Annotated in this window: 58 protein-coding genes, 1 pseudogene, 1 riboswitch and 1 other annotated feature; of the genes and pseudogenes, 58 read left to right on the forward strand and 1 reads right to left on the reverse strand. The window is 47.6% G+C overall.

Annotated features, from left to right (window positions below; translation table 11 throughout):
* The 53 genes and pseudogenes from sigE to TCARDRAFT_RS10375 all read left to right on the forward strand — a co-directional run.
* The coding region (gene sigE / locus TCARDRAFT_RS10125; RefSeq protein ID WP_007289896.1) for an RNA polymerase sporulation sigma factor SigE at positions 1-707 on the forward strand (707 nt) is incomplete at its 5' end.
* A gap of 124 nt (positions 708-831) precedes the next feature.
* Positions 832-1,605 carry an RNA polymerase sporulation sigma factor SigG gene (gene sigG / locus TCARDRAFT_RS10130; protein WP_007289897.1) on the forward strand — a complete coding sequence of 258 codons (774 nt, stop codon included), beginning with the start codon at positions 832-834 and terminating at the stop codon, positions 1,603-1,605.
* Positions 1,606-1,623: 18 nt separating this feature from the next.
* The gene (gene spoIIR, locus TCARDRAFT_RS10135) at positions 1,624-2,229 is read left to right on the forward strand and encodes a stage II sporulation protein R (protein WP_007289898.1); all 606 of its coding nucleotides are present in this window, start codon (positions 1,624-1,626) and stop codon (positions 2,227-2,229) included.
* 58 nt (positions 2,230-2,287) lie between these two features.
* Positions 2,288-2,551, forward strand: a complete 264-nt coding sequence (locus TCARDRAFT_RS10140) for a YlmC/YmxH family sporulation protein (protein ID WP_007289899.1) — start codon at positions 2,288-2,290, stop codon at positions 2,549-2,551.
* 226 nt (positions 2,552-2,777) lie between these two features.
* On the forward strand, positions 2,778-3,257 hold the full coding sequence (nrdR, locus tag TCARDRAFT_RS10145) for a transcriptional regulator NrdR (protein WP_007289900.1): 480 nt from the start codon (positions 2,778-2,780) through the stop codon (positions 3,255-3,257).
* A 14-nt stretch (positions 3,258-3,271) separates the two neighbouring features.
* Positions 3,272-5,287 carry an anaerobic ribonucleoside-triphosphate reductase gene (nrdD, locus tag TCARDRAFT_RS10150; protein ID WP_007289901.1) on the forward strand — a complete coding sequence of 672 codons (2,016 nt, stop codon included), beginning with the start codon at positions 3,272-3,274 and terminating at the stop codon, positions 5,285-5,287.
* Positions 5,288-5,298: 11 nt separating this feature from the next.
* Positions 5,299-5,823: an anaerobic ribonucleoside-triphosphate reductase activating protein gene (gene nrdG / locus TCARDRAFT_RS10155; protein WP_007289902.1), complete on the forward strand. Its 525-nt coding sequence runs from the start codon at positions 5,299-5,301 to the stop codon at positions 5,821-5,823.
* A 72-nt stretch (positions 5,824-5,895) separates the two neighbouring features.
* Positions 5,896-6,096: a hypothetical protein gene (locus TCARDRAFT_RS10160; protein ID WP_040683319.1), complete on the forward strand. Its 201-nt coding sequence runs from the start codon at positions 5,896-5,898 to the stop codon at positions 6,094-6,096.
* Between the two features lie 68 nt (positions 6,097-6,164).
* The gene (locus tag TCARDRAFT_RS10165; RefSeq protein WP_007289903.1) at positions 6,165-7,919 is read left to right on the forward strand and encodes a TIGR03960 family B12-binding radical SAM protein; all 1,755 of its coding nucleotides are present in this window, start codon (positions 6,165-6,167) and stop codon (positions 7,917-7,919) included.
* Complete coding sequence (pgeF, locus tag TCARDRAFT_RS10170; RefSeq protein WP_007289904.1) at positions 7,916-8,731, forward strand: peptidoglycan editing factor PgeF; 816 nt, start codon at positions 7,916-7,918, stop codon at positions 8,729-8,731. The genes TCARDRAFT_RS10165 and pgeF overlap by 4 nt, the downstream gene beginning before the upstream one ends.
* A gap of 132 nt (positions 8,732-8,863) precedes the next feature.
* Positions 8,864-9,586, forward strand: a complete 723-nt coding sequence (locus TCARDRAFT_RS10175; protein ID WP_007289905.1) for a YggS family pyridoxal phosphate-dependent enzyme — start codon at positions 8,864-8,866, stop codon at positions 9,584-9,586.
* Positions 9,583-10,011 carry a cell division protein SepF gene (locus TCARDRAFT_RS10180; protein ID WP_007289906.1) on the forward strand — a complete coding sequence of 143 codons (429 nt, stop codon included), beginning with the start codon at positions 9,583-9,585 and terminating at the stop codon, positions 10,009-10,011. The genes TCARDRAFT_RS10175 and TCARDRAFT_RS10180 overlap by 4 nt, the downstream gene beginning before the upstream one ends.
* A gap of 24 nt (positions 10,012-10,035) precedes the next feature.
* Positions 10,036-10,857, forward strand: a complete 822-nt coding sequence (gene proC, locus TCARDRAFT_RS10185) for a pyrroline-5-carboxylate reductase (RefSeq protein ID WP_007289907.1) — start codon at positions 10,036-10,038, stop codon at positions 10,855-10,857.
* Positions 10,847-11,635 carry a YlmH family RNA-binding protein gene (locus TCARDRAFT_RS10190; protein WP_007289908.1) on the forward strand — a complete coding sequence of 263 codons (789 nt, stop codon included), beginning with the start codon at positions 10,847-10,849 and terminating at the stop codon, positions 11,633-11,635. The genes proC and TCARDRAFT_RS10190 overlap by 11 nt, the downstream gene beginning before the upstream one ends.
* Before the next feature lie 19 nt (positions 11,636-11,654).
* Positions 11,655-12,107 carry a DivIVA domain-containing protein gene (locus TCARDRAFT_RS10195; protein WP_007289909.1) on the forward strand — a complete coding sequence of 151 codons (453 nt, stop codon included), beginning with the start codon at positions 11,655-11,657 and terminating at the stop codon, positions 12,105-12,107.
* A gap of 2 nt (positions 12,108-12,109) precedes the next feature.
* A complete protein-coding gene (locus TCARDRAFT_RS10200; protein ID WP_007289910.1) occupies positions 12,110-12,412 on the forward strand; it encodes a DUF167 domain-containing protein in 303 nt (100 codons plus the stop codon).
* Between the two features lie 80 nt (positions 12,413-12,492).
* Positions 12,493-12,713 (forward strand) — a binding site (T-box leader).
* Between the two features lie 27 nt (positions 12,714-12,740).
* On the forward strand, positions 12,741-15,542 hold the full coding sequence (ileS, locus tag TCARDRAFT_RS10205) for an isoleucine--tRNA ligase (protein WP_269635012.1): 2,802 nt from the start codon (positions 12,741-12,743) through the stop codon (positions 15,540-15,542).
* Positions 15,543-15,619: 77 nt separating this feature from the next.
* Entirely contained in the window at positions 15,620-15,919 is a 300-nt protein-coding gene (locus TCARDRAFT_RS10210) for a DUF5665 domain-containing protein (protein WP_007289912.1), read from the forward strand.
* A gap of 40 nt (positions 15,920-15,959) precedes the next feature.
* Positions 15,960-16,487, forward strand: a complete 528-nt coding sequence (locus TCARDRAFT_RS10215; RefSeq protein WP_007289913.1) for a nitroreductase family protein — start codon at positions 15,960-15,962, stop codon at positions 16,485-16,487.
* Positions 16,488-16,499: 12 nt separating this feature from the next.
* Positions 16,500-17,183 carry a TraR/DksA C4-type zinc finger protein gene (locus tag TCARDRAFT_RS10220; protein ID WP_007289914.1) on the forward strand — a complete coding sequence of 228 codons (684 nt, stop codon included), beginning with the start codon at positions 16,500-16,502 and terminating at the stop codon, positions 17,181-17,183.
* Between the two features lie 148 nt (positions 17,184-17,331).
* Complete coding sequence (locus TCARDRAFT_RS10225) at positions 17,332-18,009, forward strand: TVP38/TMEM64 family protein (protein WP_007289915.1); 678 nt, start codon at positions 17,332-17,334, stop codon at positions 18,007-18,009.
* Between the two features lie 131 nt (positions 18,010-18,140).
* Positions 18,141-18,308 (forward strand): DUF362 domain-containing protein, encoded by a 168-nt coding sequence (locus tag TCARDRAFT_RS15040; RefSeq protein WP_071934027.1) that lies wholly within the window; start codon positions 18,141-18,143, stop codon positions 18,306-18,308.
* A gap of 248 nt (positions 18,309-18,556) precedes the next feature.
* Positions 18,557-19,015, forward strand: coding sequence for a ribosome maturation factor RimP (locus TCARDRAFT_RS10230; protein ID WP_007289916.1), 459 nt, complete (start codon positions 18,557-18,559; stop codon positions 19,013-19,015).
* A gap of 32 nt (positions 19,016-19,047) precedes the next feature.
* Positions 19,048-20,091, forward strand: a complete 1,044-nt coding sequence (gene nusA, locus TCARDRAFT_RS10235; RefSeq protein WP_040683320.1) for a transcription termination factor NusA — start codon at positions 19,048-19,050, stop codon at positions 20,089-20,091.
* Between the two features lie 15 nt (positions 20,092-20,106).
* The gene (gene rnpM / locus TCARDRAFT_RS10240; RefSeq protein ID WP_007289918.1) at positions 20,107-20,376 is read left to right on the forward strand and encodes an RNase P modulator RnpM; all 270 of its coding nucleotides are present in this window, start codon (positions 20,107-20,109) and stop codon (positions 20,374-20,376) included.
* Positions 20,369-20,674, forward strand: a complete 306-nt coding sequence (locus TCARDRAFT_RS10245; RefSeq protein WP_040683321.1) for a L7Ae/L30e/S12e/Gadd45 family ribosomal protein — start codon at positions 20,369-20,371, stop codon at positions 20,672-20,674. Before rnpM ends, TCARDRAFT_RS10245 begins: the two co-directional genes overlap by 8 nt.
* Positions 20,675-20,709: 35 nt before the next feature.
* Complete coding sequence (gene infB, locus TCARDRAFT_RS10250; protein WP_007289919.1) at positions 20,710-23,220, forward strand: translation initiation factor IF-2; 2,511 nt, start codon at positions 20,710-20,712, stop codon at positions 23,218-23,220.
* Positions 23,221-23,243: 23 nt separating this feature from the next.
* Positions 23,244-23,597 carry a 30S ribosome-binding factor RbfA gene (rbfA, locus tag TCARDRAFT_RS10255; protein WP_007289920.1) on the forward strand — a complete coding sequence of 118 codons (354 nt, stop codon included), beginning with the start codon at positions 23,244-23,246 and terminating at the stop codon, positions 23,595-23,597.
* Between the two features lie 2 nt (positions 23,598-23,599).
* Positions 23,600-24,541: a DHH family phosphoesterase gene (locus TCARDRAFT_RS10260; protein WP_040683322.1), complete on the forward strand. Its 942-nt coding sequence runs from the start codon at positions 23,600-23,602 to the stop codon at positions 24,539-24,541.
* 4 nt (positions 24,542-24,545) lie between these two features.
* Positions 24,546-25,424, forward strand: coding sequence for a tRNA pseudouridine(55) synthase TruB (gene truB, locus TCARDRAFT_RS10265; RefSeq protein WP_007289922.1), 879 nt, complete (start codon positions 24,546-24,548; stop codon positions 25,422-25,424).
* A 37-nt stretch (positions 25,425-25,461) separates the two neighbouring features.
* The gene (locus TCARDRAFT_RS10270; protein ID WP_007289923.1) at positions 25,462-26,397 is read left to right on the forward strand and encodes a bifunctional riboflavin kinase/FAD synthetase; all 936 of its coding nucleotides are present in this window, start codon (positions 25,462-25,464) and stop codon (positions 26,395-26,397) included.
* Positions 26,398-26,554: 157 nt separating this feature from the next.
* Entirely contained in the window at positions 26,555-26,821 is a 267-nt protein-coding gene (gene rpsO / locus TCARDRAFT_RS10275) for a 30S ribosomal protein S15 (RefSeq protein WP_007289924.1), read from the forward strand.
* A gap of 134 nt (positions 26,822-26,955) precedes the next feature.
* The gene (locus TCARDRAFT_RS10280; RefSeq protein WP_007289925.1) at positions 26,956-29,055 is read left to right on the forward strand and encodes a polyribonucleotide nucleotidyltransferase; all 2,100 of its coding nucleotides are present in this window, start codon (positions 26,956-26,958) and stop codon (positions 29,053-29,055) included.
* 114 nt (positions 29,056-29,169) lie between these two features.
* A complete protein-coding gene (locus TCARDRAFT_RS10285) occupies positions 29,170-29,901 on the forward strand; it encodes a polysaccharide deacetylase family protein (RefSeq protein ID WP_007289926.1) in 732 nt (243 codons plus the stop codon).
* A gap of 114 nt (positions 29,902-30,015) precedes the next feature.
* Positions 30,016-31,224, forward strand: coding sequence for a glycosyl hydrolase family 18 protein (locus tag TCARDRAFT_RS10290; RefSeq protein ID WP_007289927.1), 1,209 nt, complete (start codon positions 30,016-30,018; stop codon positions 31,222-31,224).
* 28 nt (positions 31,225-31,252) lie between these two features.
* The gene (locus TCARDRAFT_RS10295) at positions 31,253-32,134 is read left to right on the forward strand and encodes an N-acetylmuramoyl-L-alanine amidase family protein (protein WP_007289928.1); all 882 of its coding nucleotides are present in this window, start codon (positions 31,253-31,255) and stop codon (positions 32,132-32,134) included.
* Positions 32,135-32,271: 137 nt separating this feature from the next.
* On the forward strand, positions 32,272-33,291 hold the full coding sequence (locus tag TCARDRAFT_RS10300; RefSeq protein ID WP_007289929.1) for a M16 family metallopeptidase: 1,020 nt from the start codon (positions 32,272-32,274) through the stop codon (positions 33,289-33,291).
* Positions 33,292-33,332: 41 nt separating this feature from the next.
* Positions 33,333-33,527: a hypothetical protein gene (locus TCARDRAFT_RS16030; protein ID WP_232199117.1), complete on the forward strand. Its 195-nt coding sequence runs from the start codon at positions 33,333-33,335 to the stop codon at positions 33,525-33,527.
* A 10-nt stretch (positions 33,528-33,537) separates the two neighbouring features.
* Positions 33,538-33,987, forward strand: coding sequence for a dCTP deaminase/dUTPase family protein (locus tag TCARDRAFT_RS10305; protein WP_007289930.1), 450 nt, complete (start codon positions 33,538-33,540; stop codon positions 33,985-33,987).
* 89 nt (positions 33,988-34,076) lie between these two features.
* The gene (locus tag TCARDRAFT_RS10310; protein ID WP_007289931.1) at positions 34,077-34,394 is read left to right on the forward strand and encodes a hypothetical protein; all 318 of its coding nucleotides are present in this window, start codon (positions 34,077-34,079) and stop codon (positions 34,392-34,394) included.
* Between the two features lie 21 nt (positions 34,395-34,415).
* A complete protein-coding gene (locus TCARDRAFT_RS10315) occupies positions 34,416-34,709 on the forward strand; it encodes a YlmC/YmxH family sporulation protein (RefSeq protein WP_007289932.1) in 294 nt (97 codons plus the stop codon).
* A gap of 60 nt (positions 34,710-34,769) precedes the next feature.
* Positions 34,770-35,402: a general stress protein gene (locus TCARDRAFT_RS10320; RefSeq protein WP_007289933.1), complete on the forward strand. Its 633-nt coding sequence runs from the start codon at positions 34,770-34,772 to the stop codon at positions 35,400-35,402.
* Between the two features lie 86 nt (positions 35,403-35,488).
* A riboswitch (Lysine riboswitch) is annotated at positions 35,489-35,662 on the forward strand.
* Positions 35,663-35,773: 111 nt separating this feature from the next.
* Complete coding sequence (gene dapB, locus TCARDRAFT_RS10325) at positions 35,774-36,568, forward strand: 4-hydroxy-tetrahydrodipicolinate reductase (RefSeq protein WP_007289934.1); 795 nt, start codon at positions 35,774-35,776, stop codon at positions 36,566-36,568.
* 21 nt (positions 36,569-36,589) lie between these two features.
* A pseudogene (locus TCARDRAFT_RS10330) lies at positions 36,590-37,622 on the forward strand (aspartate-semialdehyde dehydrogenase).
* Between the two features lie 10 nt (positions 37,623-37,632).
* A complete protein-coding gene (dapG, locus tag TCARDRAFT_RS10335) occupies positions 37,633-38,853 on the forward strand; it encodes an aspartate kinase (protein ID WP_007289936.1) in 1,221 nt (406 codons plus the stop codon).
* A 61-nt stretch (positions 38,854-38,914) separates the two neighbouring features.
* A complete protein-coding gene (gene dapA / locus TCARDRAFT_RS10340) occupies positions 38,915-39,754 on the forward strand; it encodes a 4-hydroxy-tetrahydrodipicolinate synthase (RefSeq protein WP_007289937.1) in 840 nt (279 codons plus the stop codon).
* Positions 39,755-39,979: 225 nt separating this feature from the next.
* A complete protein-coding gene (locus tag TCARDRAFT_RS10345; protein WP_007289938.1) occupies positions 39,980-41,644 on the forward strand; it encodes a ribonuclease J in 1,665 nt (554 codons plus the stop codon).
* A gap of 376 nt (positions 41,645-42,020) precedes the next feature.
* Positions 42,021-42,806: a ClpP family protease gene (locus tag TCARDRAFT_RS10350; protein WP_269635013.1), complete on the forward strand. Its 786-nt coding sequence runs from the start codon at positions 42,021-42,023 to the stop codon at positions 42,804-42,806.
* Positions 42,806-43,036 (forward strand): YlzJ-like family protein, encoded by a 231-nt coding sequence (locus TCARDRAFT_RS10355; RefSeq protein WP_007289940.1) that lies wholly within the window; start codon positions 42,806-42,808, stop codon positions 43,034-43,036. The genes TCARDRAFT_RS10350 and TCARDRAFT_RS10355 overlap by 1 nt, the downstream gene beginning before the upstream one ends.
* A gap of 125 nt (positions 43,037-43,161) precedes the next feature.
* Positions 43,162-45,300, forward strand: a complete 2,139-nt coding sequence (locus tag TCARDRAFT_RS10360; protein ID WP_050769627.1) for an FtsK/SpoIIIE family DNA translocase — start codon at positions 43,162-43,164, stop codon at positions 45,298-45,300.
* An 80-nt stretch (positions 45,301-45,380) separates the two neighbouring features.
* Positions 45,381-46,430 (forward strand): tRNA 2-selenouridine(34) synthase MnmH, encoded by a 1,050-nt coding sequence (mnmH, locus tag TCARDRAFT_RS10365; RefSeq protein WP_232199119.1) that lies wholly within the window; start codon positions 45,381-45,383, stop codon positions 46,428-46,430.
* A gap of 4 nt (positions 46,431-46,434) precedes the next feature.
* On the forward strand, positions 46,435-47,181 hold the full coding sequence (locus tag TCARDRAFT_RS10370) for a helix-turn-helix domain-containing protein (RefSeq protein ID WP_007289943.1): 747 nt from the start codon (positions 46,435-46,437) through the stop codon (positions 47,179-47,181).
* A 29-nt stretch (positions 47,182-47,210) separates the two neighbouring features.
* Complete coding sequence (locus TCARDRAFT_RS10375) at positions 47,211-49,097, forward strand: YgiQ family radical SAM protein (protein WP_007289944.1); 1,887 nt, start codon at positions 47,211-47,213, stop codon at positions 49,095-49,097.
* A 25-nt stretch (positions 49,098-49,122) separates the two neighbouring features.
* Here TCARDRAFT_RS10375 and TCARDRAFT_RS10380 read toward each other — a convergent pair whose 3' ends face one another.
* A complete protein-coding gene (locus TCARDRAFT_RS10380; RefSeq protein ID WP_007289950.1) occupies positions 49,123-49,512 on the reverse strand; it encodes a hypothetical protein in 390 nt (129 codons plus the stop codon).
* A gap of 135 nt (positions 49,513-49,647) precedes the next feature.
* Here TCARDRAFT_RS10380 and TCARDRAFT_RS10385 point away from each other — a divergent pair, with 135 nt between their 5' ends.
* The 5 genes from TCARDRAFT_RS10385 to TCARDRAFT_RS10405 form a co-directional block, all read left to right on the forward strand.
* The gene (locus tag TCARDRAFT_RS10385; protein ID WP_007289945.1) at positions 49,648-50,040 is read left to right on the forward strand and encodes a DUF6941 family protein; all 393 of its coding nucleotides are present in this window, start codon (positions 49,648-49,650) and stop codon (positions 50,038-50,040) included.
* Positions 50,041-50,162: 122 nt separating this feature from the next.
* The gene (locus TCARDRAFT_RS10390) at positions 50,163-50,975 is read left to right on the forward strand and encodes an ABC transporter substrate-binding protein (protein WP_007289946.1); all 813 of its coding nucleotides are present in this window, start codon (positions 50,163-50,165) and stop codon (positions 50,973-50,975) included.
* A 234-nt stretch (positions 50,976-51,209) separates the two neighbouring features.
* Positions 51,210-52,535: a 30S ribosomal protein S12 methylthiotransferase RimO gene (gene rimO, locus TCARDRAFT_RS10395; protein ID WP_007289947.1), complete on the forward strand. Its 1,326-nt coding sequence runs from the start codon at positions 51,210-51,212 to the stop codon at positions 52,533-52,535.
* 109 nt (positions 52,536-52,644) lie between these two features.
* Entirely contained in the window at positions 52,645-53,883 is a 1,239-nt protein-coding gene (locus TCARDRAFT_RS10400; protein ID WP_007289948.1) for a competence/damage-inducible protein A, read from the forward strand.
* Positions 53,870-55,262, forward strand: a 1,393-nt coding sequence (locus TCARDRAFT_RS10405; protein ID WP_050769628.1) for a DEAD/DEAH box helicase, incomplete at its 3' end; no start/stop codon positions are given. The genes TCARDRAFT_RS10400 and TCARDRAFT_RS10405, both read left to right, overlap by 14 nt.

The raw sequence follows: 55,262 nt of genomic DNA on the forward strand, positions 1-55,262 counted from the left end.
TGGTCAAACTGAAATTTATTGCCATATTGCAGCGACTGGGTTTGCTCAGACCTGATGAGGTCTTTTATGTGGGCAGCACCGAGATTTTACCGCCTCCCCTGACAAGCGACGAGGAAGTTTTTTTGCTTTCCCGTTTGCAAAAGGGTGACAAAGCGGTCAAGAGCATTTTTATTGAACGTAATCTGCGGTTGGTGGTATACATAGCGCGCAAATTTGAAAATACCGGCGTAGGAATTGAAGACCTTGTCAGTATCGGTACCATTGGGCTGATTAAAGCAGTTAATACTTTCGATCCAATTAAGCGCATCAAGTTAGCGACCTATGCTTCACGCTGTATTGAAAACGAAATCTTAATGTATCTGCGGCGTAATTCGAAAACACGGGCAGAGGTTTCCTTTGATGAACCGTTAAATATTGATTGGGATGGAAACGAACTGCTTTTATCTGATGTATTAGGGACGGATAACGATATTATTTATAAATCAGTGGAGGAAGAAGTTGATAAAAATTTGCTTTATGCGGCCATGAATAAACTGTCGGGCCGTGAACGGCGTATCATGGAACTGCGGTTTGGTCTTAATGGAGACGGAATGGAGCGTACCCAGAAAGAAGTAGCCGACATGCTCGGCATCTCACAGTCTTACATCTCCCGGCTGGAAAAACGCATTATCAAGCGATTGCGCAAAGAAATCAGCCGCATGGAATAAGATTTAAAGGAAGTGTCTCGTTTAGAGGCAGCTTCCTTTATTTTTTGCCATGAATAAAAGCTCCGACCGATGGCAATAATGCTTTTAGGAATGAAACTTGTGGAAACTTATGGGAGGGTGCTATATGATCGTAAACAAAGTAGAAATTTGCGGTGTAAACACAGCCAAACTCCCGGTGCTTTCCGCCAACAAAATGCGTGAACTGTTTGAAATAATGCAGCAGGGAAATCCTGAAGCTCGCGAGCAGTTGATATATGGAAATCTGCGGCTAGTTTTAAGCGTTATACAGCGTTTCAATAATCGTGGCGAGTATGTAGACGACCTGTTTCAGGTGGGCTGCATTGGTTTAATGAAAGCGATTGATAATTTTGACCTTTCCCAGAATGTTAAGTTTTCTACCTATGCCGTACCGATGATCATTGGCGAAATACGCCGCTACTTGCGGGACAATAATCCCATCCGGGTCAGCCGCTCGATGCGGGATATTGCCTATAAGGCGCTGCAGGTGCGGGATGCGCTTGTCAGTAAATTTTCGCGCGAACCGTCTATCAATGAAATCGCGGACGAGCTAAAGATACCACGGGAAGAGATTATATTTGCCTTGGACGCCATTCAGGAACCTGTTTCCTTGTTTGAGCCAATCTATCACGACGGGGGAGACCCGATTTTCGTCATGGATCAAATCAGTGACGATAAAAACCAGGATATGAACTGGCTGGAGGGCGTTGCCATAAAGGAAGCCCTGCGCAAGCTCAGTGATCGCGAGAAGCACATTCTTACTCTCCGGTTTTTCGAGGGTAAAACGCAAATGGAAGTAGCCGATGAGATTGGCATTTCCCAGGCTCAGGTATCACGTCTGGAAAAGGCTGCATTGGGTCATATGCGTAAATATATTTAGCTTTACTGGAGGAACGGGATGAGGAGAAATTTGCTTCATCAGGTGGTAATTTTATCGGTGTTGTTTTTTATTGTATCAGGTTGGGCGCTGCTTTTTTGGCAGGGACGCGAGAGCGGAACGATGATGACTAGCCGTGGCGAACTAATTCGGTTTCATATCCTGGCTAATAGTGACAGTCCGGCTGATCAGCAGTTAAAGCGCGAAGTTCGGGACGTGGTACTGGCCTATCTGGCGCCCAAACTTGAGCAGGCGGGCAGTGCGGCAGCAGCTCGCCGGATCATTAATGCCGAGCGCGACAATTTGCGGGAAATGGCGAAAAAAGTATTAACCGAACATAATTGCGCTGATGCCGTTGAGGTGCAAATTGGGTGGTTTGACTTTCCGGTCAAAGCCTATGGCGACCTTGTGCTGCCAGCCGGAAAATACGAAGCTGTCCGCCTATTAATCGGAAAGGCGGAGGGGCAAAACTGGTGGTGCGTATTATTCCCGCCTTTATGTTTTATTGATATGGCAAATGCCGCGGCCGTTCCCGCGGTAAAAACTCTTTCCGAAGGAAACGAGAAGATCCAGCTCCGCTGGAAGGTAGCGGAGCTTTGGCAGCGAAAGGATGAAAATTGCGAGTAGCACATTTATCCCTTGTCCTTCATATAATGTAGGGAACAAGCAACTAGGGGGCGGGGATATGCTAAAGACAAGCGACCTGAAGTTAAAAGAGGTTATTAATGTTGGTGACGGCAAAAGACTCGGGACAATTACGGATATAGAAATTGATATCGAAACTGGCAGATTAACGGCGATCGTTGTCCCAGGGCCAGGTAAGTTTTTAAGATTGTTTGGACGAAACGACGATATTGTTATTCCGTGGGAAAAGATACATAAAATAGGTATGGATGTTATCTTAGTAGAGACGGGTACGGTTCCTTCCCTGAAATTAGCCGATAGATAACGTTAGCAAAAAGCGAACAAGCATAAAAAGTGGCTGCCAAGGAAAAGTGGCAGCCACTTTTTTGTATTAACATGCCAAAAAAAATGCCAAAAATTTTCTCGCCTCGAGAGGATTTATACAATATATAGCGTAATTAATAAAAAGAATCTACAAGATATTGTTTTCATAATAACAGGGTTCCGCCTTATTATAACAAGATTCGGCTGGGGTACAAGGGGGAGTGGATGTGCGTTGTCCCTACTGTGGCCATAGTGAAAGCAAAGTAATCGATTCCCGCGCTACCGAAGAAGGGACTTCTATTCGGCGCCGACGTGAGTGTCTTAAGTGTGCTCGTCGGTTTACCACCTATGAAATAGTGGAAGAATTGCCGCTCATGGTAATAAAAAAAGATGGCCGCCGTGAACTATTTGACCGGTCGAAGCTGATTAACGGCTTACTGCGGGCGTGCGAGAAGCGACCGGTGCCGTTTGCAACAGTAGAAGGCTTAGTCAGTCAAATTGAGAAGGATATTCGTAGTAGTACGGAACGGGAAGTACCCACGCAGCGAATTGGCGAAATGGTAATGCAGCATCTCCGGGAAATTGATCAAGTAGCCTATGTCCGTTTCGCCTCCGTATACCGCCAGTTTACCGATCTTAATAACTTTATGGCGGAATTGGAAGCCCTGATGAAAGCAAGTCATGGCAAAAAATGCGAATCTGAATAAAGCGAGGGATTTTGATGTTTAATAAAATTAAAAAGCGTGACGGGCGAGAAGTGCCCTTTGACGAGACGAAAATCACCGAGGCCATATTTAAGGCCGCTAAGGCCGTGGGCGGCGTGGACAAGCAGTTGGCCATGGAACTGACGATTGAGGTTTTGCGGTATTTAAAACAGCGGTATAATGGCAGCATCTTCGGTGTCGAGGACGTCCAGGACGCGGTCGAGAAGGTCCTTATTGAAAAAGGCCATGCTAAAACGGCTAAAGCTTATATCTTGTATCGGGACAAGCGAACCCGCATGCGGGAAGCCAAATCCGAATTGATGGATGCTGTAGCCGAGATTTTAGTGGAGACGAGCCGGGAAAATGCGAATGTTTCTAACTCGCCTTCGGCCAAAATGCTGCAGATAGCCAGCGCCGCCAGTAAAGCCTACTATCTCAACCGGCTTATTCCCGAACATCTGGCGCAAGCGCACATTCGCGGCGATTACCATATTCATGATTTGGATTTTTACGGCAAGACGCTTACTTGCATCCAAATTCCGCTCGGCCGGCTGTTAGCTAATGGTTTTAATAACGGACACGGCTATATTCGGCCCCCAAAACGGCCGTCTTCCGCTACTGCGTTGGCGGCTATTATCCTGCAAAGCTCGCAAAATGACATGCACGGCGGACAGTCGTTCGCTTTTTTTGACCGTGATATGGCTCCTTTTATGGCCAACAGCAGTGAAGACGAAGTTTATCAGGCTATGGAGGCCTTGATTTACAACCTAAACAGCATGCATTCGCGAGCAGGAGCACAAGTTCCTTTTTCCAGCATTAACATAGGTACTGACACTACGCCGGCAGGGCGAATGGTGATAAAAAATTTGCTGTTGGCTTACGAAAAAGGTTTGGGCCGCGGTGAAAACCCCATCTTCCCCAATATTATCTTCCGGGTCAAAGAGGGGGTCAATTTAAACCCCGGCGATCCAAACTATGATTTATTCCGACTGGCCATCCGGGTTGCGGCGCAACGGCTTAATCCTACTTTCAGTTTTATGGATTCTTCATTTAACAAGCCTTATGGCGATCAAGTAGGATATATGGGATGCCGTACCAGAGTAATGGCAAACCGGCGCGGACCGGAAGTAACCGAAGGACGCGGCAATTTAAGCTTCACGACCATTAATCTCCCCCGATTGGCAATTAAAGCCGAACGCAATTTAATGAAGTTTTATCAAAATTTATCGGAAATGCTGGACTTGGCGTGCGAACAGCTTTATCACCGCTATCAAGTGCAGGCGAAATTAAAAGTAAAGGATATGCCGTTTCTGATGGGGCAGGGTCTGTATCTTGACTCGGATAAGCTGTCGCCCGGCGATACGATTGAGGAGGCTATCAAACACGGCACATTGTCCGTTGGTTTTATTGGCCTTGCGGAAACGCTGGTGGCGCTGACAGGTTACCACCATGGGCAGAGCGAGGAGGCCCAGGCGTTGGGCGAAGAAATTGTGGCCTTTATGCGCAATAAAGTGGACAAGGCTGCCGAGCGCTACAACCTTAACTATACGCTTCTGGCTACGCCGGCGGAGGGATTGTCAGGACGCTTTATTAAGATGGACCGGCGGGAATATGGCCTTATTCCCGGGGTAACAGATAAAGAATATTATACAAACTCTTTCCATATTCCGGTGAATTTTTCCATTAGCGCTTATGATAAAATCCGTCTTGAAGGCGTTTACCACAAGTATACAAATGCCGGCCATATCAGTTATGTTGAGTTTAGTGCTCCGCCGGTAAACAACCTTAGCGCCGTTGAAGATATTATTCGCTTTATGCGGGAATGCGACTTTGGGTATGCCGGGATTAATTTCCCTGTGGATTTTTGCGACGGTTGCGGCTATCTTGGCGTAATCAATACCGATGAATGTCCATTCTGCGGGACTTCCGCCATCCGGCGCGTGCGGCGCATTACCGGTTATTTAAGCACGGTTGACCGGTTTAATGATGCCAAATTGTCTGAGCTTAGCCAGCGGGTAGCTCATAGCAGATAAGGGGGGCCAAAATGGAACTTAGGATTGCCGGTATTACGAAAGAAAGCGTGGTTGACGGACCAGGACTAAGGATGGTCATTTTTACCCAAGGCTGTCCTCACCGGTGTGAAGGTTGCCACAATCCTCAAACCCATGACCCCTTAGGCGGGACAAGCACTACTACTGGCGAAATAATTAAAATGATAAATGAAGCTAAATTGATTCGCGGCATTACTTTCTCCGGCGGCGAGCCCTTTATTCAGGCCAAGCCGCTTTGTGAGATCGCCAGAGCGGCGCGGGCCAGGGGTTTAAACATCGTAACATATACCGGCTTTGTGTTCGAAGAACTGCTGTCCATGGGCCTGCGTGTGCCTTCTGTGCGGGAACTATTACGGCTTACTGACATTTTGGTGGACGGTCCTTATCGTGCTGCCGAACGGGATTTGAATCTGGCCTTTCGCGGTTCGCGCAATCAGCGTCTGATAGATGTGCCTAAATCCCTACGTCTGGGTAAAACGGTGTTGTGGGAAGACCCTGCACAAAAGTTGTGGGCTTAAAAATCGTCATATCCTTCTTTCAGCAGCATATAAATATAGAGTCTGTATAAAAATGAAAGAGGGGATGATGAAGTGTCGGCAATTGAACTAATCTTGTTGATGGTAGTTGCCGGGCTTGCGGCCCAGGTCGTAATTTTACAGCGCCATTACGAGGAGAGACTATCCGACCAGGCAATGGTGCTGAACTGTCTCTTTGAGTTGCTGCGCGGTAAAACGCTGCGGCCTGAGCAGCTAGAGGATGTTCGCAACAAAATTTTTAGCAGCTCACAATGACAGTGGGCTGTTTTTCTTATGCCAGCAGGGAAAATATTATGAATATATAGTGTTACAGGAGTGATACCATGTCCTGGCATTTAAAAGAAAAATTACGGCAAACCCTGGCTATGGAACAAAATGCTATGGTGTTTGCTCCCGGTTCACGCCACGGTTTTGCCCTGGTGTACCCAAACACATATCGGGTGGGAATGTCAAACCTTGGTTTTCACATTATTTATGAGCAAATAAATCAACGGGGCGATACTGCCTGCGAGCGTCTCTTTCTGCCTGACAAGAGAACAGCGGAAGAATATATTCGTACCAACACACCGCTTTTGACGCTGGAAACCCAACGCCCCCTGTACGAGTTCCCCCTAATCGGCATCGCTATAACTTTTGAGATGGATTATTTTCATATTCTTGATATATTGGCGTTGGGAAAAGTACCGCTTTTGGCCGGCGAGAGGTCGGAGAAAGACCCACTGGTTGTTATTGGCGGGCCTTGTGCCACTTTTAATCCTGAACCTTTGGCCGACTTTATCGATGCCGCCATTGTTGGCGAAGGCGAGGAAGTTATTCACGAGCTATTGGATGCCTATTACCTTAGCAAACAACAGGGGCTAGCCAGGGAAGAAATTTTGCGCCGCTTTGCCCAAATTGAGGGTATATATGTGCCGCGCTTTTATCAACCCGTTTATGATGTTAATGGCGTTATCCGTGAGTATCGGCGGACAGCGGATGTACCTGGCCGGGTTAGACGTCGCTGGGTAAAGGATTTAACCCGTTATAAGGCACAGACGGTGATCGTGACGCCGGAAACGGAGTTTAAAGGGATGTTTTTGGTAGAAGTGGGGCGCGGCTGCGGCCGTCACTGCCGGTTTTGCATGGCCGGTTACTGTTTTCGCCGGCCGCGCATGCGGCCATTGGCCCAAATTAGTGAGGCGGTAGCAGAGGCCCAGCGCTATGGCCTCAAGGTAGGACTCATGGGCGCAGCCATTTCCGATTATCCCGAAATTGACCGGCTTTGCCAATTGATTTTATCACGAAACATGGCGTTGTCAGTTGCTTCACTGCGGGCTGATTCATTGACCGACACTCTTGTCCGGGCCTTGGCAGCCAGCGGCCATAAAACCATCACGCTTGCCCCTGAGGCAGGAAGTAAACGGATGCGCCGGGTTATCAACAAAGGAATTGATGATCAACACTTGTACGAAGCAATTGATATGGCGACAGGAGCGGGTATTCCCCATGTCCGTTTGTATATCATGGTAGGACTGCCATACGAACAGGATGAGGATGCTGATGCTATCGTAGAAATGGCCCAAAATGTTAAAAAACACATGGAAGGCCGTGGTAGCAAGGGAAAACTGACGCTTAGTATAAATCCGTTCATTCCGAAGCCGTTTACGCCGTTCCAGTGGCTGCCGATGGCGCCGGTGGAAACGGTAGAAGCCAGGCTCAGTCAAATCACAGCGGCGCTTAAAGGCCAAAAAGGTATTGAAATCCTGGTTGAACCCGTCCGCGAAGCATATATTCAGGGCGTCTTGTCGCGCGGCGACCGCCGCTTGGGGGCTGTTCTGCATACCGCCCACCGGTGGGGCGGATCTAAAGCCTGGAAGAAGGCCCTCAAAGAGCACGGGCTGGACGATTCCTTTTACCTCTACCGGGCAAGGTCATTGGATGAGGTGCTGCCATGGCACAACCTTGATATGGGTTTAGAAGTCGGCTATCTGGCCAAAGAGCTGAGCAACGCGCAAGAGGAGCGCTTTACGGCGCCATGCATGCCAGGGTGTATGCGCTGCGGTGTTTGTACATCACCCAAGAAGGAGGGAGTAAAATGAAGGATTTTGTATTATGTCACGCTGCCCATGGCGTTTGGTTTGGTGTTTTTTCCCATTTTGACGCCGTCGGTATCAGGCATGGTTTTTCCACTCGATTCGGCGGCGTTAGTGAACCACCGTTCAACTCACTGAACTTAGGGGTTAAAACGGCAGATCAAAAAGAACGGGTAGTTGCCAACCGAAAAAGATTTTGCGATGCCGTTGGCGTAGCTTTTGCGCACGTTGTTACCGCACAGCAGGTCCACGGTGATCGGATTACTATCGTTGCTGCCGCCGATAGGGGGAGGGGTCATGCAGACTATACCGCTGCTATTGCGGGAACCGATGCACTTATAACCAATGTTCCGGGCGTCCCGTTAATGCTTTTTTTTGCCGATTGTGTACCGGTACTAATTGCCGATCCGATACAAAAGGCCATCGGTGTCAGCCATGCTGGCTGGAAGGGAACGGTGGCGAAGATTGCGCAGAAGACTGTTCTAGCGATGCAGGCCCATTTTGGAACACGGCCTGGCGATTGCCTTGTCGGGATTGGTCCGTCGATTGGTCCCTGCTGCTATGAAGTAGATCGGACAGTAATTGACCCGTTGTCACAAAATTTTAGCGAGTGGCAGAAACTGGTCAGCCCGCGCAGCGCTGACCACTGGCTATTAAACCTGTGGGAGGCTAACCGTGTACAACTCCTGGAAATCGGTGTTTTGCCGGAAAATATCGTGATTAGCGGTATCTGCACCGCCTGCAACACGGCTCTCTTTTATTCGCACCGGGCCGAAAAAGGACAAACGGGGCGAATGGGGGCGCTGATTACTCTCTAAGCATAAACGCAGCCGGATTAGACAAAACGGCTGCTATTTCTTTCGCCTTTTCAATAATTTTTTATGTTAAGGATACACTACAAGAGGAAAATTTTGTTTATGGGCGAATAATGGAATGTGGAGGGGTTTACCATGTCTATTGCCGGTAACCTGGAAACTATTGCGCAAAATATCCGCAGCGCTTTAGCGCGCCGTAGCACGCATATCGCCGAGCAATTACAGCCCGTCACAATTATAGCTGTAACGAAAAATCAGGATATTGCCGCCATGCGGGAAGCTATTGACCATGGCGTTACCATAGTAGGCGAAAACCGCGTCCAGGAAGCGATGACTAAACATAAAAGTCTTGACAGAACCGTTGAGTGGCATCTCATCGGGCACCTGCAGACGAATAAAGTACGGCAGGCAGTATCTTTATTTGACTTAATTCATTCCGTAGACAGCGAGCGACTGGCGCGGGAGATTGACCGGGCGGCGGCAAAAATCGGTAAACGGCAGAACATCCTGCTGCAGGTTAATGTAGCCGGCGAGGAAACGAAATTTGGTGTTTCGCCGCGTGAAGCAATTGTCCTGGCGCGGCTTGTTGCCGGCCTCGAACATGTCCGTCTTTGCGGACTTATGACTATCGCTCCATTCTTTGATGATGCAGAGATGACTCGTCCCGTCTTTCGGGAACTCTATCAAATTTATTGTGAACTCAAGGCGCTAAATTTGCCGGGCAGCGATATCAAATGGTTGTCAATGGGGATGACCAACGATTATACGGTAGCCGTAGAAGAAGGCGCGAACTTAGTACGAATTGGAACAGGAATTTTCGGACCGCGCCAATATCGAGGGGGAGGTACACAAACATGAAATTCATGGAGAAAGTCTGGGGGAGCCTAGGACTGTTCGAACCGGTAGAAATGGAAGAAGAGCGGCCTAGACAGGAGGAGCCGGCAACAAAAAGCAAAAAAGGCGGCAATTTAGTCAGTTTGCCAACGACGACCCAGCAAAAGCAGATTAAGGTCATGGTCGTAGAACCGTTTACCTTTGATGACGCGCAGCACGTTGCCGACCACCTTAAAAACCGTAAACCGGTAGTGGTCAACTTTGAAAATACGGACAAAGAAGTGGCTAAGCGTATGGTTGATTTCATCAGCGGCACTACTTACGCTTTAGGCGGCGTGATTCAAAAAATCGGTCACAACATTTTCCTGTGCGCCCCAAATAATGTAGACGTTAGCTATACTCCGCGCGAGGAAGGGGCCGATAAAGCTTTTCTTCCCTGGAACAAGTAACCGTCAATATTAGAAGGAGGTTCTATGTTACACCAGAAACAGCTGGCTTTTATCGGTGGCGGCGCCATTGCTGAAGCGCTGCTGAAAGGCTTATTGACAGCCAAGCTGGTAGAGCCGCAACAAATAATGGTGTGCGATGTGGCGCAATCCCGCCTCGAATATATAAAGCGCACCTATAATGTTATTACTACAGTTAACGGGTGTGATGCGGCGGGACAAGCCGATATCGTTTTTTTGACCGTCAAACCGCAAGTGATTGACGATGTATTAGTGACGATCGCCCCTGTTATGACACCGGCCAAAGTCGTAATTTCGGTAGCGGCAGGGATTACCCTTGACCGGCTTCAGGCAAAACTAGGTAAGACGCCAATCATTCGTGTTATGCCAAACACCCCTGTGGCGGTGGGCGCAGGCGTATCAGCGTTTGCTCTCGGCCAAAACGCCAGGCCGGAACACGGGGAACTGGCTTCGCTCATTTTTGGCGCAGTGGGTAAAACAGTAGCCGTGGATGAAAAGGCGATGGATGCGGTGACAGGCCTGTCCGGGAGCGGTCCCGCTTATACATTTTTATTCATTGAAGCATTGGCTGATGCCGGTGTGCGCGTTGGTCTTTCCCGGCAGACAGCGTTGCTTTTGGCGGCCCAAACAATACTTGGTGCAGCCAAAATGGTCGTCGAAACGGGTGAGCATCCTGCAAAGTTGCGCGATGCGGTGACCTCACCGGCAGGGACGACGATTGCCGGACTCCATGTTTTGGAGCAAAAAGGCATGCGGGGGGCGGTTATCGACGCCGTTGTCGCGGCGACTGAGCGTTCCCGTGAAATGGGGCAAATTCATGACAAGTGAACGGGAAAAAATTCTCCGTTATTACCGGGCAAGTGGCGAGGGGGAACTTGCTGCCCGTTTGCTTGATTATGCCGAAACGGTGCTGCGTACCCGTAAATACCGAGCCAGTCATTTTTTGGATCCTTTTGGATTTAGTGTTGCCGAAACGATAGCTGCCCACTTTGCGCCGCTTCGGCTTGAGAGCAGCGGCGGCTATGAGGGAGCCGAACGGGTAAAAGCCGTTTTTGTTCATGAAGATTTTTTAGGTTCTATTGATTTTGCTATTGCCGCGGTGGGTATTGCCTGGGATGCCCGGTATTATGAGCTTTCCCATCGTGATATGCTCGGCGCTCTTATGGGCCTAGGGATCGACCGTGATGTAGTGGGCGACATAATTATGACCGGTAGTGGCGCACAGGTTGTTGTTGATACGGCAATGGCCGGTTTTATTGAAACCAATTTAACGAAAGTCGGTGCCGCGCCTGTGGCAGTTAAGATTATACCGCTGAGCGATATTGCGCCGCGTATCGAGAAAGTCAAAGAGATTCGGGCAACCGTGCCTTCCTTGCGTTTAGACGTTGTTGCCGCGGCGGGTTTTGGCCTGTCGCGAACGAAGATGGCTGCAGAGATAGCGGCTGATAAGGTAAAAGTGAATTGGCAGGAAGCCAAGAACGCCGCTCAGGCCGTAAAACCGGGGGACATTATTTCAATGCGCGGCCGGGGCCGGGTAGAGATTTGCGAGATATTGGGACAAACAAAGAAAGGCCGCATTAGTATTTTTCTAAAACGATTTTTGTAAATTGTGTGGAGGTGTCAACATGCTAACTCCCTTGGACATACATAACAAGGAGTTCAAACGGAGTTTTCGCGGTTACAACGAAGAAGAAGTGGACGAGTTTCTTGACCGTGTCATAAAGGATTACGAAAAACTGTACCGCGAAAATATTGAGCTCAAAGAGACGCTGGAACGGGTTAACAGCAAACTTGAGCATTATCAGCACATGGAAAACACCCTGCACAATACTCTGGTAATTGCCCAGGAGACGGCGGAAGAAGTCAAGCTCAACGCCAAGAAGGAAACAGAGCTGATGAAGAAGGAAGCCGAGATTAGGGCGCAAAAACTGGTAGAAGAGGCAATGGCCAAGGTACGGCGGTTAAACAGTGAGTATGAGGAACTGAAAAAACAGATTCAAGTTTACCGGACTCGTATGAATAGTTTGCTGCAGGCGCAAATGGAACTATTAAAATCGAGCGAAGAGGATGAAGGATAGGATTGGACTGGCAGGGTTTGGACTTTAAAGTTGCGCCGGACGGCATATCTTTCAAAATAAAGGTACAGCCGCGAGCCAGCCGTAATGCCGTGATAGGCCTTGCCGGCGACAGTTTGAAAGTTTGCGTTGCTTCACCGCCGGTGGAAGGGGAAGCCAATCAAGCCTGTTTGGCTTTTTTTGCCGCCTTGTTTGGCGTTGCCAAGACCAGAATTGTTTTAGTTAGCGGGCAAAAGAGTCGCAGCAAGGTGATCAAGATTATGGGCATTGACATGGAGCAGTTTAAGACGGTATTAGACATGCTGTAAATGGCGACTTTTGTACAATTTGACTCTTTGTCGAGTTGTCTGTATAATATTGCTATCATAATATTGCTATCAACATTACTGTTACGGCAATGATGGAGAGAGTAACTTTAAGACCGTTCCCAGCGAGCCGGGGAGGGTGTGAGCCCGGTGAACGCTCTTTTAGTGAAAATCACTCCTGAGCTGCGGACCGAACCATACTGTAGGCTCCGCCGTGTGACGAGCGTTATTTCGTCAGTGAGCGGCTGCCCAATCGGGTGGTCATTAGGGTGGTACCACGGGAATTCGACCTCTCGTCCCTTGCGGGATGGGAGGTTTAATTTTTTCGGAGGTGTTATTGTTGGACTACAGTAAAACACTGAATTTGCCGCAAACGGACTTTCCCATGCGCGCGAATTTGCCAGAACGGGAACCACAATTTTTGGAATACTGGACAAAAAACAGGATTTATGAAAAGAAAATCAGTAAAGCTAAAGGAAAACCTAAGTTTGTGCTTCATGACGGGCCACCTTATGCTAACGGGAACATCCATATTGGCACGGCTCTTAACAAAATTCTCAAGGACATAATTGTCAAGTATAAATCGCTGCGGGGCTATGACGCTCCCTATGTTCCCGGGTGGGATACGCATGGTTTGCCAATTGAGCACGCGGCGATTAAAATATTAGGTCTAAACCGCCACGAACTCAACCCGTTGGACTTGCGCCGGCAGTGCAAAGAATATGCTCTCAAATGTCTGGATATGCAGCGGGAAGATTTTAAACGCCTTGGTGTCAGCGGCGACTGGGATAATCCTTATATTACGCTTACTCCCGAATATGAGGCCAAACAGATTGAAGTTTTTGGCGAGATGGCCAAAAAAGGGTATATCTATAAAGGGTTAAAATCGGTATATTGGTGTACGTCCTGTGAAACGGCGTTGGCCGAAGCGGAAATTGAATACGCGGAGAAAAAGTCACATGCCATTTACGTCAAATTTCCGCTCATCGACGATAAAGGAAGCTTGCCGGTCGGAATTAAGCATGAAGGCGTCTATGCCGTCATCTGGACTACCACGCCCTGGACAATCCCGGCAAACGTGGCTATTGCCGTAAACCCTGAATTCGAATATGCATGGGTACAGGTAAATAACGAGATTTACCTGCTTGCATCAGGGCTCATCGACGCGGTCGTAAAGGCCAACGGTCTTGGCGACTATACGATATTGGCGACCGTAAAAGGTGAAGCGCTGGAAGGCATGGTGTTTGGCCATCCGTTTTTAGACCGTGAATCTGTTGTCGTGCTTGGTGATCATGTCACGCTTGAACAAGGTACTGGATGTGTTCACACTGCTCCTGGTCATGGTCAGGAAGACTTCGAGATTGGCATGAAATACAATTTACCGGTTATTAACCCTGTCGACCATAGCGGCCGCTTTACGGCTGAAGGCGGCAAGTTTGCGGGAATGCTGGTTCATGATGCCAACGTACCTATCATAAAAGAACTTGCAGAGCGTAATATGCTTTTGGGAAAAGGAACAATCCGTCACCAGTATGCCCATTGCTGGCGCTGCAAAAATCCAATTATTTACCGAGCGACCGAGCAGTGGTTTGCTTCGGTCGAGGGTTTTCGGCAAATGGCGCTTGAAGCAATAAAAGAAGTAGAGTGGGTTCCGTCTTGGGGCGAAGAACGCATCCATAATATGGTCGCTGACCGTCAGGACTGGTGTATTTCCCGCCAGCGCGTATGGGGTGTTCCTATCCCAATCTTTTACTGCAACCAGTGCAATGAACATATTGTTAATGACACCACTATCAGCGTTGTTGCTGAACTGTTCCGCCGGGAGGGCTCTGACGCATGGTGGGCTAAATCGGCGGCGGAAATTCTGCCGCAAGGCTTTGCCTGCCCACACTGCGGTCATGGTACCTTCCGCAAGGAAACAGATATTATGGATGTTTGGTTTGACAGTGGTTCCAGTCATGCCGCAGTCCTTGAGGAGCGGCCCGAACTCCACTGGCCGGCTGATATGTATCTTGAAGGCAGTGACCAGCACCGGGGCTGGTTCCAGTCGTCACTGCTCACAGCAGTGGCCAGTCGGGGCCGAGCCCCCTACAAGACGGTTTTGACGCATGGCTTTGTCGTTGATGGCGAAGGCCGAAAAATGTCCAAGTCTATTGGTAACGTCATTTATCCCCAGGAGGTTATTAAACAGTACGGCGCCGATATTCTGCGCCTCTGGGTTGCTTCTGCTGATTACAAGGCCGACATTCGAATTTCCAATGATATCTTAAAGCAGATGGCGGAAGTCTACCGTAAAATCCGCAATACTTTCCGTTATCTTATCGGCAATTTAGCAGATTTTGACCCCGATAGGGACTGTGTGGGGTATGATCAGTTGACAGAGCTTGATCGCTGGGCACTGCTACGGCTGGAGAGAGTACGGGAACGAGTTACCAAAGCCTATGACGAATATGAATTTCACCTGTTGTATCACACAGTTCATAATTTTTGTGCTGTCGATTTAAGTGCTATTTATCTTGACATTCTCAAAGACCGCCTGTACACAGCCGTTCCTCATGCGATTGAGCGGCGTGCTGCTCAAACGGCGATGTATGAAATTTTGCAGACACTGGTCGTGATGCTAGCGCCTATCCTAACGTTTACCGCAGAGGAAGTATGGCAATACATGCCTAAACGAGCAGGAATGCCGGAAAGCGTTCACTTGGCAGAATGGCCAGCTGCCCGGCCGGATTATCTTGACGCCAGGCTTGAAGCCAAATGGGATAGAATTCTTGAGATCAGAAGCGAAATTACCAAGGCCTTGGAGAATGCCCGCCGGAGCAAGGTTATCGGCCATTCCCTTGATGCGGCAGTAGATATTTACGCTGGCGGCAAAGAGTTAGCAACCCTTAAAGAAGTAGTCGATTTGGCAGCTGTCTTGATTGTTTCTCGCGTAAATCTGATTGCGGGAGTGGAAAACGCGCCACCTGAAGCATTCCGTTCGGCAGATATGGAACTTGCTATCGTGGTTGCTCCCGCGCAGGGCGATAAATGCGAACGCTGCTGGATTTACAGTGAAACCGTGGGGCAAGATGCCGAATACGCGACCTTATGTCAGCGCTGCGCCGATGTTATGCGGCAGCTCCCAAAATAAAGTAATCGTGTACCGGGCTTGGCCCGGTTTTTTTTTGTTGCCGGGGGGATACTAGTCTTTGTGGAGGACGACGGTCGATGGAAAGAAAAACAAATGACGCGGAATTCATGCAACTGCAGCTGGAGAAACTGGTACGTCACCTGGAGGCATTGCGGATCGCTGACTATATTGAATTACTCCAGAAACCGGCAAGACTAATTTTTCTCAATTTTGTGGCCGGCATTGCCCGTGGCCTGGGGATTGCTATCGGCGCAACAATTATTTTTGCTATGATGCTTGAATTATTACGGCGGCTGATTTTGCTCAATATCCCTGGAATTGGCAATTTTGTCGCGGAAGTTGTCCGTATAGTTGAAATGAAAAATGGCAAATTTTAAATAAAATTTCCACAGCAAGATCAGCGAGGAGGTAAGCATTGTGACCAAAGATGTTTTTGACTGTATGCGAGAGAGCCGCAGTGTACGCAGTTTTAAACCCGACCCCATTCCGGAGCCTACTCTCACCCGGATTCTTGAAGCGGCTTGTTGGGCCCCCAGTGCCGGCAACCTTCAACCATGGTACTTTTTTGCTGTAAAAAATAGCAAGGCAAAGCAGCAATTGGCGCAAGCCTGTTTTGAACAGCGGTATGTGGCCGAAGCACCGGTAGTTGTTGTTATTTTGGCCGATCCTGCCCGTTCAAGCGAACGCTATGGCGAACGGGGAGCACAACTCTACTGCTTGCAAGATACAGCTGCCGCGGCGCAAAATATGCTGTTAGCCGCTAACGCCCTCGGGTTAGGTGCGTGTTGGGTAGGGGCGTTCGATGAAGTGAAAGTGCAGCAGATTGTGGAAGCGCCGCCAAGACTGAGAGCAGTGGCCATTATTTGTTTGGGATATAGCATTGAGCAGACGCCTGGCATAAAAGAACGATTAAGGGTGGCAGAAGTAGCAAAGATTATTGACTAGGGAGGGGTTGGCTTGGATCAGAAGGATCGAAAACCCTTGGTGCAGTGGCTGGAAAAGGAAAAAGCGCGTTTGCTCAGCCAGATTTCCCGGTTGGAAGAGAGCGGAATCGGCGATACCATGTCCGATTCTATCGGTGAATTATCGGTTTATGATAATCATCCGGCCGATATCGGTGACGAATTATTCGAGCGCAGTAAGGATTTAGCGCTCCGTGACAATGCCCATCTCCTCTTAGAGCAGGTCGAACATGCTTTAGAGAAGGTTGCGGCAGGAAATTACGGCATATGCGATAACTGCGGGCGCGAAATTGGCATTGAGCGGCTTCAAGCCATTCCTTATGCAGCAAGGTGCATTGTTTGCGAAAAAAAATACGGGGACAAAGATGTTGCTTCTCCCCGGCCACTGGAAGAGGATGTGCTCCAGCCTCCTTTTCATCGTACTTTCCTGGATATGGCGAAATTTAATTTTGTTGGGTTTGATGGCGAAGATGCTCTTCAGGCTGTCCTGCGGTACGGCAGTTCTGATTCGCCGCAAGATATCCCTGGGTCTTACGATTATAAAGCTCTGTTTCCCAATTGTAATGAACATCACGGTATTGTAGAACGGACGGATGCCATACCGTATGAATTTTATCATACCAAACCTATTGCCCCAAAAGGGCAGAAAGACCAGGAAGACCCAGCCGAGCAGCGCTGACACGCTCGGTTTTTTTATTATTTTGCCAGGCAGGATTTTGGCAAATTTACGTATAATGTATCAGTGGTCATTTATAGGGTTTGTTTAGCAGGCAAAGGATTGCTGTAGTAGGGAGGTGATTGACATCGCTGATTCGGGATTCACAAAGATGCCTTTAATTAAAATTGGCGTATTAGGATCGGCTATTGTCGCCTACTACTATATGCCTGGGTTGCAAGAGTTCATTGATGCCGGAATATTCTACCTGCGCTGTCGGGATTTTGAGGGATTGCGACAGTTTATCCTTTCTTATGGCATGTGGGCGCCGCTTACAACAATTGCGTTGATGACTATCCAGTCCATGCTGCCGCTAGTTCCCGGTCTGGCGATTACGATCACTAACGCCTGGATTTTCGGGTGGCAATATGGCGCTTTATATTCTTGGATTGGCGCTTTATTAGGCGCCACTTTGGACTTCGGCATTGCCCGCTGGTATGGGCGTCCTGTGGTGGAGCGGTTTGTTAAACCCCAATATCTTGACCTTATGGATACTTTTTTCAAGAAGCATGGTGTACTTGCGGTTTTTATTACCCGTCTGACACCGGTTGTTCCGTTTAAAGTTGTTAGTTACGGCACAGGACTTACGGCAATATCGCTGTGGCATTTTATTGTTGCCACCGGTATTGGTCAGATCCCTGCTATTGTGCTTTATTCAATTCTCGGACAGAATTTAACGCGTAGTCTTCGCGCAACAGTTGCCGTTACTTCTCTTCTCATTTTGGTTGGGGTGATCATTTATTACTACCGTGAGCAAATTGAAAGATATTTTTTTACAGACAAAGAATAGCAGTATTTAAGGCATAAGAATATGGCAAAGCTGTAATATTAATATTAACTGTTCGAAGTGATTTTCGTCACTGTAGTTACCCCGCGTATATGTTATAATTAGGTTAGCAATATATGGGAGGTGAAAAGGCAATGTATAAAATCAGCAGTGAATGTATTAAATGCGGTGCTTGCGCATCTGTTTGCCCGGTTGGCGCCATCTCGGAAGGCGACACGCAATACGTTATTGGTGAAAAATGTATTGATTGCGGTTCTTGCGCAGCAGTTTGTCCGGTAGGAGCTATCAGCCCCGGGGAGTAAAAATAAAAATGTCCAGGAAGCAGCATCCTGGGCATTTTTATTTTTATGGGTAATTTTGGGTTGTATGTTGTAAAAAGTAACTGACCGTGGTATAATAACTCTAGTATGTTAAATTCTGTCTAAAGAGTGGGTGTATTGCCCACTCTTTCATCTTACTCCGCAAACTCAGCTCTGCCAAATAAAGGGTATAAAGGCTTGTACTGTTAGGCAACACTAACAGTAATGACAATTACGGAGGTAATATTTCAATGTCCAGGCAACAGGTGGAAAAACTGGTGGAACGGCTTGTTCAAGATATTATCACTGATACAAATATGGAATTGGTTGATGTGGAATATGTGAAGGAGAGAAACTGGTATTTGCGCGTCTTTCTGGACAAACCCGGCGGTATCGAGGTTGAGGACTGTCAATGGGTTAGTGAACAGTTAGAAGTTAAACTGGACGAGTTGGATCCAATTAAAGAAAGTTATTATCTAGAAGTTTCGTCGCCCGGTCTCGACCGACCATTGAAAAAAGACCGCGACTTCATCCGGCATATTGGCGAAAAAGTGGAGGTTCATACTTTTGCACCATTAAACGGCAGTAAACTAGTAGTAGGGACTCTAACGGGCATATCGGAAACGGATATTCACTTGGATGTGAACGGTACAGCTCTTAGTGTGCCGCGGGACAAAACAGCTCAGGTAAAACTGTACCTTGAATTTTAGTCCAGGAAGAAAATTGAATAGGGGGAGATATGGTGAATGCGGAATTCATGCAAGCTTTTGAACAGCTAGGAAAAGAAAAAGGAATTGCGCCAGAAATTTTGTTTGACGCTATCGAGGCAGCCCTTATTTCGGCTTATAAACGGAACTTCGGCTCGGCACAAAACGTGCGGGTTTCTCTTGATCGCACAACAGGCGAAATTCATGTTTATGCCCGTAAGACAGTGGTAGAAGTTGTCAAGGACCCCAGGCTTGAGATGTCGCTGGAAGAGGCGAGGGCCATTGATGTACGGTATGAACTGGATGATGTTGTGGAAATTGAGGTAACACCCAAAGATTTCGGCCGAATAGCCGCCCAGACGGCTAAACAGGTGGTTGTACAGCGGATTCGGGAAGCGGAGCGCGGCATTATTTACGAGGAATTTTCTAACCGAGAAAGCGATATCGTAACAGGCATTGTCCAGCGTATTGAACAGAAAAATGTCTATATTGATTTGGGCAAGGCCGAGGCTATTTTGACGCCTTCGGAGCAAATTCCCGGAGAAGTGTACAAGCACGGGGATCGGCTAAAAACGTACATAATAGAAGTAAAGAAAACGACAAAAGGGCCGCAGATTTTGGTTTCCCGCACCCATCCCGGGTTGTTGAAGCGGTTGTTTGAGCTGGAAGTACCCGAAATCCACGATGGTGTTGTTGAACTTAAGTCAGTAGCCCGCGAACCGGGTATGCGTTCTAAAATCGCTGTTCATTCCCGTGATGAAAACGTGGATGCTGTAGGTGCTTGTGTTGGGCATAAGGGCATGAGGGTTCAGACTATTGTAAACGAGCTGAGGGGCGAAAAAATTGATATTGTAAAATGGAGCAGCGACCCGGCTAAATTTATTGCCAACGCCCTGAGCCCGGCTAAAGTTATTTCAGTGGAAGTAAATGAAACAGAAAAAGTTTCTAAGGTAGTAGTCCCGGATTATCAATTATCCTTGGCAATTGGCAAAGAAGGTCAAAATGCCCGGCTGGCCGCTAAATTAACTGGCTGGAAAATTGATATTAAGAGTGAGTCGCAAGTCCAGTCGACCACGTGATAGCGGAGGAAACAAATGAAACAAAAAAAAGTTCCACAACGTGTTTGTGTTGGCTGCCAAGAGATGAAAAACAAAAAGGAACTAATCCGGGTGGTTCGCACGCCAACCGGTGAGGTTCTCATTGATACTACCGGGAAAAAGGCAGGTCGGGGCGCCTATCTTTGCAATAATGAGCAATGCTTTACCAAAGCTTTTAAAGAAAAACGGCTGGAACGGGCATTGAAACACTCGATCGAACCGCCTATTTACGAAGAATTACGAGCACGCTTTGATCGCCATGAATGAACAAAAAATTATTTCACTATTAGGTTTAGCGCAAAGAGCCAAAAAGGTTGTATCCGGAGAATTTGCTGTGGAAAAGGCAGTCCGGTCCCGTCAGGTTAAACTTCTACTTGTGGCGGAAGATGCGTCGCATGGAACAAAAAAAAAGTACCGGGACATGGCAACCTATTATCAGGTGCCGCTTTCGGTTAAATTGTCAAAGGAAAAACTTGGTTTCGCACTTGGCAAAAGTGTGCGTGCTGCCGTGGCTGTGACTGATGATGGCTTCAGCAAGGCTCTGCTTGAGTTATTGTCGGACTAATATTTTAGGGAGAGAAAGAAAATGGGGGTGGATCAATGTCCAAATACAGGATATATGAGCTTGCCAAGGAATATAACACAACTAGCAAGGTCATCATAGATATTTTAGCTCGCAATAATATTACGGCGAAAAATCATATGAGCAGCGTCGACGACGCTGCTAAGGCTGTTATCGACCGGACATTTGCACGTAAGGCCGGCGTAGCGCCGACAGCGGAAAAAAATAATGGTTCCAAACCGGCCGATGCCGAAAAGGTATCTCATTCAGATGTGGGAGAAGCACCGGGTCGGAGTGGCTTGACAAAACAGTCCCGCTCGGGAATTGAAACCCGGCATAGTGGTGAACCGCAGCGTTCCCAGGAAGCAAGGAGCGAGCAGTCTAATCCTAAGCAGCAAACAAAGCCTGTGGGGCATACCGGGCAGCAGTCGCGCCCGAAACAGCAAAATCAACAAAACCAACCAAATCAGCAAAACCGTCAAGCTCAGTATAACCAGCACAATCAGCAGCGTAAACAGCAGCATAGCCCCCAGCGGTCGAAGCAAACGCCACAGCAGAATCAGAGGGGACAACAGTCATCTCAACCTCAGCGGTCGCAGCAAACACCCGGTCAGCGACCGACCGGTTCGCAGCACGATAGTGGCACGTGGCATAACGAGGGGGCACGGCGGCCAGTTCAGGCCAACAATAATAAAAAGCGGGGCGCCAATGGGCCCAAACAACAGCAGGGCAAAGACCAACATGCCACAGGTAATCCCAACACTAGGCCGTCAGCGTCGGTATCCACCGCGAAAACCGAACCGCCAAAACCGAAGACAATTAAGCTCGGAGAGCCGCTGACTGTTAAAGAACTAGCCGGCAAGTTAGGCCGTGAGGTCAGCGAAGTTATAAAAAAACTGATGATGCTCGGCGTCATGGCTTCTATCAACCAAGAAGTGGATTTAGATACGGCTACGATTTTGGCGGAAGAGTTTGGTGTAAAGGTTGAGGTACTACCGCCAGAAGAAGATCCCACGGAAATTCCCGAAATTGAAGACGACCCTGGTAGCCTGTTGCCGCGACCGCCGGTAGTTACGATCATGGGGCATGTCGATCATGGCAAAACATCACTCCTGGATGCAATACGTCAAACCCATGTGACGGCCACTGAAGCTGGGGGAATTACGCAGCATATTGGTGCTTATCAGGTCAACTATCAAGGGAAAAAAATTGTCTTTTTAGATACGCCAGGCCATGAGGCGTTCACGGCCATGCGGGCCCGCGGCGCTCAGGTGACCGATATTGCCATCCTTGTTGTGGCCGCTGACGATGGGGTAATGCCACAGACGATTGAAGCAATTAATCATGCTAAAGCTGCTAAGGTGCCAATAATTGTAGCGATTAACAAAATAGACCGTCCGGGAGCTAACCCTGACCGCGTCAAACAACAATTGGCCGAACACGGGCTAATCGCCGAAGATTGGGGCGGCGATACGATCATGGTACCTGTCTCGGCGTTGAAAAAGACGGGTCTTGCCGACCTTCTGGAAATGATTTTGCTTGTTGCCGAAATGCAGGAACTTAAGGCTAATCCTAACCGTCCTGCTTACGGAACAATTATCGAAGCGCAACTGGACAAAGGCCGGGGGCCGGTGGCTACTGTTCTCGTTCAAAAAGGCACGCTCCGCGTCGGCGATATCATCATTGCTGGAACGGCTTATGGTAAGGTGCGGGCAATGGTGAACGATCGGGGTGACAAGGTCAAGAAAGCCGAGCCTGCTACTCCGGTTGAAGTGCTTGGTCTGTCCGATGTTCCCCAAGCCGGGGATATTTTGGTAGCCGTCGATGATGAAAAGAAAGCACGGAGCATTGCGGAAAAGCGCCTTGCCAAAAAGCGATCCGAAGAACTTCAGCAAGCGCAGAAAGTTTCGCTTGACGATTTGTTCAAACAAATTCAAGAAGGCAATATTAAAGATCTCAATATTGTCATAAAGGCTGATGTGCAGGGATCAGTTGAGGCTTTGCGCCAGGCGTTAGTCAATCTGAAGAACAAAGAGGTACGTGTTAATATTGTTCACGGCGGTGTTGGCGCCATTAATGAATCAGATGTTATGCTGGCTTCGGCATCAAATGCTCTGATTATTGGTTTTAATGTTCGTCCTGATGCCAACGCGAGAAAAGCGGCTGAAGCCGAGAAGGTAGATATCCGCACCTATCGCGTTATTTACGATGCTATCAATGACGTCGAGGCGGCCATGACAGGTATGCTTGCCCCGGAATACAAGGAAGTTCTCCAGGGCCGGGTAGAGGTGCGGCAAGTCATTTCCATTCCGAAAGGCCTTGTTGCCGGTTCTTATGTTCTGGAGGGAAAAATCACTAATTCCTCGCAAGTCCGCGTTATTCGGAACGGAGTTGTCGTACATGAGGGAAAAGTAGAGTCGCTGCGTCGTTTTAAGGATGATGTTAAGGAAGTAACCGCCGGTTTTGAGTGTGGTATTACTATCGAAAGGTACCGCGATATTAAAGTTGGCGATATTATTGAAGCGTTTGCCATGGAAGTGGTTAAATAGTCTGCCCCTGGGAGTGGTTAAACATGGGACAGTTGCGCGTCGAAAAGATACAGGAGTTTATAAAACAGGAAGTCAGTAAGATCATTTTGACAGAACTTAAAGACCCACGCATTGGCTTCGTTACGGTTACTCGTGTCGAGGTATCCGGCGATTTGCGCTACGCTAAAATTTTTCTCAGCCTCATGGGTTCCGATGAAGAAAAAGCGGGAACATGGGCCGGCCTCCACCGGGCCTTGGGATACATTAGAACAGAGATTGGCAAGCATCTTGGCATTCGGCACGTTCCCGAATTATCTTTGCACTTGGATGAATCGCTGCAGTACAGCGCGCGGATACAGGAACTGTTAAACAAAATCAAACACGAAGAGAGTCAGTGAATATGGAAATTTCGTTATATGATGTTGCCGCCAAAATAAACCAGGCTGGGCGTTTGGTGTTGACGGCCCATATTCATCCCGATGGCGATTGCTTGGGTTCAATGTTGGCGCTTTATTCCTGTTTGTGCCGTGCAGGTAAAGAAGTTACTATGCTGCTCGATGATTCAGTGCCAGCAATGTACCAATTTTTGCCTGGATATGAGGAAATACGCCGGCCGGTGACGTTCCATGACGGCGTTGATTTGTTAGTCGTCCTCGATGCTAGCGATGAGGAACGGATTGGGCGAGTCAAAGAAATGGTAAGGGCGCCGGTTTTAAATATTGATCACCACATTTCCAATACGAAGTTTGCTGATTACTGGTATGTGGACAGTCAGGCGGCGGCAACAGGAGAAATCGTTTTTGAACTTCTCAAAATGCTAAATTTACCGGTTGACGCCGTCGTAGCTTGCTGCCTTTTTACAGCTATTGCTACCGATTGTGGATTTTTCCGTTATGCAAATACAACGGCAACGACGCTGCGTTATGCCGCTGAGCTTGTGGAAAAAGGCGCCCAACCTCATATCATATCCGAGAACCTGGAAACAAAGCCGCTAGATAGTATTGTTGCGCTTACGAAAGCGTTGGATACCTTAGAACTACATCATGACGGGCGAATTGCCGCGATAACTGTTGATTCCTATGCTGAAGGGGCGGAAAATACTGAAGGCTTTATCAACTACCCCCGTAACATTGAAGGCGTAGAGATTGCCGTAATGTTTAAAGTTATTGATGAGGAGACAGTACGCGTTAGCTTCCGTTCCCGCAAGACCGATGTTAGCAGACTGGCCTTGTCTTTTGGCGGAGGCGGTCACGCTCGTGCGGCTGGCTGCACGATAAGGGGTTCTTTGGCAGTTGTTAAAGACAAGGTTTTTCAGGCAGCCATCCGTGCCCTACAGGAGTGAGGATATGGCCGAAGGCATTCTCAATATTTTAAAACCGCCTGGAATGACTTCGCATGATGCTGTTGCTTTCGTTCGTCGCCTTTACGGTGTAAAACGTGTGGGCCACGCTGGTACGCTTGACCCAGCCGCGGCAGGTGTGCTTCCTGTATTTGTTGGTGCCGCGACGCGACTCATAGAGTATACTGCTGACGCTGACAAAAGTTACCGGGTAGAAATGACAGTCGGCCGTGAAACCGATACAGGCGATGATACGGGGAATATTATCCGCACTGCTCCTTGTGTATTGCCGCCTATTAGCGATCTTGATGCTCTCTTGCAAGAATTTACAGGAGAAATTGAGCAAATTCCGCCCATGTACTCGGCAATCAAAATCGGGGGTCAAAAACTTTATGATTTGGCGCGTCAAGGCATTATTGTTGAGCGGCAACCGCGCCGGATCAAAATTAACAAAATTCAGCTTATTGCTGTCCGGGAACAAAGAATATATTTCGATGTAGACTGCTCCAAAGGCACCTATATCCGGACTCTCTGCACTGATATTGGCCGCCGTCTCGGTTGTCCGGCAGTGATGTCCTTTTTGGTCCGTACCCGGGTTGGCAATTTTCAGCTAACTGAGGCCTTAACGCTGGAAGAAATTGCCGCGGAAAAAGAACGGGCCTTACAGGCGCCTGATTTGGCTGTTGCTCATTTTCCGCCAATTTTTCTGACGGTGGCGCAAGCCAAGGCTATTGTTCAAGGCCAGGCAGTCCGGATAGACTGCCGCAACCAGGGAATGATTCGGTTATATAATGACCAGAAACAGTTTATCGGCATAGGCGAAAAACAAGGACCTGGGGCGCCGCTGCGGCCTGTTAAAATCGTGTGCACCAATCCCGGCGACTAACTTAGTCATATTAGGGCTAAACACGGGGAGATTACTGATGAAAATCGTTACCCAAATCGGCGACTTGGGTCGAATTTACTCAAAAACGGCTATTGCTCTTGGCACTTTTGACGGGGTCCATATTGGCCATCAACGGATCATTCGCAGAGCCGTGGAATTGGCCAGAGTCGCAGGTGGCAGCAGTGTGGTATTTACTTTCAGCAACCATCCGTTATCAATTGTTGCTCCTGAGCGGTGTCCACCCCTCTTGCTAACGCAGGAAGACAAGGCCCGGTTGATTGAAGAACTAGGCGTTGATCTTCTGGTTAGTATTCCATTTACAGCTACGTTTTTAAGATTATCGCCCTACGAGTTCGTAAACTTATTAGTGGAACATTTATCTCCTGTTCACATAGTTGTAGGACCAAATTATACTTTTGGCTATAAAAGCGCCGGTACTCCAGAAACACTCAAAGAAATTGGCGCTAAGGCAGGTTTTTCCGTTCAAATTGAACAAGCCGTGTGCATAGATGATAAACTTGTTAGCAGTACTTACATCCGTAGCCTTATTGCCGCCGGAAAAGTGGCTGAAGCCAGGAAGTTTCTTGGCCGCCCACCGCTTCTTTCGGGGGAAGTGGTGCATGGAGAAGCCCGCGGACGTATTCTAGGCTACCCCACAGCAAATATTAAAACGGCCGAAGGCATGTTGCTGCCTGCCGACGGGGTTTATGTCGTACGACTTTTGGCCGGAGATATACACTATGATGGCGTGGCCAACGTAGGGCGTAACCCAACTTTTAACGGCCAACAGCGGCGTGTAGAGGTATTTCTTTTTGGTTTTGAAGGAAGCTTATATGGCCAAACCGTAACGGTTACATTTTGGGAACGTTTACGCGGTGAAATGGTTTTTGCCAACGCCGACGAATTAAAACGCCAGATCAGCCAGGATATTCAACTGGCACGCACCTACCATCAAGCCTTTCCTGGTGTTTAGCCTTTACAGGGATCTCACTTTATGGTAAAATTTTATTGACTTATGTATGCGTGAGCTTGTCTCTTTGTTGTACATAGGAGTAGAACCTTAGCGAGGATAGTCGAAGCTCCGACGATTGTCTTGGCTATGGGGATAGCGAAATAAAGGAGGTGACTATATGTTGACGCCGGAACAAAAACAGCAGATTATTCAGAAGTACCGTCTTCACGAAGCCGATACAGGCTCACCTGAGGTGCAGATTGCTATTCTCACCGAGCGAATTAACTACCTGACCGAGCATCTCAAAGAGCACAAAAAAGACCATCATTCGCGCCGTGGTCTTCTAAAGATGGTTGGTCAACGTAGAGGCTTGTTGAATTATCTGCGGGACAACGACATTGAGCGTTATCGTTCCATCATTGAAAAACTCAACCTCAGAAAATAAACAAAAGCGGGTTTTTCCCGCTTTTTTGCTTATTTTTTAAGTTTAGCGGCTTATAAAAGAGGGAATAATAAAAAAAATGTCGAACAGTTAAACTTTGGTAAAGAGAAAAGGGGTTCAGAGGAGGAAAACCGAATATGCAAACTTTTCAGATGCAGCTTGCGGGAAGGGCGCTGGTTGTAGAAACGGGCAAAATGGCAAAACAGGCAAATGGCGCCGTCCTAATTCGCTATGGCGACACGGCCGTTCTAGTGACAGCTACCGCTTCTGCAGAGCCCAGGCAAGGCATCGACTTTTTTCCTTTGACGGTAGACTACGAGGAAAGACTATACTCTGTCGGTAAAATACCGGGCGGATTTATTAAGCGTGAGGGACGTCCCAGCGAAGCAGCCATCCTCGCCGGTCGTCTGATTGACCGGCCAATTCGACCGTTATTCGCTGAAGGATTCAGGAATGATGTCCATGTAGTTGCTACCGTGCTTTCCGTGGATCAGGACAACCCACCGGATATTCCGGCCATGATTGGGGCTTCGTGCGCACTTTCCATTTCCGATATTCCCTTTAACGGCCCAATTGGCGGCGTACGGGTAGGCAGGGTTGACGGTCAGTTTATTATTAATCCCACAGTGGAACAACAAGAGCGTAGCGACCTTAATCTAGTCGTCGCCGGCACCAAGGACGCAGTTTTAATGGTCGAAGCCGGCGCCAATGAAGTGCCGGAAGAAGCAATATTGGACGCGATAACCTTCGGACATGATGTCATTCGGGAAATTGTCGCTTTTCAGGAAAAAATAGTTGCCGAGGTCGGCAAACCTAAGCGGGAAATTCCTCTTTATGAAGTACCGCCAGAAATTGATGCCGCCGTGCGCGAATATGTTACCGAGAAACTAAAAGATGCCGTCACCAATCCCGACAAGTTAATGCGGGAAGAGCAAATCAAGCAGGTGAAGGCTGAGGCGACCGAACACTTTTTAGTCCTATATCCGGACAATGCTAAGGATATTGCCTATGTTATGCAAAAAGTTCTCAAAGAAATTGTTCGGAAGATGATTACCATCGATAAAGTAAGACCGGACGGTCGGAAGCTAGATGAAATTCGACCGATAAGCTGTGAAGTAGGCTTGCTGCGGCGAACACATGGCTCAGGTTTGTTTACACGCGGCCAAACGCAGGTGTTGACGGTAACAACTCTAGGCGCTATTGGCGACGAACAGATTTTGGATGGGCTCGGTGTCGAAGAGTCTAAACGCTATATGCATCATTACAATTTCCCGGCATTTAGTGTAGGGGAAACGAGACCTGCCCGCGGGCCTGGACGACGGGAAATCGGGCATGGGGCGCTGGCAGAACGGGCGCTGCTACCGGTTATTCCCCCGGAAACGGAATTCCCGTATACTATCCGGCTGGTGTCGGAAGTCTTAGAATCTAACGGCTCAACTTCTATGGGGAGCGTATGTGGCAGCACTCTGTCCCTCATGGATGCCGGGGTGCCGATCAAGGCTCCTGTATCCGGCGTAGCCATGGGGCTCGTGAAGGAAGGCGATCATTACACCATTCTTACCGATATCCAGGGAATTGAAGATGCTCTCGGCGATATGGACTTCAAAGTAGCAGGTACAGCCAAGGGTGTAACCGCTATCCAAATGGATATTAAAATCTCTGGCATCACGAAAGAAATTTTGGCTGACGCTCTGGAACAGGCTCGCCGCGGCCGGTTGTTTATTTTAGATAAGATGTTGGAAGTTATCAAAGAACCTAGACCCGAACTATCGCCTTATGCTCCCAGAATTATTACCATGGAAATTGATCCCGACAAGATTCGCGATGTTATCGGTCCGGGTGGAAAAACGATCAAGAAGATTATTGATGAAACGGGCGTTACGATTGACATCGAGGATGACGGCAAGGTCTTTATCGCCGCTGTTGATGTGGAAGCCGGCAAAAAAGCAGTTCGTATCATCGAGAACCTTGTACGCGACGTAGAAGTGGGCGGCGTTTACATGGGGAAGGTTACCCGCCTGATGAATTTCGGGGCCTTTGTTGAGATTTTGCCAGGCAAGGAAGGGTTGGTGCACATCTCGCAACTAGCGCGCGAGCGTGTTAACAAGGTAGAGGATGTTGTGAAAGTAGGCGATGAGATTCTCGTAAAGGTTACCGAAATTGACCGGCAGGGACGGATAAATCTATCTCGTAAAGAACTTCTCAAGGCTGAGCGCGATAGTAAAAGTAATGATTAGATCAGCAAAATACAGCAAAAAAATATATCACCCAGAAAGAACATAAACCTCTTCGGGTTTATGTTTTTTATTTTCATTAATTGAGATGTTGGATAATACACTTGTAAGGAAGAGGTGATACCGTTGAAATGGCGCTGGATTATTATTAAACGCTTGCCCAATTGGTATATGTTTTTGGCAACGAGCGTCTTTCTTACTGTCGCCATGCTGGCAGGCGCTTTGCAACCTTTGCTTATCAACACGATAAGTGCTTCGAAGCCGCAGCCAATATTTCATGGCAACCTAAACCAACCAAAAGTCGCCTTTGCTTGCAACGTTTTTTGGGGCGAAGAATTCCTTCCAGCCATGCTGGATACCTTTGATCAGCATAATATAAAAATAACCTTTTTTATTGGGGGAAGTTGGGGTAAGCGATATCCGGAAATGCTCAAAGAACTGGCTAAACGCGGTCATGAATTGGGCAACCATTCCTTCAGCCACCCCCATCCCAACAGTTTGTCTAAACGGCAAAATCAGGAACAGATTTTACGGACTGAAAACCTTATCCAAGAAGTGACAGGTATAAAAACCACGCTCTATGCCCCTCCTTACGGAGAATATAATGATACTGTGTTGAGTGCGGCAGCCGAGCTGGGTTATACGACAATAATGTGGAGTGTTGATACTATTGACTGGAAAAAACCATCAGAAGAAGTAATCTGGAATCGGGTAATGAAAAAAATACATAATGGAGCCATTGTGCTTATGCATCCTACGGAAGTAACGGCCAAGGCTTTACCCGTTCTTATTAAAGAAATTACTGCTAAGGGATATATAATTACTACGGTTTCCGATATAATCAAATAAGTTAAACAGGCAGAATTAGGCCTGTTTTTTTTATTGCTATAATGGCGTAAATATGGTAGTATGTTTACATAAAAAATTATCATAATATCCAGGTAAACAAAGGGGGGTCGAAAAATGTTCAAATATAAAGTTCAGATAACTTGGTTGATGCTTGCCAGTTTTGTATTTGCCATGTTAGTACCTCTGGCTCCTGTACAAGCTGCTTCTATTGCCGATTTATTAGGGCAGACGTCCTCTTCCGGACAAGGTCTGGTTGACCTTCTCCTCGGCCTCTTTTTGGGTAAGTTCCTGGACAACTTGTTTAACGGTGCTTCTCGGGCTGCCGATAAAATCGGTCTGCCAAGCGGGTTGATACATCCCGGCGCAAAAGAGATTGTCGGTTTTTACGCTGAATGGTGGAGTGGCGATAAGGCTTCCTTTAACTCCCTTTCCGCCAATACCGATGCCGTGAAAACTATTGCCCCTTTCTGGGCCACGCTGCAAGCGGACGGTTCAGTAACCGACCGGGGCGGTCGCGACCATGCAGCGGTGGTTGACTTTGCTCACCGTCATAATATTTCGGTGCTGCTTCTCGTCAATAATGCCAAACAAGATAATTCCGTTAACTCTCCCATACACACCGTTTTATCCGATCCAAGTTTGCGCAGCAAAGCCATTGATAGCCTAGAGGCATACATCAAAAAATTTAACCTTGACGGTGTAAATATAGATTTTGAAATGGTTCCGCCCGAAGACCGTGATAATTTGACTGCTTTTATGAAGGAGTTGTCGGCTCGGTTAAAACCGCAGGGCTATCGTGTCAGCATTGATGTTTTTCCCAAACAGGATGAACAGAAAGATGTGGCTTACGCTTATGACTATGCAGCTCTCAGTAAGTATGCTGACAAAATTATGATTATGACCTATGACAACCATGGTATGTGGAGTGATGCTGGTCCCATTGCCGATATCCGCTGGGTGGAACAGAGTATTCAATACGCTTTGCAGTTTATCCCCAAACACAAGTTATATCTCGGCATTGCTACCTACGGCTATGACTGGTCGAACCAGGGCGTTGAAAGCTTGACTTACGCTAATGTTATGGATCTGGCAAAGCGATATAATGCCCTCATGCAGTGGGACGAGCCTTCTAAATCGCCGCATTTTACTTACACCGGTGCGGACGGACTCGCCCATCAGGTCTGGTTTGAAAACAGCCGGAGCCTGCATTACAAACTGGACTTAATTAACAAGTATGACCTGGCCGGTGCTGCCCTATGGAAACTGGGCGATGAAGATCCCAATTACTGGTCGGTCTTAAAAGCAAAGTTATTAAAACAATAGACACTAAAACATATTTAGGAGGTTTTACGTGGATTATCTAAAAATAATATCATACTGCTTACTGTGTGTTCTGGTAGTAGGTCTTTTGGCTCCTGTGCAAGGCGCGCATGCCGCGCCGGTTGATGATGTATTGAAAACGCTAACTGCCTCTACGGCGCCTACTGACGGTAAAGGCGCCAACCTGTTTGAAAAATTGTTTGACCTATTATTTAACAAAATCTTGGGACCGATCTTAAATATTTTCAATGGTGGAAAGGCGGAAGCACCCGCCTCGACTTCGCCAATAAAAGTTACTCCTCTGCCGCCGTCTTCTTCCGGTCCGATACAGGATACAGGCGTGCTGCGCGGCAAGGTAATTGTCGTCGACCCCGGCCACGGCGGTAGCAATCCTGGTGCTGTTGCTTTTAATACCCGTGAAGCGGATAATAACCTGGCTGTGGCCTTAAAACTTCGGGATAAACTTGTTCGTGCCGGGGCCAATGTCATCATGACTCGCAGTACAGACCGTACGGTAGCACCGGAAGGAAGCTCTTTAGGCGAAGAATTGCAAGCAAGAGTGGATATTGCCGAAGCAAACCATGCTGATATTTTTGTAAGCATTCACTCAAACTCCAATCCCGATCCGACTATTGCTGGCGCGATGACCTTCTATCCCAGCGGCCGATCGCAGTCATTGGCCTTAGAAGTGCAAAGCGCGCTAATTGAGTCCACAAACGCCGTAGACAAGGGCGTGGCGCCTGCCACTTTCTATGTACTGCGCAATACATCGATGCCCAGTATTTTGGTTGAAATGGGCTTTGTCACCAATGACCAGGAAGCTAAAAAGCTCCAGGATGATTCCTATCGCAATAGCATTGCTCAAGGAATTTATAACGGGATTGTCCGCTATTTTAATAAGAATAGCAAATAAAGTGACAAACAGAGATGTCGCTAGTTGGACATCTCTGTTTTTTCTTGCCTAAGGGAAATATAATAATGGACAACCGGAAGGATTTTTCCCGAAACGGCAGAATTTAACTGAGATACTATATGGAGAAGGAGCTATATATGTACCGTAAGACATTGTTAGACAACGGCATCAGGGTCATATCAGAGACGATTCCTTACGTAAAGTCTGTTACGCTCGGTATCTGGGTGGGTACCGGCTCACGCAATGAACAAGATGATAACCATGGTATTTCTCATTTTATTGAACACTTAATGTTTAAAGGTACCCATCAACGTTCAGCCAAAGAAATCGCTGAAATGGTAGATGCAGTAGGCGGCCAGCTTAACGCCTTTACCGCCAAAGAATATACTTGTTATTATATCAAAGTCATCGACAGTCATCTTGACTTGGCTATTGACATTCTGAGCGACATGCTGCTCGCATCTAAATTCGACCCTGAAGATATTAAGCGCGAACGCGAAGTAGTCTTGGAAGAAGTTAAAATGTACGAGGACTCACCCGACGAACTAGTGCATGATTTGCATCTTGATCATGTTTGGCCTGGTCATCCCTTAGGGCGTAATATCTTGGGCACATTGTCTTCTATTAGTAGATTTGACCAGCGACGGGTACTTGACTATTATGACGATTTTTACCGCCCAGATAACATCGTCGTTACTGCGGCCGGTAACCTGTCTCATAACGAACTGGTCGAATTAGCAGAGCGTTATCTGGGACACTTGACAGGAACAAAACGACAACTTATTTTGGATAAGCCTACATTTACACCTGTTAGTAAGGTGTGTCCCAAGGAAACGGAACAGGTTCACCTTTGTCTTAGTGCGGCGAGTGTTCCGCAAGACGCCCCGGAAATATATGCAGTTCATGTTTTAAATAATATTTTGGGTGGCGGGATTAGCTCAAGACTCTTTCAAACAATTCGCGAGGAGCGCGGTCTTGCTTACTCTGTCTATTCCTATCAAACTAATTACAGTGATGCAGGGTTATTTACTGTTTATGCGGGCACCCGTCCGGCCAATGCGCCGCAAGTTCTGGAACTTATTTTGCAAAATCTGGCAGATTTAAAGGCTAACGGGGTTTCGGACGAAGAATTGGTTAGGGCCAAAGAACAGCCTTAAAGGCAACCTGCTTTTAGGTCTAGAGAGTTCCAGTAGCCCGCATGTCGCGAATTTGGGTAAAATGGAAATTACGCCTTGGCAAATATATAACCGTGGATGAAGTGGTTGAAAAGATTGACCAAGTTACGGCGGACGATCTGCGAAACATCATTAATAGGTTGTTTGGTTCCGGCGCGTTGTCGCTGACTACCTTGGGGCCTGTAAAAGAAACGGTATTGCCGGAATTAAAAATTTAGGAGTAAGTTCATGCGCCAAAGAGGTTTTGAAATAGTATCGAGCTATATTGACAAAGGTATTGCGCTGCCGCGGCGGCAGACAGCGGCCAGTGCCGGTTATGATTTCGCAGCCGCGGAGGATGTCGTTGCTGCGCCTCAGACGGTTACGCTTATTCCGACCGGGTTAAAAGCCTATATGCTGCCAGATGAGTATTTGAGCATTCATATCCGGTCAAGCCTGGCCGTCAAGCACGGTTTAAGTCTGATTAATGGTCAAGGTATTATTGACGCTGATTATTATAATAATCCAACCAACGAAGGACATATTATTCTCGCAGTATTCAATCATGGGACGCAAGCGGTGCAAATTGCGAAAGGAACACGTATTGCCCAAGGCATCTTTAATAAATACCTGTTGGTCGACAACGACCGTATTGCAGGAGCTACCAGAACAGGCGGAATAGGAAGCACGGGAAAATAGACAGCGGCCATTTGGCCGTTTTTTCTTTTTGACATAAATTTTGTCTCTCTGCATATCCATTTGGTAGAAGTATGTAGGGGGGGGACTACATGTATGCCATTGGCCTTATTATCCTTCTTACGCTGCTAATAGCATGGTCATTGTGGCTTAGGACGTGCCGTTACCGGCAAATGCTTGATGAAAACAAGACCAAACCGTCGCCGGTTTCGCTTGCCGTACAGGAACTGGTGGCGACCGCAGGCGGAATATATCTTTCACTGATTATGCTTGTGTCTTTTTTAAAATTGGAAATACCTTCAACGGTGGGACTTTTGACTGTCGCTATCGACCCGTTGGCGCTAATTTCCTTGGGCGTAGCCATTATTCAGCCGCTGTTTTTAAAACTCTACCTTCTTTTACATAAATAGAACTTATAGAGGGAGGATACTATGCGTCTAAGTGAACTATCAGGGAAAGAAGTAATTAATCTTGGTGACGGTTCCCGGCTAGGCGTAATTGATGAGTGTGAGTTGTCTTTTGATAGGAAGACAGGGCGAATAAATGCTCTCATATTACCTACCCGCGGCGGGTTATTCGGTTTCTTCAGCGATAACCGGAGTTCGACAATTCCGTGGCATGCCATTAAACGGATTGGCGATGAGGTTGTTATTGTTGACTTAAACAATGCGTTTGACCGCCTGTATGCCGGTATGCGACGTGAGCGTTACGAAGACGAATATTAAAAGGAATGGTGGGAAGACTAACATTAAATTGCAACACAATTAATGTTAGGAGGGCACACCATGGTACCAAATAATACAAACCAACAAAATCAAGGCGCAACAAACAGTGTTGTTACCAGTTACGCCAAAGCGCAAACTACATCCATGCAGTCGCAGACAGCGGCACAATCGGCCGCTCAAGGGCAAGCTGCCAAAACTGGTACTGGTAGTCAGAATGTAAAAATGGTTATCGGGGTCTTTGATTCCCACCAACAGGCTGAAAAAGCGGTAAGCGAACTGCGTAACCAGGGGTTTTCTACGGAAGAAATAAATATTGTCTCCAAAGAACGTAAAAGGCGAAATGACACTGAGTTTGTTGATGACGATATTACCGACGGCGCTCTTACCGGCGGAACACTGGGTGGAATCGGTGGCCTCATGGTAGGTGCTGGAGCTCTTGCTATTCCTGGTATTGGACCGATCGTTGCCGCTGGACCTATTGCCGCGGCCTTGAGCGGCGCGGTAGCAGGGGGTATTGCCGGAGGGTTGATCGACTGGGGTATTCCGGCAGAGGTGAGTCGGCGCTATGAGCAGCATGTTGCCGAAGGCGGAATTTTAGCGGTAATCCGGTCCGATGCGGCGAAAGTACAGCAAGCGGCCCAAGTTCTCCGGCAAAATGGTGCTCGGGACGTAGAAAGTCATAATGCTCGGTAGGAAAAATAATAAATTTTTTTAAATATGTTTGACACTGGTGTAACCATTATTATACAATGAACGTAAAATGAATAATAAACCTGCGCAGGGTGAGTAGAGGTGCGGTCCTCAAGAGTACTTTCAGGGAGAGTGGCGTCAGGATCTGAAAGGAAAGGGATGACCGCCGAAGTACGAAAGAATGCCAAGCTTTCGTGCTGGTGTTGCGCCGAACAGGTGTAACACTGTCACCAAAGTTATTTTGGTGGAGCGCTATCTCAACTAAGGGCGGGGAAACACTAGTGTTTCTTGTTCCCTTTTAAGCTGTCTACTAGTGGCAGCCGGTGAGATAGCGTTCACCGGCTGCTTCTTATTTTTGTGGGAGGTGAAAGATAATGATCAGGGTAATGGTGTGTGGAGCTTATGGGAAGATGGGTCGCGAAGTCTTGAAGGCGGTACATAGGGACGAACAACTCAGCATTGTAGGTGCGGTAGACATCAAGTCCAATTTTGATGATGTCGGTGAACTGATCGGTGCAGGCAAAATAGGCGTAACCGTTGGCAACGACCTGCAAACAGTCATTAACGAAACCAAACCCCAGGTTATGGTTGATTTTACAAACCCCGATACGGTAATGAACAATATCCGTATCGCAATTAAAAACGGTGTTTGTCCCGTAGTCGGCACTACTGGTCTTAGCGAGGCCGATGTGTCTGAGGTAAGGGAATTATGCAAACAGAGCCGTGTAAATGCGATAATTTCGCCGAATTTTTCCGTAGGCGCGGTGTTGATGATGCAATTGGCACAAGAAGCTGCAAAATATTTCCCTCATGTGGAAATTATTGAGCTGCACCACGATCAAAAACTGGACGCACCGTCAGGAACAGCGCTGCGAACGGCCGAGCTAATTATGCAGAACCGTGGCAGTATGCAGCAGGGACATCCTGCCGAGGTGGAAAAACTGGCTGGTTCCCGTGGCGGCAATTTTGAAGGCATTCGTATCCATAGCGTGCGACTGCCCGGATATGTAGCTCATCAGGAGGTCATTTTCGGTGGTCTTGGGCAGACGCTAACGATTCGCCATGATTCCATTTCCCGTGAGTCTTTCATGCCGGGTGTGTTGTTGGCGTGCAAGCGGGTTTTAACCGTCGACGGACTTGTCTACGGACTGGAAAACATTATGAAGTAAACTGAGTAATTGGAGGCGAGAATTATGAAATACAATGTTGCAATCTTGGGCGCGACCGGCGCGGTAGGACAGGAATTTATTAAGCTAATTGAAGAGCGAAAGTTTCCGGTGGGGAAGTTAAAATTACTTTGCTTCGGAAAGGTCTGCCGGCAAACAGATGCAAGTTTTAGGCGAAACATATACCGTCGAAGAAGCAAAAGCCGAATCGTTCAAAGACGTGCAAATTGCTCTTTTTGCCGGGGGACCCGCCAGCAAGGTTTTTGCTCCGGAAGCCGTTAAAGCCGGCGCCGTTGTGATAGACAATTCCAGCACTTTCCGGATGGATCCCGATGTACCGCTTGTTGTCCCGGAAGTAAATCCGGAAGCAATTAAAAATCACAGAGGCATTATTGCCAACCCAAACTGCTCGACGATTATTATGGCTATGGCCTTAAAACCGATTTACGACCGAGTAAAAATCAAACGGGTTGTTGTTTCTACTTATCAGGCTGTTTCCGGAGCCGGCAAAGAGGCTATCGACGAATTAACTGACCAGGTAAAGGCAATAATGGAAGACCGCCCGGTCGAGGCTCGTATCCTGCCGAGCGCCAGCCTGCCCAAACACTACCAGATTGCTTTTAACTTGATACCACAGATTGATGTTTTCGTTGAAGACGGTTACACTAAAGAGGAAATGAAAATGGTTCATGAAACCCATAAAATTTTCAACGATTATAGCATTGCCATTACGGCTACAACGGTTCGCGTACCTGTTTACCGCAGTCATTCCGAATCCATTAACCTAGAATTAGCGGGGCCGCTCTCGGTTGAGGAGGCACGAAGCGCTCTTGCCGCTTTTCCCGGTGTTATCGTGCAGGATGATCCTGCCGAAATGCTCTATCCAATGCCACTTTATACATCTAATCGCGATGAAGTGTTTGTCGGCCGGCTCCGCCCGGATAAATCGGTTCCTTATGGGCTCAATATGTGGGTAGTAGGGGATCAAATTCGCAAAGGCGCAGCTTTAAATGCCTTGCAGATTGCTGAGTACATGATTGACCATAAATTAATATGAGGTGTGACGGATGCGTTTAATTGTTCAAAAATTTGGAGGGACTTCGGTCGCATCCTCCAAGGTCAGAGAACTCGTTGTTCAAAAAATCCACAGCGCCATGGAACAGGGATTTAGTCCCGTTGTGGTGGTTTCCGCGATGGGACGGAAAGGGGACCCTTATGCTACCGATACCCTGATTGATCTTGCCCGTTCCTCCTATAAACATATTGCTGCCCGCGAACTAGATATGATTATGTATTGCGGTGAAATCATCTCGGCGGTAGTCATGGCAGGCACCCTGCAAGCAGCCGGGATTGATGCGGTTATGCTTACCGGTGGTCAGGCCGGTATTATTACCGATAATAATTTTAATAACAGCCGAATTCTAAAAGTTGATCCTTCGCGGTTGCTGAGCTTGCTCAGAATGGGTAAAACACCGGTAGTTTGTGGCTTTCAGGGCGTTACCGTCGACGGCGAATTCACTACTCTTGGTCGGGGTGGCAGTGATACTACGGCGGCGGCTTTGGGAGCGGCTCTTAACGCCGAAATGGTGGAAATTTACACCGATGTAGACGGAATCATGACTGCTGATCCGCGCATAGTGACCAACGCTAAAATTTTAGATTCTATCACTTACGCCGAAGTTTGCCAGTTAGCGCATCAGGGAGCAAAAGTCATTCATCCGCGGGCCGTGGAAATCGCAATGCAAAAAAACATACCGTTGGTGGTTAAATCCACTTTTTCTAATGCTCCCGGCACTTTAATAACCAGCACAGCAAAAGGCGACACGCAGGAAACGGCCGTTACTGATAAAGTAGCTACCGGCGTAACGTATCTTCCGAATATTGCGCAGATTAAAATTACTTTGGACGCTGCCACCACCCATAACGAAAGCTACAAAGTGTTTAAGGCAATGGCCGACAGCGGCATCAGTGTTGACCTAATCAATGTTCATCCTGGGCAAATTATGTTTACGGTTATGGAAGAGGTAGCAGAAAAAGCAGCTGCCAAGCTGCGCAGTCTCGGTTATGCCGTGGAGACGGTCGGCGACTGTGCTAAAGTTTCGGTAGTCGGCGGTGGCATGCGGGAAGTACCAGGGGTAATGGCCAGCTTTGTCGAAGCATTGTCCCGGAATAATATACCTATCTTGCAAACAGTTGACTCACATACGTCTATTTCAGTTTTAGTTAAAAAGATGGACGTTAGTAAAGCCGTAGTGGCTCTTCACGAAAAATTCGGTCTGGCGAATTGAAGAGGAGGGAGAACTATGAAAAACTTTGGGCGGGTACTCACTGCGATGGTGACGCCGTTTCATGATGACTACAGTTGTAAACTATAAGGCAGCGGCTGAATTAGCTAAATATCTTGTAGCTAATGGTTCGGACGGCTTGGTCGTAGCCGGCAGCACCGGTGAGTCGGCAACATTAAGTAAAGAAGAAAAAATCAAGCTGTACGCAACTGTTTTGGAAGCTGTCGGTGACAAAGCTACCGTTATTGCCGGTACAGGATCCAATGATACGCGTGCGTCTATTACTCTGACAAAAGAGGCGGAAAAACTTGGTGTTCATGGCGCGATGCTTGTCGGTCCATATTACAACAAACCGCCACAAGAGGGATATTACCAGCACTTTAAGGCTATTGCCGAAGAAACGGCGTTGCCGCTGATTGTCTACAATGTTCCTGGACGTACCGGTTCGAACATTTTACCGGCGACTATTGCCAGGTTGGCCGAAATCAAAAACATTGTAGCCGTAAAAGAGGCAAGCGGCAGTTTAGATCAGGTATCAGAAATTGTCCGCATTACTCCTAGTGATTTCTTGGTATACAGCGGTGACGACAGCCTTACTTTGCCCATACTGGCAGTTGGCGGCGCTGGCATTATCAGTGTAGCTTCTCACATCGTAGGCACTCGCATGCAGGAGATGATTGCCGCTTTCTATAGCGGCAATCTGACGAAGGCACAGGCCATTCATCTCGAACTGATGCCTTTCTTTAAGGTAATTTTCGTAACGACCAATCCTATTCCTATTAAGACAGCCGTCAACCTTATCGGGCTAAATGCCGGTCCGCTCCGGCTGCCTTTGGTGTCGCCGACCGCAGCGGAACGGGAGCAAATTCAAAAGGTCATGAAGGATTTAGGAGTTCTGGTGTAATTACAGAAGGTTAAAAATTGACCGCTCATCTCCTTGAGATGAGCGGTTTGTATTGCTGAGGGGGATTTGCGCATAATAACCGTAGGCACAAGGTTTTCTACTTGTTATAAGCTAGTAAATATTGTATAATGAAAACCAAGTGGATGGAACGGGCGTATTTTTTTATTTTTATGTAGTGGGCGGCGGATAACAATTGATTGGAATATCTTGGAGGTGTAGCTCTTTTTGGCCAAACAACCGCAGAAAATTCAAATTATTCCGCTTGGCGGCTTAGGGGAAATCGGCAAAAACATGACAGTCATCCGTTATGGTGACGATATTCTGGTGATAGATTCGGGGTTGGCGTTCCCCGAAGACGATATGCTGGGTATTGACCTGGTTATCCCTGACATTACCTATCTCTTGGAAAACAAGGATTTTGTCCGGGCTATCGTGCTGACTCATGGGCATGAAGACCATATAGGGGCTCTTCCGTATGTCCTTAAGCAGCTAAATGTCCCGGTATACGGCACCCCATTAACGCTGGGCATTTTAGAAGGACGGTTACGGGAAAACAATGTAGCCGGGGAAAAGTTAATCTCGGTAAAACCAGGCGATCAAATCGATATCGGTATCTTTAAAGTTGGTTTCATCCGCGTGAGCCACAGTATCGCCGACGCTGTGGCACTATCCATCAAAACACCTATCGGTACTATCGTCCACACGGGTGACTTTAAGCTAGACCAAACGCCAGTGGATGGTAAAGTCACAGATTTTCACAAGTTTGCCGAATTAGGGGATCAGGGGGTACTTGTCCTGCTGGCCGACAGTACCAATGCTGAAAGACCTGGTTACACGCCTAGTGAGCGATCTGTGGGTATGACTTTTGACGAAACGTTTCGTACCACTCGCGAGCGTATTATTATTGCAACCTTTTCTTCCAATGTTCACCGTATCCAGCAAGCTATTGATACGGCTTGCAAGTATAAGCGTAAAGTAGCTATTCTGGGACGAAGCATGATCAATGTGGTAAATATTGCGTTGGAATTAGGCTACTTACGCGTTCCCGAAGGAGTACTTATTGATATTGACGAAATAAATAATTATCCGCCCTCAAGTATTGTCATCGTAACTACCGGCAGCCAGGGTGAACCGATGTCCGCTCTCACCCGCATGGCCATGTCTGATCATAAAAAAGTAGAAATTATGCCGGGTGATACGGTTATTATTTCGGCTACGCCCATTCCCGGAAACGAAAAATTGGTGGCTAGAACTGTTGATTATTTATTCCGCCAGGGGGCAGAGGTAGTATACGAAGCGACATCCGGCATTCACGTTTCCGGTCATGCCAGTCAAGAAGAACTGAAACTTATGCACAACCTAATCCGGCCGAAGTTTTTTGTCCCTGTGCATGGGGAATATCGCCATCTTATTAAACACGCTAAGCTGGCTCAGGAACTGGGGATGCCCAAAGAGAATATTTTTGTTACCGAAAACGGCAGTGTGTTGGAGTTTACTCGTGAGAAGGGTTGCATTGCCGGTAAAATTACAGCCGGAAAAGTACTGGTTGATGGTCTCGGCGTTGGCGACGTGGGTAATATTGTCCTCAGAGACCGTCGGCAGTTATCGCAGGATGGAATTCTTGTCATGGTTGTTACCATGGATAAACAACGCGGCTCGATTTTGGCCGGTCCGGACATTGTTTCCAGAGGTTTCGTGTACGTGCGTGAGTCAGAACAGTTGATGGATGAAGCCAAAGAAAAAGTTCGCCAGACCTTGGAGAAATGCGAGCTCAATGGCGTGACCGAATGGGCCAGTATCAAGTCCAATGTACGTGATGTCCTTGGTAAATTTCTTTATGAGCGCACGCGGCGCCGTCCGATGATTTTGCCGATCATTATGGAAGTTTAAAAAAGTATAAAAAAGTATATGGTAAGAATTGGTGGTCCAGTAAGCTTCTTGATGTGCATAAATTTCGCTTATAGATCCCATCAAAATTTTTAAATTGCAAGTACGGCCGGACTAGGCTAGTATAGTTATAGCGGAACACTTGTCATACCACAAAGTAAGAAACCGAAGCTCCGGTTTACTTTGTGGTTTTTTTTCTAAAGCAAGTATAAAGCCTTGAAGCCTCAACCTGGAGGATATCAAGGCTTTCTTTATTTTTACAGGACAAGGCGGCATTAATTTGAACTGTAAAACCAAGAAGCCCGAACCAGTAAGTACTAGTTGCATTAAAATAGGTTCACTGTTGAATACTAGAAGAAGACTAAATAGTCGGAGGGATATGATGATAGATAACGATAATCCGGTAGTCGCGCCGCCGGGACCTAATCCGGAAAATCCTAACGCGCCCGTTCAGCCTGACGTTCCCAATAAAAAAAGCCGGCAGGCGAAAAAATCGGCAACTACCGAAAACATCCAAGTTATGGGTAGTTCCGAAGTACCTACCGCCAAATCCAACATTCACGTCATGACTATTATTGGTCAGATCGAAGGGCACATGGTACTCCCGCCACAGAATAAGACAACAAAGTACGAACATGTTATGCCCCAGATTGCAGCAATTGAGCAAAATCCGGACATTGAAGGGCTGCTTTTGCTTTTAAATACTGTCGGGGGCGATGTGGAAGCCGGTCTCGCTATCGCCGAACTTATCGCCAGTCTGTCTAAACCGACGGTATCACTGGTTTTGGGCGGTGGCCATAGTATCGGGGTGCCAATAGCGGTGTCGGCGAATTACTCGTTTATTGTTGAAAGTGCTAGCATGACGATTCATCCGATTCGCCTTACCGGTCTAGTTATCGGTGCCCCCAGTTCTTTCGATTATTTAGAAAAAATGCAAGAGCGAATTAACAGATTCGTTGTTAGCCATTCCAAAATTACGGAAAAGAAATGGAAGGAGCTGCTCTTTAAGACTGGAGAATTGTCGCGGGATATCGGGACCAACGTGGTAGGGCGAGACGCTGTTCGCTATGGACTGATTGATGAGTTAGGCGGTATGGCGCAAGCTATTGCTAAGTTGCAGGAACTGATTCGTACACAGAAGGAGACGAAGGGGTTGAAGCAGTAATGATTTTATGGACGGTGCTGCCGCTGGAAATAGTGCTGGAAGGGTTTGATACTCAACCTAATTATGAGGAAATCGACTATGCCGGCCTGACGGTTGTCGTTGAGCGGCTGTCACCTGTCCAGTGCCGCGTCATTCGTATTCTGTCGACAGACCCACAGGACTATCTGCGTGCCGACCTTCAACCCGGCACCGTTTTGACTTACCAACCCGTTGCTAAAAAAGTAATTTAAATATTTGAAGGCAAGCACTCCGTAGCACTTTTGCCGGAGTGCTTATTTATTTTACAAATAATAAAGGAATTCCCAGCAAATTGGAGAAAGATAAAAAGTTGAGGTGGTTTTCTTTGGCCAAGCTGATGCCTGAATTGACTCCGGAACTAAAATATGAATTATTAGGCATCTGTTTCATTACCATAGCCATTATTGCTTTGATTAGTTTGTTAGGACTTAACACTGGTCCGGTCGGCGCTTTTATTACAAGACTATTGCAACACAGTTTCGGTGTGGGGGCTGCAGTCATCCCTTTTTTACTGGCAGCAATTGGGTCTCGTTATATTTGGACACGGCGTGAAATCGTTTATTCAGTAAAGTTTTTCGGATTAATACTGCTGTATATACAGGCGTTGGCTATTTGGCACCATTTTAAAATTAATCCTGGCATGGAGATACTACCGGAAAGTCTTGTCCCCGGCGGTGGGCTTGTCGGTGGGATGGTTTTGTTTATCTTACGCAAGTTATTCGGTATTGACGGGACTGTAATCGTCTTATTGGCAACAGTACTTTCCGCTCTTGTTATGGTTTCCGCCTATTCCCTTGCGCAAGTTCTTCAATTTGTCAAGGAAAAGGCGGTACAGGGTTTAACTACTGTACGCGAAGCCATAGCTGGTAGTTACGAAACCGCGGTGACTCTTGAAGAAGAGCAAGAGGAAAAGCCGGTAATTCCTAAATTCTACGATCAGGAACGCGAACACTACTTGGCCAGGAAAGAAACGACTGAGACAACTGTTTCAACGGTTGAACGTGTTCTGAAGGCTGAGCCCGCGGGAGAAGAAATACAAGGCAAGGGAGGCAATACTCCTTATATATTGCCTCCCTTATCGCTACTAAAAAAACCTGTCAAATCCCGAGCGGGTAAGACGACGAAGGATATTGCCGACAATGCACGCCTGCTCGAAGAGACGCTGGCCAGTTTCGGCGTTTCTGCCAAAGTCATTAATACTTGCCAGGGACCGGCAGTTACACGTTACGAGTTGGAACCGGCGCCGGGCGTCAAGGTCAGCCGGATTGTCAATTTATCCGATGATATTGCCCTCAAATTGGCTGCTCCGGGTATCCGTATTGAGGCGCCTATTCCCGGTAAAGCAGCGATCGGTATTGAGGTGCCCAATAAGGATATAGCAAGTGTTTCGTTACGGGAAGTTTTGGAAAGTGAGGAGTTTCAACGGGCTTCCTCAAAATTAACCGTTGCTTTGGGGAAGGACATTGCCGGCCAGCCGATTGTAGCTGATTTGACCAAAATGCCCCATGTCCTGGTCGCAGGGGCTACCGGCTCGGGTAAAAGTGTTTGCATTAATACATTGATTACCAGCATATTGTTTAAAGCGTTGCCGAATGAAGTAAAGTTCGTCCTAATAGATCCAAAAGTGGTGGAACTGTCTAATTATAATGGCATTCCTCATCTGTTAACCCCGGTGGTTACCGACGCGAAAAAGGCTGCTTCCGCCCTGCGATGGGCGGTGCAGGAAATGGAGCGGCGCTATGCCTTATTCGCGGCAGCAGGTGTCAGAGATATTGGTCGGTACAATGACCTCAATTCAGAGGGAAAATTGCCACTTATCGTTATTATAATCGACGAACTGGCTGATTTAATGATGGTTGCACCGGTCGATGTGGAAGACGCTATTTGTCGATTAGCCCAAATGGCGCGTGCCGCCGGTCTTCACCTGGTGCTGGCAACCCAGCGACCTTCCGTCGATGTCATTACCGGCATTATCAAAGCCAATATTCCGTCCCGGATATCCTTTGCTGTCTCGTCGCAAGTTGATTCCCGCACCATACTCGATATGGCGGGCGCGGAAAAACTGCTGGGCAAAGGTGATATGCTCTTTTACCCCGTTGGTGCGCCAAAACCCTTGCGTGTACAGGGAGCTTTCATTTCGGATAGTGAAGTGGAAGAACTTGTTTCCTATATCAAGAAACAAGCCGAGCCGGAATACACGGAAGGGGTAACGACTGCCGGCGATGTTCAAGATAAGGATGAGCGGGAAAAATATCAAGACGAACTCCTTGAGGATGCTATCCGTATGGTGCTGGAAACAGGTCAGGCGTCTGCGTCTATGTTACAGCGTAAATTCCGGATTGGCTATACTAGAGCAGCGCGGCTCATTGATACAATGGAGGAAATGAAGATTGTCGGGCCTAATTTAGGTAGTAAACCTCGGGAAATTCTTATGACCTCCGACCAAGTATATGCTCGCTATTTTAAGCAGGAATAGCCGACCGCAGAAGCATATGCTTATAAGTTTTCTTCCATTTTTTATGGGGCAGAATAGTACCAGAATTCTATGTAGTGTTGGTGATTCTTTTGCATAAAGTCATTGCGCTTGAAGATGCTTTAAAAATAGACAAACCTTTGTTTATTGACATGCGGTCACCAGGCGAATATGAACAAGGACATATACCCGGAGCGATTAATATTCCGCTATTTAATGACCATGAACGGGCGGAAGTGGGGACAATATATAAGCAAGTGGGTGTTATTGAGGCTAAACAGCGAGGATTAGCCATTGTATCAAGCAAACTTCCTGAGCTTGTCAGCCAAATCCGGTCTTTCTATCAAACAGGGTATTCAATTATCATTTATTGTTGGCGTGGCGGGATGCGATCCAAATCAGTGGTGACCGTGCTTGATTTAATGGGAATAACAGCTTACCAATTGATTGGCGGGTATAAAGCTTATCGCCGGTTTGTTCTCGATAGCTTGCGGACATTTGAATTACGGCCGGAAATCATTGTTATTTGCGGTTCAACCGGGGTGGGCAAGACTGCCTTATTAGGTAAACTTGCCAAAAAACAAATTCCGGTTATTGATTTAGAATCCTTAGCCAATCATCGCGGCTCCGTATTTGGTCAAGTCGGTTTGGGAAAACCACAGACAGCGCAAAATTTTGATGCTCTCCTCTTGCAAGAGTTACAGCGTCTTAATGAAAAACGCTATGTTGTTGTGGAATGTGAAAGTAAACGAATCGGTAATGTATATCTTCCCGATGTCTTATATCAGGCTATGCGGAGGGGAAAAAAGATTTTAGTACAGGCCGACTTGGAGACACGCGTCAGTCGCCTCATCGACGAGTATGTTGATGTTTACCGAAATAATACGGAAGCGCTGCTGGCCAGTCTCAAGGCGTTGGCCAAACGCCTGGGCACTAGGAAAGTCATGGCCTTGTCGGATAAGCTGTTGAGCGGCGAGGTGCGTGATGTTGTACGCATCCTTTTGACTGATTATTATGACCCCCTGTATGGCTATGAAACAGCCAACTTGGATTATTTTGATTTGGTAGTCAATGCTAATAATTTGGATAAAGCGGCCTGCCAAATTGTTGAGTATTTAGAGCAGAGGAGGTAATCGCGTGGAAACTGTGGGCGAAATTTTGCGGCGGGAAAGGGAAAAAAGGGGGCTAACAGTCAAGGATGTGGAAAACGCCACTAGTATACGGGCGTTATATATTAATTCTATAGAGGAGGGTAATTACTCGGCCATTCCCGGAGAGGTATATTTAAAGGGATTTATCCGCAATTATGCCAATTTCTTGGGCCTTAACGGCCAAGAGATGGTCAACCTGTATCGCCAGAGCCAGACGCCGCAAACGATTGAGCCAGCAGTGACGAAGACGGAAGCATCCTCTTCCGCTTTTCCTGTTAAGTGGCTTGTCGCAGGGGTAATGGGTGTTATCATTGCGGGCGCTGTTTGGTGGTTTACGGCCGGGCACCAGCCTAAAAGTCCAGCACCAGAAGTTAAGCCTGCTCCCGTCGCGCCGGTGCAGCCGCCGACAGTCCCGGCCCAACCACCGCAACCCACGCAGACGCTACCAGCGCCTGCCGGCCAGCCCTCGGCAAAGGCAAAACCGGTGATAATTACGGCAAAATATACTGACGCGTGCTGGACGTTAGTCACGGCCGACGGAAAAGAAATTTATGAAGGAACCCCTAATGCCGGCGATTCTTTCACCTGGGAGGCGGAGCGCAATATTGTTATTAAACTTGGCAATGCTGGTGGCGTTGAACTAAGCCACAACGGTCAGCCTCTCGGAAAGCTAGGCGCTAAAGGGGAAGTCATAGTGAAAACTTTTGCGGCAAATACTACTACAAAGCCTTAAAGGCTTTTTTCTTTTGGAGCGGTGAAGTCATGGACAATAATTTTCTTCCTATTAGCAGAGAAGATATGCAAAAGCGGGGTTGGGACCAATTAGATTTCTTATTTGTAAGCGGTGATGCTTATGTGGATCATCCCAGCTTTGGTCCGGCCGTTATTTGCCGGTTGCTGGAGAAATATGGCTACAAGGTAGGGATCATTGCCCAGCCTGACTGGCGCTCGACCGAAGATTTCAAGAAATTAGGCAAGCCTCGTCTGGGCGTACTGGTTTCAGCGGGAAACATGGATTCCATGCTGAACAAATTTACGGCGGCCAAAAAATATCGCAGCAAGGACAATTATTCTCCCGGCGGCAAGCCTGGGCGGCGACCTGACAGGGCGACCATAGTTTATTGCAACCGTATTCGGGAATTATGGAAAAATATTCCCCTAATCATCGGCGGCGTCGAAGCAAGTTTGCGCCGGTTTGCTCACTATGATTACTGGTCAGATGAGGTTCGACGTTCAATTTTAATTGATTCACGGGCTGATTTACTTATATACGGGATGGGTGAGCGGCAGATTAAGGAAATTGCTGCTCAACTTGCCGCCGGTCTTGACGTCAGGCATATTCGCGACGTCCAAGGCACCTGCTATTGCGCCGATAATTTGGATCACTTGTGGGATTATGTTCAGGTGCCGAGTTACGAAGAAGTAATTGCCAGTAAAGAAGCTTTTGCCGAAGCATTTAAACTGCAATACCTGGAGCAGGATCCCATACGCGGTAAAACGGTGGTGCAGCGGCACGGCGATGTCTTTGTCGTGCAGAACCCGCCGGTGATGCCGCTGACAACGGCTGAAATGGACGAAATTTATGATCTCCCGTACCAGCGTACATATCACCCGGTTTATGAGAAAGAGGGCGGCGTACCCGCCATCCAAGAGGTCAAATTCAGCATTGTTAGCCACCGGGGGTGTTTTGGCGGCTGTTCTTTCTGCGCGATTGTATCCCATCAAGGGCGGATCATTCAAAGCCGCAGCCACGAATCCATTTTGCGGGAAGCGAAGTTATTAACCAGACTGCCCGATTTTAAAGGCTATATTCATGATGTAGGCGGTCCCACTGCCAATTTTCGTACACCGGCCTGTCGTTTTCAGACGGAAAGAGGGGCCTGTAAGGGACGCCATTGTCTGGGATCTAACCCGTGCAGCAATCTAACAGTCGACCACACGGATTATCTCTCCTTGCTGCGCGCCCTGCGCAGTTTGCCGGGAGTGAAAAAGGTGTTTATCCGCTCCGGGCTGCGTTATGATTATTTACTGGCCGCTAAGGACGATGAATTTCTACGCGAAATATGCGAGCACCACGTAAGCGGTCAGCTCAAGGTTGCTCCCGAACACGTATCGTCAAAAGTTACGCGACTAATGGGTAAGTCGGGCAAAGAAGTATATGTTAAGTTTATGGAAGCGTACCGGCGGGTAAACCAACAGCTAGGCAAAGAACAGTATCTTGTCCCTTATTTTATGTCCAGCCATCCAGGAGCAGGATTAAAAGAAGCCGTTGAACTTGCCGAATTTCTCCGCGATATTCACTATCATCCTGAACAGGTACAAGACTTTATTCCAACGCCTGGCAGCTTGTCTACGGCCATGTATTATTCGGGCATCAATCCGCTTACAGGGGAAAAGGTTTATGTAGCCAAAGACCAGCATGAAAAGAAGTTGCAGCGGGCTTTAATGCAATATCGCGATCCTAAGAATTATGACTTGGTTTATGAGGCCTTGGTCAAAGCCAACCGGCAGGATTTAATCGGCTATGGGCCAAAGTGCCTTATAAAGCCTCGGTTAGAACAAGACAGGCCCGAGGTAAGCCGAAAACAGCGCCGTCTTCCTGTAAGCCGGCGTCGATCAGCAAAAAGGCAGCGGGCTAACAAACGTTAGCCCGCTGCATACACACGAATTTTATTTACTTATTTCCCGTCAAGCCGAATAACTCCCGGCATTTGTCTGTAAGCAAATAAATAGCGATAAGTCCATGCGGCACAATAATCATGACTGCCATTCCGAAAGCGCCGGTAAACATGAGAAACAAACCAAGTGCAACCGAGAAAAGGGACAAGTAAATCTCAACAGATCTGGCCCAACGCTTAAGTTTGAGTAACCCGTAGGCTGGTCCGGCGTATAGCAAAACAGAAACAAAGTGTCCTATTGCCGTGAGCAGGTTTGGCTCAACGGCGATGTATTGATATAAGGCGAACAAGTTGCCTAGGGCGATGATAAACAAGTATAAAATGATAAGTAAAAGCGGCAAGGGTATATTGGCCGGAATAAAAGACCACCACGAAGGCCTGTCCATGTAATCACTCCTTGTAAGCTGTTTCCATATGTTACATTATACATAATTTTATAACAACAGGGAATAACTTTAAAAGCACCAGTAAAAATAATCGTTTAAGACTTGGCAAAAAGCTGCGGGGGGTGAAGAAAAGGCATGCATCATAGTAAACCGTATTTGCAGGCGGCCCTACTGTGTGAAGGCGTGACGACGGATGAAAATGGACGACATAACATCCATAATGAATTCAGTCAGTATACCATGGGATATTCCCAACCCTTTACCGTACTAACCATTTGGCGCGGCAGCGAGAACAATCAACAAAGCTACACAGAAAAAACGGAAATCATTGCTCCTGATGGCCGCGTCGTAGCCAGTGGGGAAAATGGACCATTTTCTTTAAAAGACAGCACATACCGGCAAATTAACAGTCTCTTACTAGAGAATGTTGACTTTACGCATGAAGGCATTTATGAACTGCGTGTGACACTTGTTGATTCGCAAGATCGGGAAATAAGTCAAAATGTATATCCTATTACCGTTGTCTAACACGGGGCGCCCTGTGTTTTTTCATGAAACATGGTAGGATTTTTTTCTTGCTTACCGAAGCATTTAACAGTATAGTATTATTGTTCTGATCCCATTATTTTGGTGCTACGAGGTGGTCCCGGATGCGCCGTTATCTGCCTTTACTTCTAATTTCTGTTTTTTTATTAACCCTTGTTTTGGTCGGTTCTACAATCTTGGCCGGCTATGCCGGAAACCGGAAGGCAGATGTGAAAAGTCTTATCGTCTATACTACGCTGCCTGTGGAGCAAGTGGCCGTTTTAGGACAAGAATTTGAAAAAAACTATAATATTAAAGTTAATATCATACCACTGACAGATAAAGATTTACTCACCCGGCTAAAGACAGAAAGCGCTTCGCCACGGGCTGACCTAGTGCTTGCCAGTCGGGATGTTCTAGTCGAAGCGAAAAAATTAAATGTCTTTGCTGTGTATGCTACCGAGGAAACTGACCTCATTCCCGAACGTTTTAAAGATAATGATGATAACTGGATCGGTCTTTGGTTTGACCCTATTGTTTTTGCTGTTAACCTAGATGCGCTTAAAAACATGCCGAAGCAGCCGTCGCGGTGGGCCGATTTGGGGAAAGAATCCCGGTTGCGCTTGGCTATGACCGACTTTTTGGCGGCGGAAGCATCGGAAACGTTGCTGCATACGCTGATATCCGTTTATGGTGAAGAAAAAACGCTAGCTTATCTTAAGACCATCCATCCACAAATTGTGCAGTATGCCAAATTTTTAGCTACCCCGGTAAGAATGGCGGGAATGGGAGAAGCTGACATTGCCATTGCCGTTCATTCGGAAACCCTTCGCTATATTCATGAAGGGTTTCCCCTAAAAATCATTTATCCCGAAGAAGGTACCGCTTTTTGGCTGGCAGGCGCAGGTTTGTTGCCAAAAAGCGCTGCATGCCGCTGAAGCTAAACAGTTTCTTGCTTGGCTTATAACCGATAACGCCCAGGCGACCTTGCAAAAGAATCGTTATTATTTCATACCTACCAATCCCGAGTTACTTACCTACCGGAATTACGCGGCTAAGAATTTAAAACTATGGGACTACACCGCCACAATGACACGCGAACAAAAAGACAAACTATTGGATAAATGGGTGCAGTCAGTGCGATTTAGCCCCAAATAGCGGGAGGGAGAAAAATGCTCAAAGCCGGGTTTGTCAGCCTCGGCTGCGCGAAAAACCTAGTTGATACAGAAGTTATGCTCGGCATATTAACCAATAACAACATTGCCATTGTCGATGACCCGGGTGATGCTGATATTCTCATTGTCAATACCTGCGGATTTATTGATTCGGCGAAAGAAGAATCCATTACTACTATTCTCCAAATGGCTGAATATAAGAAGGAAAGTAACTGTCGGGCGCTTATCGTTGCCGGCTGTCTAGGACAACGTTATCAGCAGGAATTGCTTGATGAGCTGCCGGAAGTAGACGCCATTGTCGGAACGGGAGCTTGGCATCGCATTATGGAAGCCGTTCAGGCTGCTCTGTCCGGACAGAGAGTATTAGTTATTGGTCCAACGGAAACTATTTACGATGAAACCATGCCGCGTATTTATACGACACCTAAGTATAGTGCTTACGTTAAAGTTGCCGAAGGGTGCAGCAATTGCTGTTCCTATTGTGTTATTCCGTTGGTACGGGGCCGGTTTCGCAGCCGTCCGCAGGAATCCATTGTCAGTGAGGTAAAACGTTTGGCGGCAAACGGCATCAAGGAAATAAATCTTATCGCCCAGGATACGACCAGTTACGGCCGGGATTTGTATGGCCAGCTCCAGTTGCCGCAGCTGTTGCGCGCCTTGGTTCAGATTGAGGGAATCGAATGGATACGTCTTCTTTACTGTTATCCCCGCTACTTTACCGATGAGCTTATCGAGGTAATAGCCAAAGAGCCAAAAATCTGCAAATATGTTGATTTACCACTTCAGCATATTCACGACGACATTTTAAAGGCCATGCACCGGCGGGACAGCCGCTTTGACATTGAAAGCTTGCTTGCCAAGATTCGAAAAGCCATACCGGACGTAGCCATCCGCACGTCTTTTATCGTCGGCTTCCCGGGGGAAACAGACGACCATTTTCAAGTGCTGCAGGAATTTATGCAAGTTCAGAAATTTGATCATGTTGGCATCTTTACCTATTCTCAAGAAGAAGGAACAGTAGCGGGGGCCATGGCAGACCAGGTTCCGGAGGAAGTCAAACAGGAACGCTACCATGCTCTAATGGCTTTGCAGTGCCAAATTTCGGAAGAAATTAATCGCCAGTTGGAAGGACGTGTGCTAAAGGTACTGGTAGAGGGTAAAAGCGATCAACCAGGGGTGGTTTTTGGTCGTTCTTACCGGGAAGCGCCTGATGTGGATGGACGTGTTTATGTAGAAGGGGCGCCAGGCAGTAGGGCCGGTGACCTGATTGTTGCTAAGGTAGTACAGGGTTTTACCTATGATTTGTTGGCGGAAAAAATATAGACCCGGCTGGGAACCGTCAAAATAGTAGAGGCTTGTCCCTACTATTTTTCTTTCATTCAGCAAGGATTTGCTCATCTTACGCGAAATGTATAAAAATGGAGGGAGTAGTATGATAGTAGAGATAGTCAGCACCGGAACTGAACTGCTGCTTGGCCAAATCGTTAATACGAATGCCGCCTATTTGGCGCGTAAACTAAACAGTTTAGGTTTTCATGTTTTGTACCAATCAACGGTAGGCGATAACCGCGAGCGGATGACACAGGTATTGGCAACCGCCTTGGCGCGGGCTGATATTGTCATCACGTCAGGGGGATTAGGACCAACACAAGGTGATATTACTAAGGAAGTATCGGCCGGTCTTTTGAATAAGCCGCTTATTTTGCATGAGCCAAGCCTGGAACGGATCCGCTGCTTTTTTCGACAAAGGAACTTGCCCATGCCTGATAATAATGTGCGACAAGCCATGGTGCCTGAAGGAGCTATCGTTGTTGATAATGAACGGGGAACGGCCCCGGGCGTCATTTTGGAGGAGGGAGAAAAGACGATTATCCACCTGCCTGGCCCACCTCACGAATTGGAGCCCATGTTTGAACGCTCAATTGTGCCGTACCTAATCCGCCGCTTCGGCGAGCAAGGCATTATCGTCTCCCGCGTGTTGCGTACTTACGGCATTGGTGAATCTACGCTTGAGGAAAAAATTCGGGACTTTATTTTAAACCAATCGAATCCTACCATTGCGTTATTAGCCCGAAACGGTGAAATTCACGTTCGTCTCACCGCCAAAGGAGCTTCGGCGATGGAGGCGAACGAATTGATTATGCGCCTGGAGAACCAGCTTCGCCAGTACATTGATCAGTACATATTTGGAATAGACGAAGAAAGTTTAGAAATTGTTGTCGGCAGGCTGCTGCAGGCAAAAGGAATGACTCTAGCTTTAGCCGAGTCCTGCACAGGCGGTCTTGTAAGCAGCCGCATAACAGACGTTCCGGGTAGCTCAGTTTATTTAACAGGCGCTATTGTCTGCTATAGCAACCAAATAAAAATAGACAGTGTTGGCGTGCCGGCGGAAATACTTGAGCGCTATGGCGCTGTCAGCAAAGAAACGGCTTGCTATATGGCGCAGGGCATTCGCGGCAAGTTTAAGACAGATCTTGGCGTTGGCATTACTGGTATTGCTGGACCCGGCGGGGCGACAGCGACTAAGCCGGTTGGTCTTGTATACATAGCGGTGGACGGACCGGCTGGCTGCGATTGCCAGGAATACCGCTTTTTTGGTGAACGAACCGGAATAAAGCACCGGACGGCTTTAGCGGCGCTCAATCAACTGCGGCTTTATGTTGGTCGTTGAAATAAAGGAGGATAAAAGGTTGAAAGACAACGGTTTTTTCGGAAATATTCAATTAAGTAGAAAGGTATTAGCTGCCATAACGGAAATGGGGTTTGAAGAGCCGTCGCCGATACAGAGTCAAACGATACCGCTCGTATTGGCCGGGCATGACGTAATCGGCCAGGCGCAGACAGGAACCGGCAAGACGGCCGCTTTTGGCATTCCGATCGTGGAACGCATAACCGACCATCGCCATATTCAGGCGCTAGTTCTAACCCCAACCCGCGAATTAGCTATTCAAGTGGCCGAAGAAATTGCCAAGATCGGTAAATTTAAGAAGGTAAAAACACTCCCTATTTATGGCGGTCAGTCTATTGAACGACAAATTAGGGCCTTACGCTCAGGCGGCGTACAAGTAGTAATCGGCACGCCTGGCCGGCTGCTTGATCATATTCGTCGCAACACGATTAAACTTGGCTCGGTAAAAACCCTGGTTCTAGATGAAGCGGATGAAATGCTCGATATGGGCTTTATCGAAGACATTGAGAGTATTTTACAGCATCTTCCCGCTGAAGACCGACAAACACTGCTCTTCTCGGCAACTATGCCTGCGCCCATCCTGCGTCTTGCCGACAAGTACATGCGGGACGCCATTACTGTTACTATAAGCAAAGAACAATTGACGGTGCCGCTTATTGATCAGTATTACTATGAAGCACGCGATAAATTGGAAGCGTTATGCCGCGTATTGGACGTTGAGGTCAACGGGACGCTCATTATCTTTTGTCGAACCAAAAAAGGCGTAGACGAGCTAGTAGCCTCCCTGCAGGCGCGCGGGTACATGGCGGATGGGCTGCATGGCGACCTTAGCCAAGCGCAGCGTGACCGGGTAATGAAAAAGTTCCGGGAAGGCAAATTGGAAATTCTGGTGGCTACCGATGTAGCGGCTCGCGGGCTGGACATTGAGCATGTCACACACGTTATTAACTACGATATCCCGCAGGACCCGGAATCTTACGTCCACCGCATCGGCCGCACCGGACGGGCCGGCAAAAAAGGGATAGCTATCACCTTCATCGAACCGCGTGAGTACCGTCAGCTTAAGCTGATTGAAAGAACGATAAAAACGCGCATTGTGCGTAAACAATTGCCGTCACCGGCCGATGTTGTTGAGCGTTACCGGGAAGTGATCAAGAGCCAAGTTATTGCCACGGTTGAACAAGCTAATTTCCAGGAATACCTTTCCATCGTGCAAGAGCTTGCTGGCTTTTATGAGGTCCTGGATATTGCCGCTGCCGCCCTTAAATTGTTTCAGGAGGGATTTAAGGAAAAACAACAGGCCGATGATAAACATGTATTCGGCGATACAGGGGCCGAGGAGGGCATGGTTCGTCTCTTTA

The sequence above is a fragment of the Thermosinus carboxydivorans Nor1 genome (assembly GCF_000169155.1).
Lineage (GTDB): Bacteria > Bacillota > Negativicutes > Sporomusales > Thermosinaceae > Thermosinus > Thermosinus carboxydivorans.

Coding starts and splice junctions, on each gene's coding strand:
- rnpM (WP_007289918.1), top strand. CDS start 20,107: ATGAAACAAAAAAAAGTTCCACAACGTGTTTGTGTTGGCTGCCAAGAG.
- TCARDRAFT_RS10310 (WP_007289931.1), top strand. CDS start 34,077: ATGTATGCCATTGGCCTTATTATCCTTCTTACGCTGCTAATAGCATGG.
- TCARDRAFT_RS10360 (WP_050769627.1), top strand. CDS start 43,162: ATGCCTGAATTGACTCCGGAACTAAAATATGAATTATTAGGCATCTGT.
- infB (WP_007289919.1), top strand. CDS start 20,710: ATGTCCAAATACAGGATATATGAGCTTGCCAAGGAATATAACACAACT.
- TCARDRAFT_RS10380 (WP_007289950.1), bottom strand. CDS start 49,512: ATGGACAGGCCTTCGTGGTGGTCTTTTATTCCGGCCAATATACCCTTG.
- TCARDRAFT_RS10400 (WP_007289948.1), top strand. CDS start 52,645: ATGATAGTAGAGATAGTCAGCACCGGAACTGAACTGCTGCTTGGCCAA.
- TCARDRAFT_RS10225 (WP_007289915.1), top strand. CDS start 17,332: ATGCCTTTAATTAAAATTGGCGTATTAGGATCGGCTATTGTCGCCTAC.
- rbfA (WP_007289920.1), top strand. CDS start 23,244: ATGGGACAGTTGCGCGTCGAAAAGATACAGGAGTTTATAAAACAGGAA.
- TCARDRAFT_RS10245 (WP_040683321.1), top strand. CDS start 20,369: ATGAATGAACAAAAAATTATTTCACTATTAGGTTTAGCGCAAAGAGCC.
- TCARDRAFT_RS10190 (WP_007289908.1), top strand. CDS start 10,847: ATGACAAGTGAACGGGAAAAAATTCTCCGTTATTACCGGGCAAGTGGC.
- dapG (WP_007289936.1), top strand. CDS start 37,633: ATGCGTTTAATTGTTCAAAAATTTGGAGGGACTTCGGTCGCATCCTCC.
- sigG (WP_007289897.1), top strand. CDS start 832: ATGATCGTAAACAAAGTAGAAATTTGCGGTGTAAACACAGCCAAACTC.
- TCARDRAFT_RS10175 (WP_007289905.1), top strand. CDS start 8,864: ATGTCTATTGCCGGTAACCTGGAAACTATTGCGCAAAATATCCGCAGC.
- TCARDRAFT_RS10260 (WP_040683322.1), top strand. CDS start 23,600: ATGGAAATTTCGTTATATGATGTTGCCGCCAAAATAAACCAGGCTGGG.
- TCARDRAFT_RS10230 (WP_007289916.1), top strand. CDS start 18,557: ATGTCCAGGCAACAGGTGGAAAAACTGGTGGAACGGCTTGTTCAAGAT.
- TCARDRAFT_RS16030 (WP_232199117.1), top strand. CDS start 33,333: ATGTCGCGAATTTGGGTAAAATGGAAATTACGCCTTGGCAAATATATA.
- TCARDRAFT_RS10195 (WP_007289909.1), top strand. CDS start 11,655: ATGCTAACTCCCTTGGACATACATAACAAGGAGTTCAAACGGAGTTTT.
- TCARDRAFT_RS10140 (WP_007289899.1), top strand. CDS start 2,288: ATGCTAAAGACAAGCGACCTGAAGTTAAAAGAGGTTATTAATGTTGGT.
- TCARDRAFT_RS10270 (WP_007289923.1), top strand. CDS start 25,462: ATGAAAATCGTTACCCAAATCGGCGACTTGGGTCGAATTTACTCAAAA.
- TCARDRAFT_RS10210 (WP_007289912.1), top strand. CDS start 15,620: ATGGAAAGAAAAACAAATGACGCGGAATTCATGCAACTGCAGCTGGAG.
- proC (WP_007289907.1), top strand. CDS start 10,036: ATGTTACACCAGAAACAGCTGGCTTTTATCGGTGGCGGCGCCATTGCT.
- nrdD (WP_007289901.1), top strand. CDS start 3,272: ATGTTTAATAAAATTAAAAAGCGTGACGGGCGAGAAGTGCCCTTTGAC.
- TCARDRAFT_RS10305 (WP_007289930.1), top strand. CDS start 33,538: ATGCGCCAAAGAGGTTTTGAAATAGTATCGAGCTATATTGACAAAGGT.
- TCARDRAFT_RS10300 (WP_007289929.1), top strand. CDS start 32,272: ATGTACCGTAAGACATTGTTAGACAACGGCATCAGGGTCATATCAGAG.
- TCARDRAFT_RS10385 (WP_007289945.1), top strand. CDS start 49,648: ATGCATCATAGTAAACCGTATTTGCAGGCGGCCCTACTGTGTGAAGGC.
- spoIIR (WP_007289898.1), top strand. CDS start 1,624: ATGAGGAGAAATTTGCTTCATCAGGTGGTAATTTTATCGGTGTTGTTT.
- TCARDRAFT_RS15040 (WP_071934027.1), top strand. CDS start 18,141: ATGTATAAAATCAGCAGTGAATGTATTAAATGCGGTGCTTGCGCATCT.
- rimO (WP_007289947.1), top strand. CDS start 51,210: ATGCTCAAAGCCGGGTTTGTCAGCCTCGGCTGCGCGAAAAACCTAGTT.
- TCARDRAFT_RS10315 (WP_007289932.1), top strand. CDS start 34,416: ATGCGTCTAAGTGAACTATCAGGGAAAGAAGTAATTAATCTTGGTGAC.
- TCARDRAFT_RS10320 (WP_007289933.1), top strand. CDS start 34,770: ATGGTACCAAATAATACAAACCAACAAAATCAAGGCGCAACAAACAGT.
- nrdG (WP_007289902.1), top strand. CDS start 5,299: ATGGAACTTAGGATTGCCGGTATTACGAAAGAAAGCGTGGTTGACGGA.
- TCARDRAFT_RS10355 (WP_007289940.1), top strand. CDS start 42,806: ATGATTTTATGGACGGTGCTGCCGCTGGAAATAGTGCTGGAAGGGTTT.
- TCARDRAFT_RS10290 (WP_007289927.1), top strand. CDS start 30,016: ATGTTCAAATATAAAGTTCAGATAACTTGGTTGATGCTTGCCAGTTTT.
- dapA (WP_007289937.1), top strand. CDS start 38,915: ATGATGACTACAGTTGTAAACTATAAGGCAGCGGCTGAATTAGCTAAA.
- TCARDRAFT_RS10165 (WP_007289903.1), top strand. CDS start 6,165: ATGTCCTGGCATTTAAAAGAAAAATTACGGCAAACCCTGGCTATGGAA.
- rpsO (WP_007289924.1), top strand. CDS start 26,555: ATGTTGACGCCGGAACAAAAACAGCAGATTATTCAGAAGTACCGTCTT.
- TCARDRAFT_RS10375 (WP_007289944.1), top strand. CDS start 47,211: ATGGACAATAATTTTCTTCCTATTAGCAGAGAAGATATGCAAAAGCGG.
- TCARDRAFT_RS10350 (WP_269635013.1), top strand. CDS start 42,021: ATGATGATAGATAACGATAATCCGGTAGTCGCGCCGCCGGGACCTAAT.
- dapB (WP_007289934.1), top strand. CDS start 35,774: ATGATCAGGGTAATGGTGTGTGGAGCTTATGGGAAGATGGGTCGCGAA.
- pgeF (WP_007289904.1), top strand. CDS start 7,916: ATGAAGGATTTTGTATTATGTCACGCTGCCCATGGCGTTTGGTTTGGT.
- TCARDRAFT_RS10180 (WP_007289906.1), top strand. CDS start 9,583: ATGAAATTCATGGAGAAAGTCTGGGGGAGCCTAGGACTGTTCGAACCG.
- truB (WP_007289922.1), top strand. CDS start 24,546: ATGGCCGAAGGCATTCTCAATATTTTAAAACCGCCTGGAATGACTTCG.
- TCARDRAFT_RS10280 (WP_007289925.1), top strand. CDS start 26,956: ATGCAAACTTTTCAGATGCAGCTTGCGGGAAGGGCGCTGGTTGTAGAA.
- TCARDRAFT_RS10390 (WP_007289946.1), top strand. CDS start 50,163: ATGCGCCGTTATCTGCCTTTACTTCTAATTTCTGTTTTTTTATTAACC.